The 57,671-nt window shown below is 34.9% G+C and carries 49 protein-coding genes (1 of these 49 running past the window's edge); 19 read left to right on the forward strand and 30 right to left on the reverse strand.

The genetic code is table 11. From position 1 onward, the window contains the following. Nucleotides 1-243: 243 nt before the first annotated feature. From WC622_RS03070 to WC622_RS03080, 3 genes are all read left to right on the forward strand, one after another. Nucleotides 244-1,011, forward strand: a complete 768-nt coding sequence (locus tag WC622_RS03070; protein ID WP_372817174.1) for a TatD family hydrolase — start codon at nucleotides 244-246, stop codon at nucleotides 1,009-1,011. An 89-nt stretch (nucleotides 1,012-1,100) separates the two neighbouring features. Next, nucleotides 1,101-2,117, forward strand: coding sequence for an asparaginase (locus tag WC622_RS03075; RefSeq protein ID WP_372817176.1), 1,017 nt, complete (start codon nucleotides 1,101-1,103; stop codon nucleotides 2,115-2,117). Between the two features lie 389 nt (nucleotides 2,118-2,506). Beyond that, nucleotides 2,507-3,922: a rhodanese-like domain-containing protein gene (locus WC622_RS03080; protein ID WP_372817178.1), complete on the forward strand. Its 1,416-nt coding sequence runs from the start codon at nucleotides 2,507-2,509 to the stop codon at nucleotides 3,920-3,922. Nucleotides 3,923-3,928: 6 nt separating this feature from the next. On the opposite strand, the gene WC622_RS03085 is transcribed toward WC622_RS03080, so the two are convergent. The 8 genes from WC622_RS03085 to WC622_RS03120 form a co-directional block, all read right to left on the reverse strand. Further along, complete coding sequence (locus tag WC622_RS03085) at nucleotides 3,929-5,017, reverse strand: redoxin domain-containing protein (RefSeq protein WP_372817179.1); 1,089 nt, start codon at nucleotides 5,015-5,017, stop codon at nucleotides 3,929-3,931. 54 nt (nucleotides 5,018-5,071) lie between these two features. After that, nucleotides 5,072-6,589, reverse strand: a complete 1,518-nt coding sequence (locus WC622_RS03090; protein WP_372817181.1) for a glycosyltransferase family 39 protein — start codon at nucleotides 6,587-6,589, stop codon at nucleotides 5,072-5,074. Between the two features lie 701 nt (nucleotides 6,590-7,290). Then, nucleotides 7,291-7,683, reverse strand: a complete 393-nt coding sequence (locus WC622_RS03095; protein WP_372817183.1) for a hypothetical protein — start codon at nucleotides 7,681-7,683, stop codon at nucleotides 7,291-7,293. Between the two features lie 72 nt (nucleotides 7,684-7,755). Continuing rightward, a complete protein-coding gene (locus WC622_RS03100; protein WP_372817185.1) occupies nucleotides 7,756-9,714 on the reverse strand; it encodes a beta-N-acetylhexosaminidase in 1,959 nt (652 codons plus the stop codon). A 121-nt stretch (nucleotides 9,715-9,835) separates the two neighbouring features. Next, on the reverse strand, nucleotides 9,836-10,345 hold the full coding sequence (locus tag WC622_RS03105; RefSeq protein ID WP_372817186.1) for a GNAT family N-acetyltransferase: 510 nt from the start codon (nucleotides 10,343-10,345) through the stop codon (nucleotides 9,836-9,838). 3 nt (nucleotides 10,346-10,348) lie between these two features. Continuing rightward, nucleotides 10,349-11,401: a proline iminopeptidase-family hydrolase gene (locus tag WC622_RS03110; RefSeq protein ID WP_372817188.1), complete on the reverse strand. Its 1,053-nt coding sequence runs from the start codon at nucleotides 11,399-11,401 to the stop codon at nucleotides 10,349-10,351. A 63-nt stretch (nucleotides 11,402-11,464) separates the two neighbouring features. Next, nucleotides 11,465-12,874 (reverse strand): D-alanyl-D-alanine carboxypeptidase/D-alanyl-D-alanine-endopeptidase, encoded by a 1,410-nt coding sequence (dacB, locus tag WC622_RS03115; protein ID WP_372817189.1) that lies wholly within the window; start codon nucleotides 12,872-12,874, stop codon nucleotides 11,465-11,467. Between the two features lie 123 nt (nucleotides 12,875-12,997). Continuing rightward, nucleotides 12,998-13,990, reverse strand: coding sequence for an aspartate-semialdehyde dehydrogenase (locus WC622_RS03120; RefSeq protein WP_372817192.1), 993 nt, complete (start codon nucleotides 13,988-13,990; stop codon nucleotides 12,998-13,000). Between the two features lie 49 nt (nucleotides 13,991-14,039). On the opposite strand from WC622_RS03120, the gene WC622_RS03125 reads away from it, so the two are divergent. Both WC622_RS03125 and WC622_RS03130 read left to right on the forward strand, forming a co-directional pair. Continuing rightward, the gene (locus WC622_RS03125; RefSeq protein ID WP_372817194.1) at nucleotides 14,040-15,842 is read left to right on the forward strand and encodes a lamin tail domain-containing protein; all 1,803 of its coding nucleotides are present in this window, start codon (nucleotides 14,040-14,042) and stop codon (nucleotides 15,840-15,842) included. Between the two features lie 69 nt (nucleotides 15,843-15,911). Next, a complete protein-coding gene (locus WC622_RS03130) occupies nucleotides 15,912-16,283 on the forward strand; it encodes a YtxH domain-containing protein (RefSeq protein ID WP_372817196.1) in 372 nt (123 codons plus the stop codon). A gap of 59 nt (nucleotides 16,284-16,342) precedes the next feature. On the opposite strand, the gene WC622_RS03135 is transcribed toward WC622_RS03130, so the two are convergent. The 9 genes from WC622_RS03135 to WC622_RS03175 all read right to left on the reverse strand — a co-directional run bounded on the left by WC622_RS03135 (nucleotide 16,343) and on the right by WC622_RS03175 (nucleotide 25,751). Then, nucleotides 16,343-17,218 (reverse strand): sugar phosphate isomerase/epimerase family protein, encoded by an 876-nt coding sequence (locus WC622_RS03135; RefSeq protein ID WP_372817198.1) that lies wholly within the window; start codon nucleotides 17,216-17,218, stop codon nucleotides 16,343-16,345. 23 nt (nucleotides 17,219-17,241) lie between these two features. Continuing rightward, entirely contained in the window at nucleotides 17,242-18,471 is a 1,230-nt protein-coding gene (locus WC622_RS03140; RefSeq protein WP_372817199.1) for a nucleoside permease, read from the reverse strand. Nucleotides 18,472-18,558: 87 nt separating this feature from the next. Continuing rightward, nucleotides 18,559-19,254: a DUF1080 domain-containing protein gene (locus WC622_RS03145; RefSeq protein WP_372817201.1), complete on the reverse strand. Its 696-nt coding sequence runs from the start codon at nucleotides 19,252-19,254 to the stop codon at nucleotides 18,559-18,561. A gap of 24 nt (nucleotides 19,255-19,278) precedes the next feature. Further along, a complete protein-coding gene (locus WC622_RS03150) occupies nucleotides 19,279-20,736 on the reverse strand; it encodes a Gfo/Idh/MocA family protein (protein WP_372817203.1) in 1,458 nt (485 codons plus the stop codon). Between the two features lie 24 nt (nucleotides 20,737-20,760). Beyond that, nucleotides 20,761-21,141: a c-type cytochrome gene (locus tag WC622_RS03155; RefSeq protein ID WP_372817205.1), complete on the reverse strand. Its 381-nt coding sequence runs from the start codon at nucleotides 21,139-21,141 to the stop codon at nucleotides 20,761-20,763. Between the two features lie 8 nt (nucleotides 21,142-21,149). Next, nucleotides 21,150-22,202, reverse strand: a complete 1,053-nt coding sequence (locus WC622_RS03160) for a sugar phosphate isomerase/epimerase family protein (protein WP_372817207.1) — start codon at nucleotides 22,200-22,202, stop codon at nucleotides 21,150-21,152. Nucleotides 22,203-22,205: 3 nt separating this feature from the next. Continuing rightward, nucleotides 22,206-23,363, reverse strand: a complete 1,158-nt coding sequence (locus tag WC622_RS03165; RefSeq protein WP_372817209.1) for a Gfo/Idh/MocA family protein — start codon at nucleotides 23,361-23,363, stop codon at nucleotides 22,206-22,208. Then, on the reverse strand, nucleotides 23,363-25,063 hold the full coding sequence (locus tag WC622_RS03170) for a GMC oxidoreductase (RefSeq protein ID WP_372817211.1): 1,701 nt from the start codon (nucleotides 25,061-25,063) through the stop codon (nucleotides 23,363-23,365). Before WC622_RS03170 ends, WC622_RS03165 begins: the two co-directional genes overlap by 1 nt. 19 nt (nucleotides 25,064-25,082) lie before the next feature. Further along, nucleotides 25,083-25,751 carry a gluconate 2-dehydrogenase subunit 3 family protein gene (locus tag WC622_RS03175; protein ID WP_372817213.1) on the reverse strand — a complete coding sequence of 223 codons (669 nt, stop codon included), beginning with the start codon at nucleotides 25,749-25,751 and terminating at the stop codon, nucleotides 25,083-25,085. A 223-nt stretch (nucleotides 25,752-25,974) separates the two neighbouring features. Here WC622_RS03175 and WC622_RS03180 point away from each other — a divergent pair, with 223 nt between their 5' ends. Both WC622_RS03180 and WC622_RS03185 read left to right on the forward strand, forming a co-directional pair. After that, nucleotides 25,975-26,922 carry an NAD-dependent epimerase/dehydratase family protein gene (locus WC622_RS03180; protein ID WP_372817215.1) on the forward strand — a complete coding sequence of 316 codons (948 nt, stop codon included), beginning with the start codon at nucleotides 25,975-25,977 and terminating at the stop codon, nucleotides 26,920-26,922. Between the two features lie 43 nt (nucleotides 26,923-26,965). Beyond that, nucleotides 26,966-27,694 (forward strand): YebC/PmpR family DNA-binding transcriptional regulator, encoded by a 729-nt coding sequence (locus WC622_RS03185; RefSeq protein WP_372817217.1) that lies wholly within the window; start codon nucleotides 26,966-26,968, stop codon nucleotides 27,692-27,694. A gap of 63 nt (nucleotides 27,695-27,757) precedes the next feature. Here the strand turns inward: WC622_RS03185 and WC622_RS03190 are convergent, their stop codons facing one another. The 12 genes from WC622_RS03190 to WC622_RS03245 all read right to left on the reverse strand — a co-directional run bounded on the left by WC622_RS03190 (nucleotide 27,758) and on the right by WC622_RS03245 (nucleotide 48,174). Further along, nucleotides 27,758-28,534 (reverse strand): prolyl oligopeptidase family serine peptidase, encoded by a 777-nt coding sequence (locus WC622_RS03190; RefSeq protein WP_372817219.1) that lies wholly within the window; start codon nucleotides 28,532-28,534, stop codon nucleotides 27,758-27,760. Between the two features lie 39 nt (nucleotides 28,535-28,573). Further along, nucleotides 28,574-30,886: a beta-glucosidase BglX gene (bglX, locus tag WC622_RS03195; RefSeq protein ID WP_372817220.1), complete on the reverse strand. Its 2,313-nt coding sequence runs from the start codon at nucleotides 30,884-30,886 to the stop codon at nucleotides 28,574-28,576. Between the two features lie 9 nt (nucleotides 30,887-30,895). After that, nucleotides 30,896-32,629, reverse strand: a complete 1,734-nt coding sequence (locus tag WC622_RS03200) for a family 43 glycosylhydrolase (RefSeq protein WP_372817222.1) — start codon at nucleotides 32,627-32,629, stop codon at nucleotides 30,896-30,898. Beyond that, nucleotides 32,629-33,972, reverse strand: coding sequence for a glucoamylase family protein (locus tag WC622_RS03205; protein WP_372817224.1), 1,344 nt, complete (start codon nucleotides 33,970-33,972; stop codon nucleotides 32,629-32,631). Before WC622_RS03205 ends, WC622_RS03200 begins: the two co-directional genes overlap by 1 nt. 34 nt (nucleotides 33,973-34,006) lie before the next feature. Continuing rightward, entirely contained in the window at nucleotides 34,007-35,674 is a 1,668-nt protein-coding gene (locus WC622_RS03210; RefSeq protein WP_372817226.1) for a glucoamylase family protein, read from the reverse strand. Nucleotides 35,675-35,747: 73 nt separating this feature from the next. Continuing rightward, entirely contained in the window at nucleotides 35,748-36,572 is an 825-nt protein-coding gene (locus WC622_RS03215; protein ID WP_372817228.1) for a LamG domain-containing protein, read from the reverse strand. Nucleotides 36,573-36,592: 20 nt separating this feature from the next. Beyond that, nucleotides 36,593-38,077, reverse strand: a complete 1,485-nt coding sequence (locus tag WC622_RS03220; protein WP_372817230.1) for a RagB/SusD family nutrient uptake outer membrane protein — start codon at nucleotides 38,075-38,077, stop codon at nucleotides 36,593-36,595. 11 nt (nucleotides 38,078-38,088) lie between these two features. Then, nucleotides 38,089-41,100 (reverse strand): SusC/RagA family TonB-linked outer membrane protein, encoded by a 3,012-nt coding sequence (locus tag WC622_RS03225; RefSeq protein ID WP_372817232.1) that lies wholly within the window; start codon nucleotides 41,098-41,100, stop codon nucleotides 38,089-38,091. Nucleotides 41,101-41,354: 254 nt separating this feature from the next. Beyond that, the gene (locus tag WC622_RS03230) at nucleotides 41,355-44,258 is read right to left on the reverse strand and encodes a triple tyrosine motif-containing protein (RefSeq protein ID WP_372817234.1); all 2,904 of its coding nucleotides are present in this window, start codon (nucleotides 44,256-44,258) and stop codon (nucleotides 41,355-41,357) included. Between the two features lie 68 nt (nucleotides 44,259-44,326). Continuing rightward, nucleotides 44,327-44,698: a DMT family protein gene (locus WC622_RS03235; RefSeq protein ID WP_372817235.1), complete on the reverse strand. Its 372-nt coding sequence runs from the start codon at nucleotides 44,696-44,698 to the stop codon at nucleotides 44,327-44,329. Further along, on the reverse strand, nucleotides 44,695-45,624 hold the full coding sequence (locus WC622_RS03240; protein WP_372817237.1) for a rhodanese-related sulfurtransferase: 930 nt from the start codon (nucleotides 45,622-45,624) through the stop codon (nucleotides 44,695-44,697). Before WC622_RS03240 ends, WC622_RS03235 begins: the two co-directional genes overlap by 4 nt. Before the next feature lie 96 nt (nucleotides 45,625-45,720). Continuing rightward, nucleotides 45,721-48,174 (reverse strand): DUF5686 and carboxypeptidase regulatory-like domain-containing protein, encoded by a 2,454-nt coding sequence (locus WC622_RS03245; RefSeq protein WP_372817239.1) that lies wholly within the window; start codon nucleotides 48,172-48,174, stop codon nucleotides 45,721-45,723. Between the two features lie 142 nt (nucleotides 48,175-48,316). Between WC622_RS03245 and kbl the strand changes: the two genes are divergently transcribed. From kbl to WC622_RS03270, 5 genes are all read left to right on the forward strand, one after another. Further along, the gene (gene kbl / locus WC622_RS03250) at nucleotides 48,317-49,504 is read left to right on the forward strand and encodes a glycine C-acetyltransferase (protein WP_372817241.1); all 1,188 of its coding nucleotides are present in this window, start codon (nucleotides 48,317-48,319) and stop codon (nucleotides 49,502-49,504) included. A 25-nt stretch (nucleotides 49,505-49,529) separates the two neighbouring features. Continuing rightward, nucleotides 49,530-50,462 (forward strand): alpha/beta hydrolase fold domain-containing protein, encoded by a 933-nt coding sequence (locus WC622_RS03255; protein WP_372817243.1) that lies wholly within the window; start codon nucleotides 49,530-49,532, stop codon nucleotides 50,460-50,462. A 117-nt stretch (nucleotides 50,463-50,579) separates the two neighbouring features. Continuing rightward, a complete protein-coding gene (gene pheS / locus WC622_RS03260) occupies nucleotides 50,580-51,620 on the forward strand; it encodes a phenylalanine--tRNA ligase subunit alpha (RefSeq protein WP_372817245.1) in 1,041 nt (346 codons plus the stop codon). Then, nucleotides 51,620-52,033 carry a hypothetical protein gene (locus WC622_RS03265; protein ID WP_372817247.1) on the forward strand — a complete coding sequence of 138 codons (414 nt, stop codon included), beginning with the start codon at nucleotides 51,620-51,622 and terminating at the stop codon, nucleotides 52,031-52,033. The genes pheS and WC622_RS03265 overlap by 1 nt, the downstream gene beginning before the upstream one ends. After that, entirely contained in the window at nucleotides 52,033-52,608 is a 576-nt protein-coding gene (locus WC622_RS03270) for a TetR/AcrR family transcriptional regulator (protein ID WP_136844101.1), read from the forward strand. Before WC622_RS03265 ends, WC622_RS03270 begins: the two co-directional genes overlap by 1 nt. Here the strand turns inward: WC622_RS03270 and WC622_RS03275 are convergent. Next, nucleotides 52,592-53,809, reverse strand: coding sequence for a YbfB/YjiJ family MFS transporter (locus WC622_RS03275; RefSeq protein ID WP_372817249.1), 1,218 nt, complete (start codon nucleotides 53,807-53,809; stop codon nucleotides 52,592-52,594). The two genes, WC622_RS03270 and WC622_RS03275, sit on opposite strands and share 17 nt — an antisense overlap. A 78-nt stretch (nucleotides 53,810-53,887) precedes the next feature. Between WC622_RS03275 and WC622_RS03280 the strand changes: the two genes are divergently transcribed. The 7 genes from WC622_RS03280 to WC622_RS03310 all read left to right on the forward strand — a co-directional run. Further along, a complete protein-coding gene (locus tag WC622_RS03280; protein ID WP_372817251.1) occupies nucleotides 53,888-54,766 on the forward strand; it encodes a LysR family transcriptional regulator in 879 nt (292 codons plus the stop codon). 84 nt (nucleotides 54,767-54,850) lie between these two features. Beyond that, nucleotides 54,851-55,429, forward strand: coding sequence for a Crp/Fnr family transcriptional regulator (locus WC622_RS03285; RefSeq protein ID WP_372817252.1), 579 nt, complete (start codon nucleotides 54,851-54,853; stop codon nucleotides 55,427-55,429). Between the two features lie 101 nt (nucleotides 55,430-55,530). Then, nucleotides 55,531-56,067, forward strand: a complete 537-nt coding sequence (locus WC622_RS03290) for a YceI family protein (RefSeq protein ID WP_372817254.1) — start codon at nucleotides 55,531-55,533, stop codon at nucleotides 56,065-56,067. A gap of 11 nt (nucleotides 56,068-56,078) precedes the next feature. Continuing rightward, nucleotides 56,079-56,297 (forward strand): 4-oxalocrotonate tautomerase family protein, encoded by a 219-nt coding sequence (locus WC622_RS03295; protein WP_372817256.1) that lies wholly within the window; start codon nucleotides 56,079-56,081, stop codon nucleotides 56,295-56,297. A 4-nt stretch (nucleotides 56,298-56,301) separates the two neighbouring features. Continuing rightward, nucleotides 56,302-57,036, forward strand: a complete 735-nt coding sequence (locus tag WC622_RS03300) for an SDR family NAD(P)-dependent oxidoreductase (protein WP_372817258.1) — start codon at nucleotides 56,302-56,304, stop codon at nucleotides 57,034-57,036. A 1-nt stretch (nucleotide 57,037) separates the two neighbouring features. Beyond that, nucleotides 57,038-57,490, forward strand: coding sequence for a nuclear transport factor 2 family protein (locus tag WC622_RS03305; protein ID WP_372817260.1), 453 nt, complete (start codon nucleotides 57,038-57,040; stop codon nucleotides 57,488-57,490). Nucleotides 57,491-57,501: 11 nt separating this feature from the next. Next, a protein-coding gene (locus WC622_RS03310) for an NAD(P)H-dependent flavin oxidoreductase (RefSeq protein WP_372817262.1) crosses the window boundary here: on the forward strand, nucleotides 57,502-57,671 show its 5' portion. 901 nt of this gene lie beyond the right edge of the window; the window shows 170 of its 1,071 coding nt (coding positions 1-170); the start codon lies at nucleotides 57,502-57,504; its stop codon lies beyond the right edge, outside the window.

Genomic DNA, 57,671 nt, shown 5'->3' on the forward strand with positions numbered 1-57,671 from the left:
ACTTAGGTTGGGGCGAACAAGGGGCTCCACAAGCAGGTATTAGTCCATATTCTCCAGTTGTATTTGATGTTGAAATTGTAAACATTATTAAAGGTAAGCCAGCTCCAACTGCGCCACCTGCACCGGTTCCAGCAACAAAATAATAATAATAAATAAATTATAAATATTAGCCCCGTTCATTTAATTGGACGGGGTTTTTTATGAATATATTTCAGCAATGCTGAAATAAAAATATCTTTGTATATGTTGTTAACCGATACTCATACTCATTTTTATTACGAAACAGATGTAGATAAACAATCACTATTAATGGAGCGTTGCTTAGCTAATGATGTAAAACGTCTTTTTTTGCCAAATGTAGATGTTGCTTCCATTAAAATGATAGATGATTTGGTTAAACGATATCCCGAAAATTGTTTTGCTATGGCGGGTTTGCATCCATGCGATGTGAAGGAAGATTATCAAACTCAATTATCTAGTATTCATCAAAGCATAGCAGGTAGGAATATTTATGCGATAGGCGAAATAGGTATTGATTTGTATTGGGATAAGACAACTTTAGCCATTCAACAAGATGCTTTTAAGCAACAAATTAAGTGGGCAAAAGAATTAAGTTTGCCAATAGTTATTCATTGCCGTGAAGCCTTTGATGAGGTTTTCGAGGTTTTAGAAGAACTAAATGACGATAAGTTAAGAGGTATTTTCCATTGCTTTACCGGTGACTTAGCTCAAGCAAAAAGAGCAATAGCATTAGGATTTTATTTAGGTATAGGTGGGGTAGTAACTTACAAAAAAGCAGGTCTAGATTTAACACTTGTAGAAATTTCACTAAATGATATCGTGCTGGAAACGGATTCTCCTTATTTAGCACCAGTACCTTATCGTGGTAAGCCTAACGAAAGCAGTTACTTAATTCACATTGCGCAAAAGGTGGCAGATATTTACAACATAAGTTTAAACGAAGTAGCCGAAGTAACTACCGAAAACTCAAAGAAAATATTCGGCATATAGTTTAAACATGTTTTGTCATTAAGAAGTGTAGTATAGCGATGTCTTAATTATCTTAATGCCTTAATGTTAAATTTTTATATTTGTTGCCAATGACAAAAATCCTTATCATATATACTGGTGGAACAATTGGAATGGTAAACGATGCTAAAACAGGCACCTTAATTCCTTTTGATTTCGAGCAGATTCAAGAAAATGTACCAGAATTAGCCAGACTAGATTATCAACTTTCTGTTCATTCCTTTAATCCAATTCTCGATTCTTCTAATATGGATCCAGAAATTTGGGCAGAATTAGCAAAGCTGATTCAAGAGAAATACGAAGAATTTGATGGCTTTGTAATCTTGCATGGCTCTGATACAATGTCATTTACCGCTTCGGCACTAAGTTTTATGTTGCAAAACTTAGCAAAGCCAGTTGTTTTAACAGGTTCTCAATTGCCGATAGGTGAGATTAGAACAGATGCCAAAGAGAATTTAATAACTGCATTAGAAATTGCAGCAACGAAAAAAGATGGCAAAGCAATGGTGCCAGAAGTTTGTATTTATTTCGATTATCAGTTATTTCGTGGTAACCGATCTATTAAATATAACTCAGAGAAATTCGAAGCTTTTGCCTCACCAAACTACCCGATCCTAGCAGAAGCGGGTGTGAGCTTATCTTTTTATCCTAATTATATTTTACCAATCCCACAAAAACCATTTCAAATCCATACTATTTTCAATGCAAATATTGGTGTATTAAAAATGTATCCAGGTATAACTGAAAATGCCGTAAAAGCAATTACTGAATCTGGTGTTGAAGCTATCGTTTTAGAAGCATTTGGATCTGGAAATACAACTACCGCACCTTGGTTTATCGCTTGCTTGCAAAAAGCCATCGCTAACAACAAAATGATTATAGATATATCACAATGTAAAGGTGGATCTGTTCAATTAGGTGTCTACGAGACCAGTAGGAAACTACAACAAATGGGTATTGTTAGTGGCTATGATTTAACATTTGAGGCTGCTGTAACCAAATTAATGTACTTAATGGGGCAGGGCTTCCCAATAGAGGAGGTAAAAAGATTAATGGAGATTTCAATAGCAGGTGAATTAACGAATTAGTTTTACTGCTACTTAATTAAATTTTAATTTAAAGCCTTGATAACACAAAGAAAACTACGCCCCATATACCTATAAATAAAAATCCTGTATATACTTCCCATCTGCGTTTCTTTATATCTTTTGTAATAAACAATCTGTAAAGAAGATATATAATAAACACAATAAAAAATACTGGGAGCATAAAAATTTGCATATGCGATAAGTTATAATCAAATATAAGAGTTTGATGGCTATAATTTAGAATATTATCATGCTTAAAACGCATAAATTAAGACCTTAACTACTTCTATCAACCGATAACCTTAGCCGTATTAAGTAAAACTTATGCAATTATGATGAAGATCATATCACTTATATAAGATTAACAGTTATTTTTGCTAAAATTGATTATGAAGATTAAGCAAATATATACTGGATGCCTAGCCGAAGCGGCTTATTATATCGAAAGTAATGGCGAAGCTGCTATTATTGATCCGCTACGCGAAGTATCGCCTTATTTAAAAAAGGCAGCCGACAATGGTGCAAAGATTAAGTATATATTCGAAACTCATTTTCATGCTGATTTTGTTTCTGGACATATAGATTTAGCAGAAAAATCTGGAGCTACTATAGTTTATGGCCCTACGGCTAAAACAGATTTTAAAGCACACATTGCAACCGATGGTGAGCAGTTTAAAATTGGTGATATCACCATCACGACACTACATACTCCAGGTCATACACCAGAATCCACAACATATTTGTTAACAGATGAAAATGGTAAAGATTACTGCATTTTTACTGGTGATACATTGTTTATTGGAGATGTTGGTCGACCAGATTTAGCACAACAAGGTGAGCTTACAATGGAAGATATGGCGGGAACACTTTACGATTCTCTACATAACAAAATATTAACGCTAGCAGATGATCTTATCGTTTATCCAGCTCATGGTGCAGGTTCTGCTTGTGGCAAAAACATGAGTAAAGAAACATTTGATACATTAGGACATCAGAAGGAAGTTAATTATGCGCTAAAGGCAAAATCCAAAGAAGATTTCATTAGAGAAGTAACACATGGTCTTTTGCCACCTCCACAATATTTTGCAAAAAATGCAGCCATGAATAAAGGTGGTTACGATAGGATAGATGATGTATATCAAAAGGGCTTAATTGCTTTGTCACCTGAAGAATTTGAATTAAAAGCGAACCAAACGGATGCTTTAATATTAGATACGAGAGATCCTCAAGTATTTGCAAAAGGGTTTATCCCAAAATCTATAAATATTGGTTTAAATGGTCAATTTGCTCCTTGGGTTGGGGCTTTGATTACCGATTTAAAACAAGAATTATTATTAGTTACTGACGAAGGCAAAGCCGAAGAAACCATTACACGTTTAGCAAGAGTTGGTTACGATTATACAATTGGTTATTTAGCTGGAGGAATAACGGCTTGGCAAAATGCAGGGAAGGAGATAGATCAAATTGAATCGATTTCTGCACAAGAATTTGAAACACTATTAAATACTAACGATGTTATAAATGCTTTAGATGTGCGCAAACCAGGCGAATACAAAGCAGAACATTTAGAAGCCACGCTTACTCGTCCGTTAGATTATATTAACGACTGGACAACTGAGATTAATCCAGATGAAACCTATTATATTCATTGTGCTGGTGGTTATCGTTCTATGATTGCGGCTTCAATTTTAAAAGCTCGTGGCATTAACAATGTAATTGATATAGCTGGTGGTTATGGAGCTATTAAAAATACCAATTTAAAACGCACCGATTTTGCTTGTCCAAGTAAGGCAATGAAGGGGTAACTAGTCTTAAGGCAAAAGTTCAGCAAGTTTCTTTTTTAACTCATCTCCTCGCAAATTTTTTGCGATGATAATTCCTTTCTCATCAATTAGATAATTTGTAGGAAATGAATTTATACCATAAATAACTACCGCTAAATTTCTATCACCTTTTAAATCACTTACGTTTTCCCAAGGAAGTTTATCGTCCTTAATCGCTTTTAGCCAATCTGCCTTATTATCATCAGCAGAAACACCTAATATCTCAAAACCTTTGTTTTTGTAAGTATTGTATGTGTTCACTAGGTTTGGATTTTCTCCTCTACATGGTCCACACCATGAAGCCCAAAATTCTAGCAGTATATATTTGCCTTTAATAGTCGAAAGCTTGATTTTTTTGCCGTTGACATTTTCTTGTTCGAAATCTTCAAATTTGTTTCCGATTTTTATTTCTTTGTTTAGCGTAAGATATTCACTAACAGCCTTACCAAATTTCGATGATTTTTGCTCAGCACTAATGTTTTGGTATAATTCTCTTGTTTTTTCTTTTCCCCAAGAAGAAGCATATACTTGTAATATGTTAGCTGCAATAAGGGAATTTGGATTGTCTTTCACATAATTCTGATAAACTTTTTGCTCTTCATTACGAGTAGCTTTTATTTTATCCCATATAGCTGCTGACTCTGCACCGTTTTTACCTTTTAAAGATTTTGTTAAGCTATCTTGTAGTCTATCTATCACACTTAAGTTGCTCCTTAAAACATCAGCCTCTGTTTGGGTTTTAGAACCCACCGTGATTGCCTTTTTAAACTCTCCAGCTTTAAGTGTTACCCTTATTTCTTTTGGTTCAACCCACAACATGGTGTAATCTTTATAGCTTGCTGTGTATATGATCATCTCAACAGCCTTTTCATCAATATTTCCTTTTAGGGTGAATTTCCCATTTACAATTAAACTTGAATCAAGCTTTACTTCTGGAGTAGCTTTTCTTAAAAAGATCCAAGTACTATCTTTTAAACCAGTTACCGTTCCAAGTATGGTGAACTTTTGGGCAGATGCTGTAAAAGAGGAAGTGATAAATAGAAAAAGTATAATTATTTTACTATGCAGACTTTTCATCGAAATAAAGTTTATGATTAAATATAAGGTATTTCATTTTAATTTTAGGTACTACTATTCTAATCTTCCAGCGGCTCTTTCTTGTCTCAAAAGTTTAGCTAGATCTATTTTTGGATCACTTAATAAAATAATTCTTGTCCCTCTTTCTCTAGCGAATTGACTTTCAATTTTAGCAACTTCTTTAATGCCACCAAATAAAGAGAGGTCTCGAGTATTACTTAAATTATCCACTGTTTTAATTCTAACTACTGTTTTAATTTCTTTAGTTAAGTCTAACCAATTCACATAATCTGCAGTAAAAGCATCAGCTTTTAAACCTTTAATTTTCGTGTAATAATTAATAGCACCAGCTTGCCCATAATTATCACAAAGGATCATAACATGTTTTTTATCAGTTATGGTATTATAAACTGAGTCTGTTTTTGATGCAAGTTCTTTCCAGCCCAACATATCTGCAAAATCTTGTGAAATTGGGTGAATTTTTCCGTCTTCCCATTTATGCTCGCTAAAAGGTCTATGTAGTTTAGCGGCTTCGGCATATTTTTCTGGAGTTCTAAGTGGTAACGAGACTTTTAACATTGGCAAAAACAGTAATAAGATTATCGCGATAGCTACATAACGCAAATACTTTTTCCAACCTTGTTGTAATAATTCGCTTAAATAAATAGCACCAAAGGCGAAGAAAATAGGATATAAACCAATTGTGTAATATGCTTTGGCTTTTAAAAAAATGAATATAACAATGGTAAACACGTATGCCCAAAAGAGTAATTGATATTGCTTAAAAGGCTTATAAATGAAGAACGAAACGAAAGCTGCTAATAAGATAAATATGGAACCGAGGAAAAAGAAGATTTGTTCTTTCACAAAATCCATCCGTTCTACGTGAACTAATTGGGTGTCATTTAATTCTTTTAGGTGTTTAAAAACTGGAAAATCGTTTTGAAACTGCCAAATGAGATTGGGGCTTATTAATAGTGCTGCGAATAAAATTGCTCCATAAAACTGTGGTTTTAAAAATAGGTTGCGTTGTTTGCTGAGCAACAAAGCAGGCAGTATTCCTAAAAGGAAAAATGTGATATTATACTTGTTTAAAAAACCTATAGCAAAGCTGATGGTCATAAAATAGAGCCACTTGTAGTTTTGGGTATGGATGAATTTGATGAGTGTAAAGAAAAGTAATGTCCAGCAGAGGATATCTAAAGAGTTTGGCTGGTATAAAATATTTATTCTTACTAGTGCAGAAAAAGTTAAGGCTGTTGCGGCGAGAATACAAGCGTATAAACTTCCTTTTAAAGTTTCTATCGTTTTCCAGACGATTAAAATGGTAAGTGCACCAAATAGAGCTGGGAAAAATTTAACCCAGAAATAGGAGTTGCCTAATTGTAAGATTAGCCAAGATATCCATGAGGTAACTGGCGGAACGGAATGATAACCCCAAGCTAAATGTTTGGCTTGATCGAGATGCAAAAACTCATCACGATGTAGTTCGTAAATTGGATTTACAACTAAATACTGCAGTATTATTTTAATAAGGATGAAAATGAATAGAATAATGGTTCCTTTTTTCATACTAATATTTTTGTTTGTGGTTGTTTGGTTAGAGGACAAGTTAAAGTTTATTGTTACAATTCTACTAATCTGAGTTTCTTTTTAGCTCATGCTCGTCCTTCCCAACTCGATTGGGAATCCTAATGCAATTTAGTTTTTTTACGCATTACGATTCCCGTTTTCACGGGAATGACGAACAAAACCCTACCCTTGCTATGAATTGGGTGTAAGCAATGAATTAAAATGGAAGGATTTGGATGGAAATGATAAGTATTTAAAGGAAAGCGATAGTAATTGACAGTATATGTTTTTTCTAAAGTGCCCAATTTAGCCTTTAAAGACATATTTACTATATTATTTTCCCAATTGTATAGCATACAATGACGTATGTACCGCATACAATGGTCTATGTACCGTAAACAAAGGTCATTGTTCCGCTTACAATGACGCATGTATCGCATACAATGACGTAAATCTTCCGTATTATTTAAATTGTTTGCTTTACACGAAGCTTTGTACCGCATACAATTAGCTTTGTATTGCAAACAACGTCCATTGTTTGATTAGCAATTACATATCTATGTTTTTAAATTGATGAATTTAGGATGCCTTTCAAACAAAAAGTTCAGCATACAATGATATACTGAAATTTAACTAATCATAAGCAAGACAGTTGCGCTAAATTAGGATTAAAGAAATTAAACATATTAAGTAATTGTCGGTTAATAATTCTTAAAAGTATCCCTATAATCAAGGACCAACTTAGAATCATTTTTTCTATATACTTCTAGATATAATGTATTTTTCTTTTTTGAAAGGGAATCACCAGCTTTTATCATATTTTCCCACTTGGCGGGCAAAGAGCATTTGTATCCGTTATCTAATAATATGAATTGTACATTATGGTCTTGCTTAGCTCTATACACACTGTCGACATTTCCATTAAAGTTTAGTGTTAGCCTGTCTTCTTTAATAACCTCAGCTATATCTCTACTATTAAAAAAGGTGTAGACTACAAATCCTAAAAAAAACAGTATAGGAATGCCAATCACAAAGGTTATAATATTTTTATCTTGTTTTGAAATATGTTCGATGTTCATTAATGGTGTACCCATGTTTGAATTACTATCTATAGCTGAACTTTTTTTAACTAATCATTAACTGATGCTTTCGTTAGATTACGTCTATTATTTTTTACCTGCTCTTTTGTTTAGTTCCTCAATTGGCATATTCATCATTCTACCTACTGGAGTTTTACCACGATAAGTAATTACCTTTAAAACAGTAGCATCTATAGGTGGTACTAATGGGGCGGTGTATTTAGGATAAAAACGATCTGGAAACGAGTTGTCGAAACTATAATAAATATCCAAACCTTCTACTTCGGTGCTTAAGCTAATTGATAATTGTCTGTCAGCACTTCGTTTTACAGAAAAAATAGGATCATATACACTTGGTGCATATTTGGTCTCGGCAATATCTAAACGTTTAAAATGTTGTTCTGTACGAGCAAAAAAGTTAGTCCAATTCTTTTTTTCTTTAGGCGACCACACAGATTCGGCTATGGCAAAACCACGTGGCCAAGTCATATATTCTGCTTGACGAATGTTATATACTTGTTCTGTCCAAAGGTTTGCTTGTCCACCTTTAATATAAACTGGATTTACACCTTCTGGTACCGGATCAAATTCGTATGCTTTGCTTAATCTAAGTGATGCATAAACTTTAGGTTCAGTAATTGCATCTGCTTGCATATAATCAATATACGCATATTGGGTTGGAGACATTACTACTTCATGACCTGCTTTAGCAGCATCTGTGCCATGTTGCATGTTTCGCCAGCTCATTACTGCTGCGGTTTTTGAAACACCTCCTTCCAAAACTTCATCCCATGCCATAAACTTTTTACCTTTAGAAACGATAATCTGCTCTACTCTTTTCTCAAAATAGCCTTGTACTTCTGGAATGGTTTTTAAACCCTCACGCTTCATCAATTCTTTTATTTGATCATTCTTTTCCCAAAAATTACGAGCAACTTCATCTCCACCTACGTGGATATATGGGAAAGGGAACAATTTTGCGATTTGTGTAAATACGGTATCTAAAAAAACATATACTTTTTCATTTGCTGGACACAATGTATTATCTACCAAGCCCAATGGAGGTGCACCACGGCTCCAGTCCATAATTTTTTCGCCACTGCGCACTTTATAGTTTACTGCTTCTGGTGTACAAGATAATTCTGGATATGATGCAATTGCAGCTAAGCTATGTCCGGGAACATCTATTTCTGGCATAATATCCACAAAACGTTCTTTAGCATAGGCTACCAATTCTTTAATATCTTCTTGTGTATAAAAACCGCCATAATTACGAGGTTCATCTGCCGTTGGCGGGATAAAATCTCCGAAAGAACCTACACGTTTTACATTCCAAGCACCTACTTCTGTTAGCTTTGGTAAGCCTTTAATTTCGATTCTCCATCCTTCATCATCCGCTAAGTGTAAATGCAAAATGTTGTATTTATAGCGCACCATTGCATCTATATATTGCTTTACTTCTTGTTTAGTGAAGAAATGTCTAGCAACATCAAACATTAATCCTCGCCAGCCTAAACGTGGATAATCAGTTATTTCTACACAAGGCATTGTCCATTTTATGCCTTTAATTTCTTCTTTGCTTTCTATCTCTTTTGGCAATAACTGCACTACTGTTTGCACGCCATAAAATAAACCAGCTGGCTTGTTTGCTCTAATAGTCACTTGCTTTAAACCAACGGTTAAGTGATAACCTTCAGTACCTAAAGTTGCGTCTTGCTTATCATTTAAAATTAATTTAAAAGTTGCAGTCGCCGATGGAGTGCTAATAATGCTGGTATAATATCCAGTAGGGGTTGATAGACGCTCCTGTAAAAAAGCAACGGTTTGTTTTAACTCTGGAGATTTATTGGCTTGGATGACAATATTTGCTGGTAACACAAAATGCCCTGTTTGCTTAATGACCGAAACGGGCTCTGGAATAATAGCAATTTCGCTATTTGCCATAGGTTCATTATTGGCAAAAGTTTCTGTATTACTTTCTATGGATTGAGCGAAAATGTTAATGTTAACGAATAAAAGAAATAAAAACGGAACGGTAAGTTTCATGTAGGCTATAATTGGGATTAAACTTAAAACTGCAATTTATTAAATTCTTTTGTCATTCCGAGTTTGGAGGAATCTCTTTTATGAGATTCTTCATTGCACTCAGAATGACAAATGTTGTTGATTATACATTGATAGGTTTCCTAACAGCGTAGATCAATTCATCGTAAACTGTTCCGTTTTTGTAAAAAGTTTCTTTAAGTTCGGCTTCTAAACTAAAGCCCACTTTTTCTAAAACTCGTTGCGACTTGAAATTGGTATCGAATGTTCGGGCATAGATTCGAGTGATATCAAATGTTTTAAAACCATAGTTGACCATTAATTTTACAGCTTCGGGAACAATGCCTTGTCCCCAAAATTCTTCGGCAATCCAATAACCCATTTCGGCATTTTTGCAATAGAAATCGGTTTGCGGATGAACACCAATAGAACCAGCAACTTCACCATTAACCACAATGGCAAATATCTGCAATGGATTAGTAGATAAAGCTAAATTTATAAAAGCCACACCGTGATCTTGTGTATAGGGGAAAGGAAATTTGTTGCTTAGGTTTTTAGCGATATTATAATTATTAGCATGTTTTACCAAGCTACCTAAATCACTCAATTGAAAAGGGCGAAGTTCGAATTGCATTGGCTAAAACGTCATTTTATTTTCACCAGCATTTACACCTTTCATAAATTTAATGATGCCTTTCATATAGGTTTGTTGATCATCATATAAACTCATGTGACTTCCGTTTTTACAATAAAGGTAACTTCCATTTTTAAAAGCTGTAGCCATCCATTCCATATGTTTTGGGTCCATGGTATCGTATTGTGCACCTATGCTTAGTGCTGGGATAGTAATGTTTTTGAGTTGATCTTTAATATCCCATTTCAATAATTTACCAGAAACACCAAATTCACTCGGACCTTGCATGGTTACATATAAGGATTGGTTCATTTTACTAAATGATCTATTAATAGGTTCAGGCCATTGATCTAAGGGAATGCGGCAAATGTGTTTTACGTAGAAATTTGGCATTAAGAGGCCCATGTATTCTGGATTTGCGAAATCATTTTTTGCTTCCATATCCCTGATTTTTTTGAGCACTTGCTTATCCATTTGTTTAGCTAATACTTCATCAGCATATTTTCCATAATCTGGTATGCTCGACATCATATTGCTTACAATCAGACCTTTCATATGCTGTTGATACTTTAGCGCATATTGCATGGCCAAAATTCCGCCCCAAGAATGACCTAATAAGTAGAAATTGTCTTTATCTAAATTTAAGGCTACTCTAACTTGTTCTACTTCCTCAACATAACGATCCAAATCCCACATCGCGGTATCTTTAGGATTGTCTGAATTGCCACAACCTAACTGATCATAATAGATAAATTCAATCCCTTCTTTTGGAAGAAAACTTTCCATGCATTCGAAATATTCGTGAGTAGCTCCTGGCCCACCATTTAAGAGTAATACCTTTATTTTAGGATTGTTACCAACACGTTTAGTCCAAACATTAAATTTTCCTTTTGGGGTTTGAATAGGAATAATTTTAATTCCTCCATCTAATACACCAGTATCTGCTGTATTAAAATAGGCTATCGAGCTATTTTCTGAAGTGTTTTTATGGGTGCATGCGCATAAGGTAAAACACAATAGAAAAATTCCAAAGTAAAGTAAGTTTTTGGTATTCATGCTGTTGGGTGTTTGATTAAAAGATGAATATATAAATTCTAATCTTTATATACATCATTAACCTTATTTCAACGCATCTAAAACTTTAAATAGTTTTTTGCTAATGCCACCTCCGTTATAGTTATTGATATTGATAACAGCAATGTATTTATTTCCATTTTTATCGGTATAATATCCAGCATAGGCTGAAACATCATTGATACTTCCGCTTTTTAATATCATTCCGTTGTTTTCTGGAAAGGACTTATAATAAGCAGTAAACCAATCTTCTTTTTGCGCTTGAAATAGGACTGAAGCCATTGCTGAAGTAGTTACTCTTGTTCCTGGAGAAAGTCCGCTGCCATCTAAAATATTCAACGCATTTTTATCAATTCCTTTGTTAGCCCAAAAATTAATAACTGCTGATGCGCCATTCTTGGTGCTCGGTGTTTTTCCTTGTTTCCAAGCAATGGTTTTGAGTAATTGTTCGCCATACAGATTTATACTTTTTTTGTTAAACCAATAAACGATTTCACTTAAATCTGGAGAACTAATGGTTGCTAATTTTTGAGTTACGGTTGGTACAGTTTTGCCCTCTAAGTCTAATCTTCTTGCAGTTGTGGCTTCTTTGGTGCTTGCAATGGCTAATCGTAATAATGTGTCTTGTAAACGATATGCCGCATCATATGCAGGATCTGGTAGCGCTAATGAAATTCCAGCTTTGCTAATTCCCATTCCCCAAGTACCACGTAAATATGCTAAATTGCTGTAGGGCGGTAAGAAAGCATAGGCGTTATCTCCAGAACCTGACGAACCGGTTTTAAGTTCATCTACTACTTTTAAATACGGCATTGCTGGAACAATTTTCTGAATGCTAACTTCTGATCCTGTACTTCCACCAGGTTTTAAATGAATATCAAATTGATTTTCTCGCCAAGTAAGTGCCGAACTTCCAGCGCCATAATAGTTACCCATATCTTGCCAAATCCAACCTTCTGGCATTGTTTGAGTGCCGAATAAACTGTCATCTCCAATAACCGAGCCTTCAATTTTTTTTATACCAACAGCTTTAATGGCGCTTACCCAAGTATTTAAAACTGCATTTTCTTTAGTTTGCTCGTAACGCCATGAACCTAAAGTTGGATCGCCGCTACCAATAATGATTAAGTCGCCTTGTAAAGTTCCATCGGAGGTAATTTTTCCACTATAAGCTAAGGTAGTTTGGTATTTGAAATCTTTACCCAAAACGCTAAAAGCAGTGGCTGATGTGATTGTTTTTAAGGTAGATGCTGTTGCTAAACCTATATTTTCGTTTTTAGCAAAAATTACTTTTCCTGTTTGTGCATCTAATACGCAAAGCGATGTAATGGCATATTTTGCTTGTGGGTCATCTACTAAATTCTGATAGGCTTGTTCTAATTTTGCTACTGGAAATTGGGCAAAGCTTGTTAGTGAACAAAATATAAAGAGGAGTTGGAACTTAAAAATTTTCATTCTAAAGGATTGATCTGTTATAAAACGATTTAAACTAAAAAAGTGATGCATCAAATACATCACTTTTAATTATTTAGCTAAAGATATGGACTTAAAACGTAAAACTTATTACGTTTAATTCAATTATACCAATTCTTTTCTCACCAAGTATTCGGCAATTTGAACAGCATTTGTAGCCGCACCTTTACGCAAGTTATCCGCAACAATCCACATGTTTAAAGTATTTGGCATCGATTCATCTCTACGAATACGACCTACAAAAACCTCGTCTTTTTCATGTGCATCTTTTGGCATTGGATATTTTAAGTTGGCAACATCGTCTACCACAATAATGCCTTCTGTTTTTTCTAATAAGGAAGTAACTTCAGCTAAATCAAATTCATTTTCAAACTCGATGTTTACAGATTCTGAGTGACCACCCATTACCGGAATACGAACTGTTGTGGCGGTTAAACGGATATTCTCATCACCCATAATTTTACGAGTTTCATTAATCATTTTCATTTCCTCTTTTGTGTAACCGTTTTCAGTAAATACATCAATTTGAGGAATAACATTTAAATCTATTTGATATGGATAAGCCATTTCGCCATCATAAATGCCTTTACGTTCGTTCATCATTTGGTCAACCGCTTTAACACCAGTACCCGTAACAGATTGATACGTAGAAACAACCACACGTTTGATTTTATATTTATCGTGTAATGGTTTTAATGCAACAACCATCTGAATGGTTGAACAATTTGGATTAGCAATGATTTTATCGTCAAGTGATAAAATGTTAGCATTAACTTCTGGCACAACCAATGGGATGTTTGGATCCATGCGCCATGCTGATGAATTATCAATAACTGTGGTGCCTGCTTCTTTAAAACGAGGAGCATGTTCTAAAGAAGTGCTTCCGCCAGCAGAAAACAATGCAATATCCGGACGCATTCCAATCGCAGTATCCATGCTAACGATTGGAAACTGTTTACCCTTAAACGTAATTAACTTACCAACGCTCTTTTCAGACGCAACTGGGATTAATTCTGTCAATGGGAAATTTCTTTCTTCCAATACTTTTAACATTACGGTACCAACCAATCCGGTAGCACCTACTACTGCAACTTTCATTTTTTCTGTTTTTTTATTATATTTAGTAAATTCTTAATATCTACCAAATATGAGAAAAAGTTTACTTTTTTTAATGTTGCTGAGTGTTAAACTTACATTCGGCCAAGTTTCTGATGACTTTAGTGATGGAAATTTCACTACAAACCCAAGCTGGGGTGGAAGTACATCATTGTTTAATATCAACGCTGCAAAGCAATTAAAGTCTTCTTTAAGTTCTATTGCTCAAACAGTTACCTTGTCAACAGCGAACACTTATGCCACAAATGCCAAATGGGAATTCTCTGTGCAGATGAGTTTTGATCCCTCCGCAACTAATTTGGTAAGAATTTATTTAATTTCTGATCAACAAGATATAAGTGGCTCATTAAATGGATATTTTGTTCAAATTGGAGAAAGTGGGAACACCGATAGCTATGATTTGTACAAACAAACAGGCACAACTGTAAGCAAAATTATCGATGGTCCTGCAAAAGCTAGAGTAGAAGCAAACAAACTTTTAGCACAAATTCGGGTGACTAGAAACGATGTTGGAAAGTGGGAGTTATATACAGATATAGCTGGTGGAACTAATTATAATTTGGAAGGAAGTGCAACTGATTTAACCTATACCAATTCAGATTGGTTTGGAGTCTTATGCAAATATACAGCTACTCGATCGGATGGTTTTACCTTTGATAATTTCAGTATTACGGAATTAACGCCAGATGTGACACCACCAACTTTGGTAAGCGCAAAAGTGCTAGATGAATTCAGTATTGAAGCTGTTTTTTCTGAGCGATTGGAATCTTCTTCAGCCTCGATGGCAAATAATTATACGATTGCTAATTTGGGTAATCCGACTTCCATAAACGTTACAAGTTTGCCAACTGTTTACAAATTAACGTATGCTTCGGCCTTGCCTTCTGGCGATTATAAATTAACCGTTAACGGTGTAAAAGATTTGAAAGGAAATGTAATTGACGTTAATAACACAGCTTCTTTCTTTTATTTGAAACCATATACCCTTAAAAAAGGAGATATATTTATTAGCGAAATTTTGGTAAATCCTAGAACAGGAGGAGTTGATTTTATAGAAATTTACAACAACACAAACCAGGTTTTAGATTTAGCAACATTACAACTGGCTAATGCTGATGTGAGCGGAAACCCAGCTAATAGTAAAAACGTTAGTACAACAGCTATGTATATGCCAGCTAAAACGTATTGGGTTTTAACAACTAAACCAGATATAGTTAAGGAGCATTATGAAGCGAAATTTCCCAATCAGTTTGTACAAATGAGCAGTTTGCCATCTTATAACAATGATAAGGGTTCTGTAATCTTAATGACCTCACAAGAAGTATTGGATCGATTAGATTACACTGAAAAAATGCATATTCCTCTTTTACAAAATGCTGATGGAGTTGCTTTAGAAAGAGTTTCATTTACTAAACCGACGAATGAATTGGGTAATTTTAAATCTGCGGCAGCTACAGTTAGTTTTGCTACACCAACTTATCGGAACTCACAAGAAGAAGACCCTTCACTTATTAAAAGTAACATTAGTTTGGTTAATAAAACTTTTTCTCCAGATGGAGATGGTTTTGAAGATGCATTGAAAATTGACTATCAGTTTGTAAATAACGGAAATTTAGCCAGCGTTAACATATATACCGATAAAGGAATACTTGTTCGCAAACTAGAACGAAATACAACTATTGCAACTACTGGAAGTTTTAGCTGGGATGGAATGAACGATAATGGTCAGCAAAGTAAGGTTGGTATTTACGTAGTTAAGTTTGATACTTTTGCCTTAAATGGTAAGGTAGAGCATTTTAAACAAACTTGTGTTTTAGCAGCTAAGTTGAATTAGCAGCTTAATAATCAGAATTTTTTTAAACAATATGAAAACGTGTTTGTTGTTTTAAAAAAAGGAATGATTATGAAATATGGAAAATTAATAGGGAAAATTCTTTCTCGAAAATCAAGTAATAATGGTCAAGTTGCTGTCGCAATAGTTGCAGGTTTAGCTGCTGGTGCAGTACTTAGTATTTTATTCGCTCCAGAAAGTGGAAAAGATGCACGTAAACTAATTAGAGATAAAGCAAAAGATTTAGGAGGCTCTGCTAGAGACACTTACAAGACATTAAAAAATAGAATATCAGGTAATAATTTTGAAGAACACAAAGATGATGTTGCTCCAGAAGTTCCACATTTTGTTCGTACGCCAGTTAAAAAACGTAAATCAGATATTAGAGATATTATTCACGAAAGTCATATTGATGACCAACATACTAAACAAGAAATTAGCTAGATAATACTAAATTCAATTTTCATTGTTTAACAATGAAAATTGAATTTTTGAAAGTCTTATTACAACAATTGATTATTAACGTAATTGAAACTGGTTTTTATTGAGCCTAATTCATCAGGCTTATAGTTAAATTCGTGTTCAACAAAATAATGTTTTACACCAGCCATTTTTGCGCCAGTAAATATCGATTTAAAATCTACGGCTCCTTGGCCAATTTCTGTATTTACATCATTTTTAGTTTTATCCATGTCTTTTATGTGCCACATGGTAAAACGATGTTGATGCGTTTTGAAAAGCGATAAAGGATCTACCCCAGAACGTGCTACCCAATATAAATCCATCTCAAAATCCACTAGATTTTTATCTGTCTCACTTAATAAAATTTCATATCCAGTTGTATTACCAAACTTTGTAAATTCAAAATTGTGGTTGTGGTATGCTAGTTTCAAGCCAGATGCTTTACATAAAATCGCAGCCTCGTTAAGTTTGCCTGCAATTTTTTTATAGTCATCTGCTGTTTTTCTAAGCGAATCTCCCAAATAAGGAACCGTTACATATTCACCCCCAGTAATATTTGCTGCCTCGATATAAGATTTTAATTCATCGCTATTTTTGCCTGCAATAAAATTATCCATTCCATAATGTCCACTTGGTGCTTTTATACCGTTTGCTTTTAATAAGTTATCAAAAGCTTTTGCATCTAATCCCCAAAATTTATCCTTTACAGAATAGCCATAGGTTTCCACTTCTTTATATCCAATTGCTGCAACTTTTTCAATTATTCCTTTGATATCGTTTTTAATGATATCTCTTAAGCTATATAATTGTAAACCAACAGGATGTTTGGCAGCTGGTGTACAGGCAAATGAAGGTGTTACTGCAATCGCAGCCGCAATTAGACCTGTTTGTTTAATAAATGATCTTCTTGAATTCATGAGGATTTACGTTTAATTATAAATTAGGTAGTAGCTTCTGGCTTAGTTTTATCATTAAATAAAACAGCGAAGAGTATAAATACAACAAATGCAATTCCAGCTGGAATAATCCAAATCATTTTCCAGTTTTCTTCTCCACCAACTTTATACATTTCTGTAATTTGTCCTGCAACCATAAACCCAATAAGCATGCCAATGCCATAAGTAGCTAGCGTAATTAAGCCTTGTGCTGAGCTCTTGAACTTTTCTCCTGCTTTAGAGTTGGTGTAAATCTGACCTGAAACAAAGAAAAAGTCATAACAAATTCCATGTAATGCTATTCCAAGTAATAACATAAAGCTCAATTCGTCTGCATTGCCATAGGCGAATAAAACATATCTTACAGCCCAAGCAAGCATACCCACAAGGATAGTTTTTTTGAAACCGAATTTTTTAAAGAAAATAGGAATAAACAGTAGGAAGATTACTTCTGAAGCTTGTCCAATTGTCATTTTCCCAGTAGGATTATCAACACCTATTTTAGATAAAAACAAATTCGCATTCTGATAGTAAAAAGCTAAAGGAATACAGATCAAAATAGAGGAAACAAAGAAAATTAAGAAGTTTCTATCTTTTAATAGTTTCAATGCATCTAATCCTAAAATATCAGATACGGTTACTTTTTCTCCTTTTGCAACTTTGGGTGGGGTTTTTGGTAGGATAAAACTAAATAATCCTAGCACTAAAGATGCAATTCCAGCCATAAGGAAAGTGTTTTTTAGTAACCCTGCAGTGGTACTTTCTTGGGAATCCCAATGGAAAAAATAACTGATTAATAAACCAGCAGCAATCCAGCCTAAAGTTCCCCAAATTCTAATGGTGGAAAACTCCTTTTCTGGATCTTCCATCTGATTAAATGAAACAGAATTTACTAACGCCAATGTTGGCATGTATAAAATCATATAACCCAATGCATAAGGATAAAATACACTGATATCAGTTGCATTATACATTTGATACATTAAAATGGCACCAACAATATGCAAAACACCTAAGATTTTTTCGGCATTAAAATATCGATCTGCAATTAATCCAATAATAAACGGAGCAATAATAGCTCCCCAAGATTGAGTTGAAAAAACAGAACCAGTTTCTGGACCAGATGCTTTTAAATTTGTTGCCAAAAATGTGCCTAGTGTTACAAACCATGCGCCCCAGATAAAAAATTCTAGGAACATCATGAAAGATAATTTAATGCGAGTTGTTGAGTTCATTTGTTTAGGTTTAAGGTGAAAGGTTTAGAGGTTTAAGGTTATTGGCGTTATTACCTTACGCCTTAGCCCTTATACCTTCAACCTCTATTATAATTCTTTAATCGATATGTTTCTATACCACACTTCATCTCCGTGATCTTGCAACGATATTTTACCAGTTTTATAAGTTCCAAAACCTTCCCACTTAGCAAATTTACTTCCTGCAATTAAGGCTTTCCAATTCGCATCCCACATAGTGGTATTTACCACTTTTACACCATTCAAAATGAAAGTTAAATTTCCTTTATCACTAATAATTTCTGATTTATTCCATTCACCTACTGGTTTTACAGGCTCTATATCGCTTTTAACCATATCATATAAGTTTCCGGCTCTGTGTTTAGTTATTTTTCCATCGGGATGCCCATCATTATCTAATACTTGCATTTCTGGTCCTGTACTATATGTTTGATTGTATTTTGGATCTTCATGAATGTAAAAGATAACTCCACTATTAGATTTTGGAGCAACTTTCCATTCTAATTTTAAATGGAAATTGGTGTATTCCTTATCAGTTACTAAATCGCCGCCGCCATCTTTCCCTTTTGTTTTCGGATCTAAATGTATAGCACCATCTTGAACTTGCCAAGCACTTCCAACTGTTGTTTTTCCATAGGTGTGCCAGCCTGATGTTGTTTTTCCATCAAAAAGTTTAGTGAAACCTTTATTTGATTTTGTAGTTTGAGCGGTAGAACTGCAACCCATAACAACTAATACTAATCCCGGTACTATATACTGTTTCATTTTATTAAATTTAATGTTCCGTAATTAAACTCCTAATGTCCAACCTTTGCGGTATTCTCTTTTCACAAATTGATTAACTTCATCAAAATTTGTCACTTTCATATTGTCATTATCCCACAATAATTTTTTGTACCTGCCAGGATAAATAGTTTTACCTTCTGCATTTTTACCCTGAATATCAGCTGCACGAATAGCCAAATTCGCCATTAATAAACATTCAGTTAATGGGCCTGCAATTTCGAAAGGAGAACTCAATTCTTTTTTGCCGTGACCTGCGATACACGCCTCAACCCACTGTGCATAATGACCATTTTCTCCGCCAGTTACACGTGCAAATTTTGCGGGCACTTTAATATCTTTTGTTTTGCTTAATGGTAAAAGTTGTGGATTTCTTCCATAGGTTTCTGATGTCATTTTTCCTTTGGTTCCAATAAATAAAGTTCCATTTCCACCATCTCCGAATTTTTCATTTGCCATTAATTCTTCAGGTCGTGTTGGTTGAATTCCACCATCCATCCAGTGAACGGTTACATCGCCTTTAGTTTTATTGGTTTTAGGGAATTTTAAGGTTACATGACTTGATGGAGGGCAACTTTCAGGGAAATATCCACGTTTAAATTCATCTACATAAACAGAACCTACACTTGCTTCAACTTCCTTCGCATATTTTAAGTTCAATACACTAAAGGGAGTTTCTAATAAGTGACATCCCATATCGCCTAATGCACCAGTCCCATAATCCCACCATCCACGCCAGTTAAATGGCACTAATTTATTTACATAATCTTTATAGGGCGCTGTTCCTAACCATAAATCCCAATCTAATTCTGCAGGGACTTCTGCTTTATTCGCCGACCATGGAATACCTTGAGGCCAAACTGGTCTATCTGTCCATGCATAAATCGTATGTACATCGCCAATTAAACCAGCATCATACCATTCTTTCATTTGTCGTGGGCCATCATTTGAAGCACCTTGATTTCCCATTTGGGTAACCACTTTATATTTTTTAGCAGCGGCGGTTAATGCACGAGCTTCAAAAATATCATGAGTAAGCGGTTTTTGCACATAAACATGTTTGCCTAATTGCATGGCAGCCATCGCTTGTACCGCATGGTTATGATCTGGAGTCGAAACAGTAACGCCATCAAAGTTTTTATGTTCTTTGTCGAACATTTCTCTCCAGTCTTTATAGAATTTTGCTTTAGGGAAACGTTTCACACTTGCTGTAGCTCTACGTGTATCTACATCACATAAATAAGCAATATCTGCTTTGCCACTTTCGGATATAAAACGAAGATCTGAATCTCCTTTACCACCCACGCCTATACCAGCAACAATTAGTCGGTCACTTGGAGCTAAAAATCCTTTACCGCCCAAAACATGACGAGGAACAATCATAAATGCAGCAGATGCAATGGCTGTAGTTTTTAAAAAATTACGTCGACCGCTTGCTTCCACTTCTTTTTTTGCCTTATCCATTCTAAATTTTTTTAAAGGTTAATGTTATTTTTTCAGCGTTAAAATATATTTTACCATTAATTTGGCTTCGTCGTTCGTTATTTTAGTATGTGGTGTCATTGGGATGTTTCCCCAAACGCCTTTGCCACCTTTCACAATTTTATCTGCTAATAAATTTACATTTTCATCTGTAGAAGGATATTTCGCAGCAATTTCTTGATAAGCAGGACCGATTAATTTATCTTCTTTGTGATGGCAACCGATACAATCTGATTTCACAATCAACAATTCTCCGGGTTCCATCGCTGGTTTAGATTCACTTGTAGCTGGAGCAGTAGTCGCAGCAGTTTCAGAATTAGAAGTTGAGCCACCACATGCAGCTAATAAAAAGGTAATTGTGCTTAAAAATAAAAGTGTTTTTTTCATGTTAATTGTTATATGCCTAAAATTTTCTTGTTAAAATTTGCATCGCCACCTGCGGATGCAAAATCATCAAATGCTTTGGTTGTAACTGGAATAATGTGATTTTTGATAAATTCAGCGCCTTCTCTAGCGCCAGTTTCAGAATCTTTAATACAACATTCCCATTCCATTACTGCCCAGCCTTTATAATCGTATTGTGCTAATTTGCTAAATATGCGTTTAAAATCTACTTGCCCATCGCCAGGAGAGCGGTAACGACCTGCTCGATTTGCCCAACTTTGATAACCGCCAAATGTTCCTTGTTTTCCTGTCGGATTAAATTCTGCATCCTTTACGTGAAATGCTTTGATTCTCTCATGATAAAAATCGATGTACTGAATATAATCTAATTGTTGTAATACAAAATGTGATGGATCGTATAATAAACAAGCTCTGGCATGATTATTCACTTTGTCCAAGAACATTTCATACGTTTCGCCATCAAATAAATCTTCTCCTGGATGGATTTCATAGCAAACATCCACGCCACAATTATCAAATTCATTTAAAATTGGCAACCAACGTTTCGCTAATTCTGTAAAACCATCATCAACTAAGCCCTCTGGTCGTTGTGGCCATGGATGAAAAGTATGCCATAATAAGGAACCGCTAAAAGTTGCATGTGCTTTTAATCCTAAATTTTGGGAAGCTTTAGCTGCATATTTCAGTTGTTGAATCGCCCATTCTGTTCTAGCTTTCGGATTGTTCTTCACTTCATCAGCTGCAAAAGCATCAAATAATTGGTCGTATGCAGGATTAACAGCCACCAGTTGACCTTGTAAATGAGTAGAAAGCTCGGTAATTACTAGTCCATAAGAAGCTATTTTCGCCGTAAGTTCATCAGCGTAAGTTTTACTTTCAGCAGCCAGTTTTAAGTCGATAAAACGTTTATCTAAGGTTGGCATTTGGATGCCTTTAAAACCTAAATTAGCCGCCCACTTACAAATTCCCTCTAATGAATTAAATGGGGCTTCCTCTCCAATAAATTGGGCTAAAAATACAGCTGGTCCTTGTATTGTCGTCATTTTTTAAATTTTAAAATCGTACCATTTCTGATCTGATTTACTTGAAGCTACTACATTTTCAATAAAAGCCATTCCACGAATGCCATCTTCTGCATTCGGAAAATCGAGCATTTCTGAAGTAGGTTGTTCATTATTTTGTTTAGCTAATAAAGTCAATGCAAAGTTTTTATAAATATTAGCAAAGGCTTCTAAATATCCCTCTGGGTGACCTGAAGGTGTTCTCGTATTAAATTTAGCAACGGCTGATAAATAATTATTACCTGTTTTATAAACTTGAGTAGGTTGATCTAGCCATTTTATAAGTAATGTATTTGGTTCTGCTTGATGCCATTCTAGTCCACCTTTTTCACCATAAATTTTAATTTTCAAGGCATTTTCTTCTCCAGCAGCAATTTGTGATGCCATTAAAGTTCCGTTGGCACCATTGTTAAATCTCAATAGCACATTTCCATCATCATCTAATGCTCTACCGTCAACCACACAATTTAAATCGGCACAAATTTTATCAATTTGTAAGCCCGAAATATATTCTGCTAAATGCGCTGCATGCGTACCAACATCAGCCATGCAACCACTAATTCCACTTTTTTTAGGATCAGCTCGCCAAGCTGCTTGCTTATTGTCAGCAGGCGCTGGCTGACTTAGCCAACCTTGAGGATATTCAACACAAACTTTTCTGATTTTGCCAAATGCACCATCTTTCACCATCTGCTTTGCATGCTTCACTAATGGATAACCGGAATAGGTGTGAGTTAAACAGACCATTAATCCAGTTTCTGCAGCTTTTTGCTGTAACGCTTTCGCTTCTACTAAAGTTAAGGTGATAGGTTTATCAATTACGACATGAAATCCATTTTCTAAAGCTAACATAGCCGGTTCGAAATGGACATTATTTGGTGTAACTATACTTACAAAATGCATTCTTTGTGATTCAGGAAGTTTGCTTTCTGAAGTAATCATTTCTTTATAGTTGGTGTATATTCTATCTTCTGGTAAGAATAATTCTTTTCCAGAGGCGATTGCATTTTCAGGATTAGAACTTAACGCTCCGCAAGAAAGTTCAATTAGACCATCCAAACTTGCAGCCATGCGATGAACAGCGCCGATAAAAGCACCTTTTCCACCGCCAATCATCCCCATTCTTATCTTTCCTGTTGCCATTAAATATTGCCTTTTTTCAATTCGGTAACTGCAAAATCACATGCTCTTGCAGTTAAAGCCATGTACGTTAATGAAGGGTTTTGACAAGCAGTTGAAGGCATACAAGAACCATCAGTTACAAATACATTTTTAACTTCATGCATTTGGTTCCATTTATTTAGAACTGAAGTTTTAGGATCTTTACCCATTCTTGCTGTTCCCATTTCGTGAATGGCCATACCTGGCATAGAACCGTTATCATATGTTTTAACGTCTTTAATACCTGCATCTTCTAACATTTCAGCTGCATCATTCATCATATCGACACGCATTTTTGCTTCATTGTCTTTGAACTCACAATCGATAGCCAATACAGGTTGTCCCCATTTGTCTTTTTTAGTTTTGTCAATGTACACACGGTTTTCATGGTATGGAAGCGATTCGCCGAAGCCACCTAAACCCATACTCCAAATACCTGGTGTACTGATTAAATCTTTAAAATCTCCACCGAAAGCTAATTCTGCAATATCATTATGCCAGCCTGAACGACTTGCACCTCCTTGATAACCGAAACCACGAACATAGTCGCGTTTATCGTTACCTACATTTCTATAACGCGGAATGTAAACACCATTCGCTCTTTTACCGTAGGTATATTTATCGTCAAAACCTTCTGCTTGACCAGATGCGCCACAACGGAAATGATGGTCCATTAAATTATGTCCTAATTCGCCACTAGCGTTACCTAATCCGTTAGGATGTTCTGGAGATGTTGAGTTTAACAATAAAAATGTACTGCCTAAAGTAGAACCGTTTACAAAAACTATTTTCGCAAAATATTCAATATGCTCATTGGTTTCCGAATCGATAATTCTAACTCCTTTGGCTTTTTGAGTTTCTTTATCGTATATAATCTCGTTAACCAAAGAAAAAGGTCTCAATGTTAAATTACCTGTTGCAACTGCTGCTGGCAAAGTAGACGATTGTGTACTGAAATAAGCGCCAAAAGGACATCCACGACTACATAGATTCCTATATTGACAACTTCCTCTACCGCCATGTTCTACTGTTAAATTCGCGGTGCGACCCATGGTCATAATGCGGCTTCTATTGTATTTTTTTTCAATGCGTTCTTTTACCGATTTCTCCACGCAATTCATTTCCATTGGCGGAAGAAAATGTCCATCTGGAAAGTGTGGATAATTTTCAACCGAACCACTAATTCCCGCAAATTTCTCTACATAATCATACCAAGGTGCAATATCTTTATAACGGATTGGCCAATCTACTCCATGTCCATCTTTTGCATTATCTTCAAAATTAAGATCGCTTAAACGGTAACTCTGGCGACCCCACATTAATGATTTTCCACCTACGTGAAAACCGCGATACCAATCGAACCTTTTAATTTCAGTGTAAGGGCAATCTAAATCATTTACCCAGAAACTTTCATTAAATTCCTGATAAGGATAATCTCTTTTTTGTACAGGGTGAGATGCTTTTTGAGCTTCTGTTAATCTTCCACGATGTTCAAATTCCCAAGGCTTTTTCATAGCCGTGGTATAGTCTTTAATGTGTTCTATATTTCTGCCACGCTCTAGCATCAGGACTTTTAAGCCTTTTTCTGTTAACTCTTTTGCTGCCCATCCACCACTAATTCCAGATCCTACAACAATGGCATCGTATGTATTTTGTGCGGTTGCTTTTGTATTTAAATTCATTATAAAATGATAATAAGGTTTATGCCCAAACTTTTTGACCAGGTTTAAGGTCTACACATCCATCGTAACGACCAGGGATTTGTACGTATTCATAAGCTTGTGTGGCACCAACTTCTGATGTAAAGTAGCCAAGCATTGTTAAATCTCTTGCAATTGCAAAAAACTGAGGTGTAGTTTTTGGTGGGTCTTTAACTGCCATTGGATTTCCAGCTCTCTCTTTCTCTGGTTTATTTCTTTCGATATCCATTTCTAGTTTAGCAGCTTTTTCATTCGCATCATTTTCTGTCTTTTGAGCAGCTACAGTTTCATCTCTAACTTTAGTAATGAGTTGTTCGCGTTCTTTAACTGAAATTTCTAGGAATGATTTGCCAAAGTCTTTTTTAGATCTGGTTTCAATATTTTCTAATCCTTTTACAAAAGCTTTCTGGGCATCCTCAGGATAGCATTCTTTTATCATCATACTGATAAATGGTCCAACGTTAGCAGCTTTTGCTCCGGGAGATTTTGCGGTTGTAGGAATAATGATATCAGCTATTTCTGAAATTAGCTTTTCTTGGTCTGAGGTAAATAGATTTGCACTATTTTTTCCAGGTTCATTGCAGCTATCAAATAAAGTGGCAATTGTTGTGGCTGATAAGGCTCCACCAATTAAAAAAGCTACACTTTTTACGGCTTCTCTTCTGTCCATATGATTTGGTTAGGTTTTGTGCAATTAAATTAGGTAAAATATATTAACATAAAGAACCACATTTAAAAATATATAACGATTTTAGGTTTTAATATTGTACAAAATACACTTAGGTGTATCGTAGGGCGAATAAGGCTTTGTAAAAATTAGTTTACATAATAAAACGTTTTACGTATTAACACATTTGCAGATTTTTTTACCTTTGCTGCATTACCCACATTGTATGATCGAAAAAATACTAGTACTTGGTTCTAACGGACAAATTGGTACTGAATTAGTTACAGCTTTGCGCAAGGGTTATGGAAACGACAATGTTGTTGCTTGCGATATCCGTAGACCTGATTATGAGACTAAAAATGCTGGTCCATTTGAATTTGTAAACGTATTGGATAAGGAAATTCTAAAAGAGATTTTCCAAAAATATAAGCCAACACAAGTTTATTTACTAGCTGCACTTTTATCTGCCACAGGCGAACAAAACCCAAAGTTAGCTTGGGATTTGAATATGAATGGTTTGTTAAATGTTTTGGATTTAGCATTGATTTATAAAACTGCTAAAGTGTATTGGCCAAGTTCAATTGCAGTTTTCGGACCAAATTCTCCAAAAGATCATACGCCTCAATATTGCACCATGGACCCAAATACGGTGTATGGTATTAGTAAATTGGCTGGCGAACGTTGGTGCGAATATTACAATCAGAAATATAATTTAGATGTGAGAAGTATCCGTTATCCTGGATTAATTAGCTGGAAAGCAGCACCGGGTGGAGGAACTACAGATTATGCTATTCATATTTTCCATGAAGCGTTAAAGAAAGGAAGTTATTCTTCGTTTTTATCGGCTACAACGGAATTACCAATGATGTATATGGATGATGCAATTCGCGGAACAATAGAATTGATGGATGCTCCGGCTGAACAAATTTCTATTCGTTCAAGTTATAATTTTGGCGGAGTTCACTTTACTCCAGAAGTATTAGCTGCAGAAATTCGTAAACATATTCCAGATTTTAAATTATCATATACGGCGAACGATCCACGTCAAGAAATTGCCAATAGCTGGCCAAAATCTATTGACGATAGTTTTGCTAAGAGAGATTGGGCCTGGAAACCAGAGTTTGATTTGGCAAAAATGACAGAAGACATGTTAACGAATTTAAAAAAGAGCTAAGAACTAAAACTGAAAGCAGAATAAAGTATTCAATACTATAAAAATGGGAAGAGCATTCGAATTTAGAAAAGAAAGAAAATTTAAACGTTGGGCAAAAATGGCCGTTCAATTTACCCGTATTGGTAAAGATATTGTAATGGCAGTTAAAGATGCTGGACCTCATCCAGAGACTAACTCTCGTTTGCGTACTGCTATGCAAAATGCAAAAGCTGTAAATATGCCAAAAGATAGGGTAGAAGCTGCAATTAAGCGTGCTTCAGATAAATCGATGGCCAACTACGAAGAAATTGTGTACGAAGGTTATGCTCCACATGGCGTTGCTGTTTTAATTGAAACTGCAACAGATAACACCAATCGTACCGTAGCAAATGTGCGTAGCTACTTTAATAAAACTAATGGAACTTTAGGTAAAACAGGTTCATTAGATTTTGTATTTAACCGTAAATCTATTTTCAGGTTCGCACCTGCGGAAGATTTAGATTTAGAAGAACTAGAATTCGAATTGATTGATGCGGGCTTGGAAGAGTTATATGTAGAATCTGATGAAGAAGGAAATGATATTGCAGTAGCTCAAGGCGCTTTTGAGAATTTCGGTTCTTTGCAAAAAGCTTTAGAGGAAAAAGGCATTGAGTTAAAAAGCTCAAAATTAGAACGTATTGCTTTGTCTCATCATCCAGTTTCTGAAGAACAAGCACTTGATGTATTAAAACTTATCGATAAATTGGAAGAAGATGATGATGTTCAAGCTGTTTATCATAATATGGCAGAATAACTCCTAATGATAGAAAAAGAAAAGGCTTCTAAATTATTCGAAGCCTTTTCTTTTAATTTATATTTACTTGTGATTACTGAATAACCAAGGAGTTAATTGAGGTTCTGCAAAAGCAGAATCCCAACTATTATGATTAGCTTTTAAGTAAATAGTGTATTTTGGCTCATGTCCTAATTTCTTTAATTCTCTATATACATTGTAAGATAATTGTGGATTTACAACATCGTCCAATCCTCCATGGAAAATCCATAAAGGAACATTTTTGTATTTTTGAGCATTTACTGGATTATCACCTCCGCAAATTGCAAATGCAGCCGCAAAAGTATGTGGTTTTCGTCTCAAAATTTCAAATGTTCCCATCCCGCCCATAGATAAACCACCAACATAAATCCTGGTTTTATCTACTATTGGGTTTTTAAAAAACTCATCTGTAAATTTAAGTAGCAACGACATTGATTTTTTGGGTTCGCCTCCTTTTTGAAAAGTGAAAAAACGCTTACCACTTACTTCTTCAATTTCTACATTAGACCAATAACTTTCCTCTGCACATTGCGGAAAAATAACAATAGCTGGATTAGTTTTTCTAAATTCATCAGTTAAAAAAAGCTTAGCGCCATGCGTTAATTGCTTTTCATTGTCATTTCCACTTTCACCTCTGCCATGTAAGAAAAGTACAACTGGGTATTTCTTCGTGGCATCAAAGTTTTCAGGGTATAAAATTCTGTATTTTAATGTATCAGTACCTTGAATGAAGTTTTCATTTTTGTACTTAGATAAATCTTGGGCAAAAGTCGAAGAAATGGTTAGACAAAATAATATAAATAGAATAGTCTTTTTCATGTTGCGCTTTTATGAATTCATGTTTGAAAGATTACTTCCTTAGTTTACTAATTTGAAATCAGCTTCTTTAACATCTTTAACATTTGGCCCTACAAATACTTTAAAATCGCCAGGTTCGGCTACAAATTTAAGATCACTAGTATAGAATTTCAAATCTTCTTCAGTCAGGTTAAATGTAACCATCTTACTTTCTCCAGGTTGTAATTTAATTTTTTGAAATCCTTTTAGTTCTTTAACTGGTCTGGTACTTGTCCCAACTAAATCACGAGTATAGAGTTGAACAATTTCTTCGCCAGCAAATTTACCTGTGTTAGTTACAGTAGTAGTAACTGTTATTTTTTGGTTAGGTTTTAATGTGTTTGAACTTAATTTTAAACCTTCATATGTAAATGTTGTATAGCTTAACCCAAACCCAAAAGGATATAAAGGTTCATTACTTACATCTAAATAATTGGATTTAAATTTTGTAAACCATTTTCCATCTGGCAAAGGCCTACCTGTATTTTTATGGCTGTAATAGATTGGAACTTGACCAATATTTTGAGGAAAAGTTACCGGTAATTTACCAGAAGGGTTAACATCTCCAAATAAGACATCTGCAATTGCATTTGTAGTTTGAATACCACCAAACCAAACATTTAATATGGCTGGCACATTTTCACTTTCCCATTTTATCGCTAATGGTCTGCCTGTAAATAAAACCAAAACAACCGGTTTTCCAGTTTTTAATAAGGCAGCTAACAATCTTTTTTGGCTTTCAGGGATTCCAATATCCGTACGGCTTGAACTCTCTCCACTCATTTCAGAGCTTTCTCCTAATGCCGCTATTACAACATCAGCTTTGCTAGCATTTTGAACTGCTTCCTTAATTAATTCACCTTCGTTACGGTTATCTCTAGGGATTTCCCTACCAAACATGGTCGAATTTATTTGCAGTGTTTCATCTGTGGTAAGATTTGAACCTAAACTGTAAACAATTTTCACATTATTACCACCTACATTTTTTAAGCCCTCTAATAATGAGGGTACTAAATTCATATCGGAGTTTACACTCCATGTTCCTGGCATATTGCTTTTAGTATTGCCTAAAGGACCAACTAACGCAATTGTGCCTGATTTTTTAAGTGGTAAGGTTTGATTTTGATTTTTTAGCAATACAAAGGTTTTGGTTGCTGCTTCTCTAGCAAATTGAATGTTGGCAGGAGTTAAAATTTCTTTTTTAGCACGCTCTTCATTACAGTATCTAAAAGGGTCTTCGAATAAACCCAATTTATATTTCGCTTGTAAAATTAAACGGCAAGCATTATCAATTTGAGCAGTAGTTACTTTTCCTTCTTTTAAAGATTGTTTTAGTGTTGATAAAAAACCTTCGCTTACCATATCCATGTCGGTACCTGCTTTTAAGGATAAAGCAGAAACAGTTTTTAAATCGCCCAAACCATGATCTATAAGTTCACTTACACCAGTATAATCAGAAACTACAAAACCCTTAAAACCCCATTGTTTACGTAAAACATCAGTTAATAACCATTTGTTAGCAGTTGCAGGCACTCCATTAATATCGTTAAAAGAAACCATAATACTACCAGCGCCAGCATCAAGTGCAGCTTTATATGGAGGTAAATAATCGTTATACATTCTGTCCAAACTCATATCGGTAGTATTATAATCTCTACCAGCTTCTGCGGCGCCATATAAGGCGAAATGTTTTACACAAGCCATAATGGTGTTGTATTTAGATAAATTGTCTCCCTGATAGCCTTTAACCATTACCTTGGCAATTTGAGAGCCTAAGTAGGTGTCTTCTCCGCTTCCTTCTGCAATTCTTCCCCACCGTGCATCGCGAGCAATATCAACCATAGGAGAAAATGTCCAGCTTAAACCATCTGCGCTAGCCTCAGTAGCTGCAACACGAGCCGTTTTTTCTATTAAAGATAAATCCCAACTTGCAGCTAAAGCTAATGGAATTGGAAATGTAGTTTTATACCCATGAATTACATCTTGCCCAAAAATTAAAGGGATTTTTAATCGACTTTTCATCGCAATTTCTTGCGTTTTACGAATTTTATCAGGGGTTGTCATGCTGAAAATCCCGCCTACATTACCTTTTGCAATTTTAGATTCTACATCTGTACTTACAGCTGCACCAGTTGTGGCTTCTCCACCAGTTAATAAGTTTAATTGCCCAATTTTTTCATCAATAGTCATTTTAGAAAGTAATGAATTGATAAAAATATCCATTTTGGATTGAGAGGCAGGAATTGTCTTTTTAGTTTGCGCTGATGAATTTATGGCAACAAGCGCTAATAAAATAAATAAGGAATTTGCTCTTTTCATTTGTGTGTTTATCATTGTTAACTATTAATCGGCTTTTAATATTTTGGTTTTTTGCGATACACCATTTTCGTTTATTGCTTCTATGGAGAAATAATAAGGCTTTTGATTATCCATTGCTTTAAACCAATACTCATTAAAGTCGTGTATCATTATGCAGTTGTACAATTTGTCTGGAGAAGTGCCATAGTATAAATTATAGGCAAAAGCATTATCTACAGGCTGCCATTTAATGTATGCACTTCGTTTATCTTTTTCGGTCCTTAATACAATTAGATTTTTAACTGTATTGGGCTTTTCTCTGTTTCCGTTTCCGAAAACCCGTAGTCCACTAATAGCAAATTTTCCAGTAGGCATGTGAATATTTACCAGCTTTATAAATTTTGCTTGTACTGGCTTTTCCAATTCAACATAATCATGGGGGACATCAGTTTTATTTTGGCTTTTATCAACTAGTAATGTCCATTTTTTCCCATCTAAGGATGAAAATATTTTATATTGATGAAATGTGCCAGTCTGTTTGCCAATAAACTCTACATCTTGATCAGCATAGTTTATTTGTATGGCATTTACAGTTGAAATATTGCCAAGATCAGTTTGGATCCATTCTCCATTTGCTGAAGATTTGGCACTCCAATAGGTTTTGATATTCTCATCTACTGCGTTATTAGCAAAAAAGCTACCTAATGTAGATGATACGATGACAGGTTTTTTATAGTTTAATAACATCCATCCTGGTCCAGAATTTTCTCCTCTCTTTTCTGAAGGGAGATACAGTGGGTAATCGCCAAATGCAGTATTGCAATACATTATGTCATCTTTGTCGAACCCTGCTGGCCATATCCCCATTCTTCTTTCCCATGTGTTTTTTACACAAATGATACTTGTAGAAATGTGCCAATAGTTTTTGTAATTGTCCTGAAATGTAGAGCCGTGTCCAGCTCCGCGAGAGAATCCCCCAGGTTTATAACTCAAAGGATCTGATTGAGGTGTAAATGGACCGAGTGGACTATTGCCTACAACTACACCATCTGCGTAACCACTAAACTCGGTTCCTGGTGCACCATATTGTAAATAATATTTTCCGTTATGTTTGGTCATCCAAGCACCTTCGATAAAAGGATCTAAGAAAGTATTGTCCATGTTTTCACCAAATCTTTGCCAACCATATCTGTCTCCCTGCAACAAATACATTTCTTTTCTTGTGCCTATTGGTTGCATGGTTTTACGATTTAACTCAATGCCATATAATGGATATTGATTGCTACTACCGTTATACATATAGAACCTTCCGTCATCATCTGTAAAAAATGCAGGATCCCAACCACCTATTTCTAAAGAATCTACTAATGGTTTCCATTCATTTGCTTTTGGATTGGTGCTCATCCATAAAGTGAAGTTCTTAGTATAAGTACTACCAAAAACCAGCATTGTATCTCCAATAATACCAACTGCAGGGGCACATAATTCATCTAAGGATTTATTCCAAGGTCTTAGAAATTTCTTTTCATGGAATTTCCAATTTAACATATCGCTACTCTGCCAATATCCCCATTGATTGGTGCTAAACAAATAAAAATCATTCTTAAAATTTACAATAACTGGGTCAGCTGTTGCACGATGTTTACCCCATTCTGCGAAAGTTGGGAAAGGGGTGTATCCATAATCTACATTTATTGGATTGCAAAACGTCTTTTGTTTCTGTGCAAATGTTGCAGATAAACAGACAAAAGTGAACAATATGAAGATTATCCTTTTCATTATTTTTTTGCTGCATTGGTTTCGAAACCTAATTTATCTAATGCTTTTTGAACTTCTGGCGCACTCATAAATAATTTCCACAGTAAACCAGTTCTTCCATTTTCGATCATTACTACAATAGGGCCTTGATCAATGCCTAAATATCTTTTTGGATACCAATTTGCGGTTTCGCTATACGCATCGTAAAATCCATATTCACCCCAAACTTTATCTCCCAAATCTTCATATAAATGTCTAATCATTTTCATTGATTCTTTTGGCGTATAAGGATAAGAAGCTAAAGCAGCTGTTGGAGAAATTACGCCAACATCATTTGATGGACTGTGTGCCAAATAGCCTTTTATAGAATAACTTGCAGTTAAACCCCAAGAAACATCACCATAACCTTTATATTTTTTTGGGTTCGCTAAGGCATAATCGTAATTAATTAATGCGTGGTTTGTGTTTTCTCTCCAATAATCTGCATAACGATCTTTTAAGCCTTTCGGATTTAATCCTAAATATGAATATTGAGACCAAAACAAAGGACCCACGCTATTTTTTTCACCATTATGTGCTAATTTAATCTCATGTCCGTATAGGCTGAAATCAGTGTTAATTGCACCACTTTTAGCCCAACCTTCGTGGTAAACTTCTGCCGGAATAGTATGTGTAGGTGAGGCAGCAGCCATTATGTACATAATTAAACATTCGTTATAACCAGTTACTGGGAAATTCATTTTCCAGCCAATATTAGGTGACCAATGCCAGTACAATACATTTTTTCCTCCGTTGCGATACCAATCAAAGTCTACCTCTTTCCACAATTTGTCTATTTGTGCAGCTAGTGCTTTTTCTTGTACATTGCCGTCTTTAAAATATTGGCGAACGCAAAGTAAACCTTGTAGTAAGTAAGAGGTTTCAACTAAATCTCCGCCATCGTCGTTCTTGCCAAATGGTTTTACCTTCCCAGAAGGATAAATCCAATGTGACCAAGCGCCATGAAAGCGATCTGCTTTTTCTAGAAAGTTTACGTTTTTTTGCAAACGCTCAAAACCTTCTTTACGAGTAATGAATTTACGTTCAATTGCCACTAGAATTGACATGACACCAAATCCAGATGCTCCTGAAGCAATTACATCTTTGTCTTTATCCGGGTAAACATTATCACTATGATATCTTTCTCTAGCTAAACCAGAGATAGGTTCAGCGCCATCCCAAAAATAATTAAAGGTCTGTTTTTCTACAAGAGTAAGTAATTGATCATCACTCAAGTTTTTTTTAATAACAAGTGTATTTTTTTGCTGAGCCTGGCTACAGCTGCTTAATATTAATAGTAAGATTGATATATAAATAAGTCTCATTTATGTTGGTGTGGAGTTTCCTAATGGGGTAATTTTATAAATTGGGACTTGTAAACCCTAAGTTTTTCATGCCTGTTTTTACTTCTGGTGCACTCATAAATAAATTCCAAATTAATTTGGTCCTATAGTTTTCTATCATTACTACAATTGGTCCCTGATCAATTGCTAGTGTTGAATTCGCAAACCATTGATTTTGTAAAGAGAACGAATCATAAAAGCCATATTCACCCCAAGTTTTATTTCCTAATTTATAATAGAAGTATTTAAGTGCTTGCATTGATTCTGTTGGTGTATATGGAAATGAAGAAAGTGCTGCTGTTGGTGCAATTACGCTTACGTCATTATTAGGCGAGCTAGCAGTATATCCATTTTGAATATCACTTGCGGTTAAACCCCAACAATTTTCACTGTAACCATAGTAGTTTAAGGGGTTAGCTTTGCAGTAGTTATAATTTATTAAGGTATGCGCTTTAGTTTGTGTTTCGTAATTGGCATATGTATCAACTAAACCTATTGGATTAATACCTAAAAAAGAATAGTGAGCAAAGAATAGTGGACCTCCATTTGCTGAGCCTAAGGGAAGCTGAACTCCATAATAACTATTACCATTTTTCATAGCTCCATTTTGTGCCCATCCATTATCATAAACAGTTTTAGGGATTGAAGAAGATGTTGAAGCCGCCGCCATTACATAAGTTATTAAACATTCATTCCAACCTTTTATAGGTAAATTCATATCCCAATTATACGTTGGGCTCCAATGCCAATACAATGTGTTACTATTATCTTTTCTATACCAAGCCCATTCAACTCCATTGTAAATTGCATTGATATCATTTCTTAATGCAGTTTCTATAACATCACCTCCGTTAAAATATTGCCTTGCCGTAATTAATCCTGCCATTAAATAAGATGTTTCTACTAAATCGCCACCGTTATCTTTAGTGCTAAATGGAATAACTTTTCCTGTATTTCCATCTAGCCAATGTGGGTATGCACCATGGAAACGATCTGCAGTTTTAAGAAAACCTACAATTTTCTGCATCCGAGTAAGACCTTCAGCTCTGCTAATAAAATTACGACTTACACCAGTTACTAATGCCATAATTCCGAAACCAGACCCGCCAGAGGTAACGGTGTTACCAGCCGTATTTCTTTCTCGTGCTAAACCACTTGTTGGATGGCCAAAATCCCAAAAATACTTAAAGGTTTGTTTTTGAACTAAAGTGAGAAGATCATCATCGCTTATTCGAGCAAACTTGTCAGTATCATCTACCGCAGTGATTAATGTTAATGTAATACTCGATTGTAATTTATTGCCAGTTTTGGATAAAAGGCCAGTATTTACTGTTAAAATATATTTTGTAATAGGTTGTAAGGCATTAGGAGTTATGACAACCGTATTATCGTTATTCTCTAAGGTTGGAGTGAATGCTATTGCATTACCTGAAATATCATTAATTGAAACATTTCCGCTAACGGAAGATAAATTAATAGGTGATGAGAAAGTGATTTTTATGATGGGAATACTATTTAAGCCATAATAGGTGAAACCATTATACGTTCCATTTACTTTTAGATCAGCAAATGAATAAGTTGTTGGAGGAGGTATTACAGGATCTATTGGGGTAGGAGCACTACTTTTTTTACAGGCAAAAAAAACAACAGAGATAATTAGGATGTAGATATATATTTTGTTCATTACGCTTAGTTAAAAAAGGGTTGCCATTATAGCAACCCTTCTAATTTGTTATTGCCTCTGAGTTTAAAGGATTTTATTTTCCTCTACCTTCAAGTTTTGCTAAAGAGCTAATCTCATCATCGCTTAACGCTTTATTGTAGATTCTCACTTCGTCTAACATACCTACTAAATAACTTGCCCAATCTTGTTTGCCAGTACCAGTTGTTAAGCTTGGTGTAGTTTGAAAGTGGACGGTTCCGAAAACCATTTTACTTGCATTTTGGAATGTTAACGGACCATTGCCAGCAATTATTTGAGTAGCGATTTTTGATCCGTTAACATAAACTTTATAAGTAGAACTAACTTGATCATAGCTAATTACAATGTGATTCCATTTATCCCAAGGACTAGTCATTGCATAATTACCCAACCAGTTATCAACACCATTATTGTTTACATGGATTTTTAGGTTGCCAGAAGCAGCAGTTCCGCCGTTTTCGAAAAATACAGTCATGTTTCCCCAAAATGCAGTTGTATTTGATATATCAACCAAGCCAACAATACCTTTGTCATTTAAAGGCATGTTTTCCCAACAGCTTATGGTAAAGCTTTTCAAGCCTTGAACAGCAGTTGGCGTATTTGAAGTAACATAAGCATTTAACGCACCTTTTAACGCTTGCCCTTTAACACCGACTGCAAATGTAGTTCCGGCGTTAGTACCTACAGTATTTGATTTGCTTTCATTAAAATTCCCATCGAAAGACCAATAAGCAACTAAGTTAGTTGGAGCAACTTGATCAGAACTAGTATAACCACCTATATTTAAGGCAGGTGCATAGCTAGCTGGATCAAAATCTTTTTGACAAGAAGAAAACCCTAAAGCTCCTAATGCCAACAATATAAAATATTTTGTTTTCATATCTTTTTTAAATTAAGCGATTAATAATTTGGGTTTTGAGTTAATTTACCTGCACTTTTATCAATCTCTGTTGAAGGAATTGGCCAAACTTCATTTTTACCAGCTTTCCAACCTTTAGGTCCAAAAACTGCCGTACCACGACCTTGACGAATGACATCAAAATAACGATCAGATTCCATGGCTAACTCCACTTGTCTTTCTTTCCAAATAGCCTGACGAATAGTTTCTTTATCTGTAGAAGTTACATCAGGCAAGACACCTACAACACCACCTCTTGCACGAGCTCTTACTTTATTTAAAGAGGCTTTTGCGGTTGTTGGATCGTTTAATTCATTTGCAGCTTCTGCATTCATTAATAATACATCTGCAAAACGAATTACTCTAACATTTTGTTGACTACCCTCATTGTATCCACTTACAATTGTATTGAATGGAACATATGATTTCTGATTATACATTGGGTTGTCGCCAGTTGCTGGAATTGCATCACCCTCTGGTGTAGTTTCACCTCTAAAAATAATTGTAGCGTCTCTTCTAGTATCTCCAGCTTCGAAAGCCGCAGCTAAAGTTGCAGTTGGAACATTAAAGCCCCAACCCCCTACAGTACCTCTTACACCTTGTACTTGACTGTATTGTGAGTTAGATGCAGCAGCATTATTTAACAACAATTCACACTGAATTTCAAAAACAGACTCAACACTATTTTCGTGATTTGTACGGAAACCCTGTTCAAAATTTGGATATAAATCATAACCCAAGGTTTTTACCGTATTTGTTAACGAAAGAACCAAATCCCATTTGGCTAAATACATAGCAACTTTAGCATGTAAAGCCAATGCAGCACCTTTTGTAGCTCTACCTAAATCTGCCGAACCGTAAGTTGCAGGTAAAACTGCCGCTGCATCATCAAGATCTTTCTCAATGGCAGCATACACTTGCGCTTTTGGTGTTCTTGCCAAATTAAACTCAGCAGCATCTTTAGGTACATTTAAACGTAAAGGAACATCGCCAAATGCTCTAACTAATCTAAAGTAAGAATACGCACGAATAAATTTTGCTTCAGCTAGATAGCGTGATTTAAGGTTAGCATCCATACTAATTGCAGGGATATTATCTAATACTTGGTTACAAAGGTTAATGTTTTGATATTGACCTTCCCAAAATCCTTGTAATTGACCTTCGGTAGATGATACTGTAAAGTTATCAAAGCTATTTAAATAACTCGCGTCATTTGCAGAGCTTCCTTTTTCAGCATCATCGCCACCTATACTTTCAACAGCCAATGCTGGGAAAGCTGTATTTGCCCAATTTCTAATATTTGCATAAATAGAATTTACAGCTTTTGTAGCGTCACTTTCAGTTTTCCAAAAAGTAACGGCTGGCTGTTGAGCTTGAGGATCTACATCTAAAAAGCTTTTTTTACATGCAGATACTATAAAAAGAGTTGAAAACAATGTTAGTAATCCAATCTTCTGTATAACTGTATTTTTATAATTTATTTTCATGGTTTTTGATATTAAAAAGTAACGTTAACACCTAATCTATATGTAGCCGATAACGGATATACCGTTGCATCAATACCAGCATTGGTAGGTGAGCCGCCAACTTCTGGAGTAAAGCCTTTATATCCAAACAAGGTTACAGGATTTTGTGCATCAACAAACACTTTAAGGCGTTGCATTTTCCATTTCTGAGTTAACATAGATGGTAAAGTGTATCCTAACTGAACATTTCTTAAACGAATATAAGCGCCACTTTCTACATAGAATGAGTTAGGAGCAGAGTTTGCAGTAGATCCTACATTTGCAGACGGATAGGTAGTCGAAGTACCAGCACCATGCCATCTGTTATCATAAAAATCTTTGCTGTAATTTTCATTACCAAAGCGATAAGCAATATTTGCATTGTAAATATCTACACCACCTACACCTTGAATATCTATTGTTAGATCAAAGTTCTTGTAACCAAAATTGGTATTGATACCGTAACTATATTTTGGATTTGGATTACCTAACGTTACACGGTCCTTTCCATCAATTGAGTTATCTCCATTTTGATCAACATATTTAAAATCACCTGGTTTTGCACCTGTTTGCGCTGATGCTGCAACTTCAGCTGCAGTTTGGAATATTCCAGCTACTTTATAACCATAAAATTCACCAATTGCACCGCCTTGTACTGTACGTGTTGCTAAAGCACCGTTTGCAATACCAGCACCACCAGAATAAATCGGATTTTGACCTGTAACTACTGATAAAATTTTATTGTTGTTTACACCAATATTTGCACTAACTGAATAACTGAAACCACTTTCATTTTGATCTCTCCAATTCGCTAATACTTCAAAACCACGATTTTGAAAATCTGCTTGATTACCAATAATTGTTCCTGATCCTGTACCAATAGAGCTTAAAATTGGAATAGCGAAAATTGCTTGCTCTGTTTTCTTGTTATAATAACCAGCTTCAATACTTAGTTTATTGTCTAAAAATGATGCTTCTAAACCGATGTCTGTACCAACTGTACGTTCCCAATTTAAAAACGAAGGTACCAATGAGTTTACGTTTGCACCTGTGTAAGCAACACCATTAAATATGGCTACAAAACCAGGACCTTGATTAATTAACAAAGTGGTTGGATTTACCGGTACACCAGCATTACCTACTTTACCCCAAGATGCTTTTAGTTTTAAGCTATTAAACACCTTTTGGTCTTTCATGAAATTTTCGTTAGAAATAACCCATCCAGCACCAACTGAAGGGAAGTAGCCCCAAAGATCTCCACCACCAAAAAACTGAGATGCCGCATCACCACGAAGTGTTGCGTTTAACAAATATTTATTTTGGAATGAATAATTTACTCTTCCAAAATAAGAAGAATACGTTTGCAAACTTCCACCATCGCCAACAGTTCTATCGGCGGCAGTTCCTAACGCTAAATATAAATCTCCCTCACTTGAATAGGGCACATTTAAAGCTGTAGAGTTAATAAAGTACGATTTTCTTCTCTGTGCTGTTTGACCAGCTAGAACAGTAAGGTTATGATCACCAAAAGTATTTTTATACGTTAATGTATTTTCAATAATCCAATTTCTATTCTCGCCTCTGTTAACCGATAATTTACTTACGTTATTTTGTTGACCTTGAGTTGCTTTATAAACTGGATTGTAATTTCTAGTTTCTGCTTGACCAAAATCTCCACCTGCACTTGTTTTAAAAGTGAAATTTTTTGCAAATGTTAATTCTGCAAAAACGTTACCAGTTAAACGGTAGTTTTTAGATTTTTGATTGAAGAAATCAATTGTTACTTGCGGATTGAAATTATTACCACCACCTAAACTGAAATCGTTCGCATCACCATAAGTGCCATCAGCATAATAAACAGGGACAACAGGGCCCGCAGCATATAATTGACGGAATATACCGCCATTAATATCATTTGATGAACTAGCTGTACCGGCTACAGAATAACCAATTTTTAAAGGTTTGAATACTTGAAAATCATTTGAAAGTTTAGCGGTATAGCGTTGATAATCTTGAGTTTTCACAATACCATCTTCTTTAGTATAACCTAATGAAAAATTATATGATGTTTTTTCTGTACCACCATTTACTGATAATTGATGGTTAGTTTGTATCGCATTTCTAAATACTTGATTATACCAATTTGTTCCAACACCATAACTTGATGGATTTGAAAACAAGGCTGGTGCGCCATTTGAAGCAGATAGTTCATTGATAATGGTTGCATATTCTGTAGCATTTGCCATCTCAATTTGATTGGTTACAGCTTTGTAACCTACCGAACCATTATAGTTAATTGATGGTTGACCAGATTTCCCCTTTTTAGTGGAAATTAAAACAACACCATTAGCAGCTCTAATTCCATAAATTGATTGAGACGAAGCATCTTTTAAAATGCTTAAAGACTCAATATCATTCGGATTTAAAAAACTAACCTCATCATACCAAACACCATCAACAACATAAAGTACACCGGTATTACCATAAATAGTACCAGTACCACGTATTGTTATTTGAGGAGAAGATCCTGGGCCGCCATTATTTACAATGTTCACACCAGCAACTTTTCCTTGAAGTGCACTTATTGGATTAATAGAAGATTGTTTAGAAATTTCTTCTCCTTTAATAGTAGCAACAGAACCAGTAACATCTATCTTTCTCTGTGTGCCATAACCTACAACAACTACTTGCTGTAAATCATTTGCAGAAGATTTAAAATTAACATCAATAGTGGTTCTATTGTTAATGGCAATCTCTTGAGTAACAAACCCTATATAGGTAAATACCAAGGTGCCGTTTGCAGGGGCACTAATAGAATAATTTCCATTAGCATCTGTTTGTACTCCGTTAGTTGTTCCTTTTACTATAACATTTGCCGATGGTACAGTTACACCTGTCTCATCTTTTACCACACCCTTAACTGTAACATTTTGGGCCCAAGCAACGTTTAATAGTAATAAACAAAAGAAGGTTAGAACAGAAAATTTTGTAAAGATTTTTTTCATACTGTTATGCATATTTGTTTAATTGATTAATCTAATTTTCTGTTTTAGTTTGATGTTTACAAGTAATCACACCTATACATTAATACATCACAGTACTAATGAGTAGTTTCTCATGGCCATAGATAAAACTGATTTTTAGACAAAAAACAACGTTTTTTTAATGTTAACAAGAAAATTACAGCTACTACAACGTAAAATCTGAGCGGGTAAGCTGATGTGAAGAAAATTGAAGTATGAGAGGTAATGATGTAGTGCTAAAGTTCCATTAAAAACTCAACTAGGTTTTTATCATGAGGAACTTCTAATTTTTTACGCAAACGATAGCGTCGTATTTCTACACCCCTAAGTGATATGTTTAAGAGAGAAGCCATTTCTTTACTGCTCATATTCATATGCAAATAAGCACAAAGTTTTAAGTCGTTTGGAACAAGATCAGGGTGATTAGCTTTTAGTTTTTTAAAGAAACTTTCATGTGCTTCATTGAAACTGCTTTCAAATAAATTCCAATCTCGTTCATCATTCATTCCATCATCAATTACTTTTTGAATTTTACGAAGTTGATCTTCAGAAAGCTTTTTGCCGTTTTCATCTTTCAGCTTATTCATCTCCTCACTCAACTTCTGTAGCAATTCATTTTTATATACTAAACTCATCGCAGAGTTTGCCAACTCTCTATTCTTGCCAGCAAGCTCAGCTTGTAGCTTTTCTGTCTGTAGTTTGATAATGTGTTTTTCTGTTGCTTCTGCTTCCTTTTTTAAGAATTCTTCCTTTTCAGTTTGCAGCTTTTGAGTAATAGCTTGCTGATCTTTACTTAATTTGGCTTCATATATTCTTTTACCTGCTATAAGTGCAATAACGCCAATTAATGCATAGCATGCTAAAGCCCAATTACTGCCGTACCAAGGAGGTAAAACGCTGAATTCAAAAACAGTAACATCGCTTATGATTTCTTCATTTATTTTAGCTCGTACTTTAAATGTATAACTTCCTCTGGTCAGGTTGGTAAAATCTTTTTGCGTTGCCGAACTCCAATCAGACCATTGTCTAGAATATCCTTCTAGGTAATATTGAAATTTAATTTTTGACTGACGATAATACGGTAAGGAAAAAGAAATGCGAATGTTGTTTCTACTAAATGGAATTTCTATGGCCTCTCCATTGTTTCCATTTTCAGTAAGGATAGAATACTTATCGGTAATATCTTCAATTTTCCTAATTAGAACGGAAGGTAGTTTTAATTTTTCTTGTTTGTTTTCGGTATTGGTAGTGTTGTAAATTACAAAGCCATCATCAACACTAATAAGATAAATTTTACTACTAATCTGACTTATGTTTTCATAATACTGAACCATTCTTCCATCTAGAATGCTAAATCTAGTTGAATCGATGAGTATTTTGCCAGGTTCGCTTAGATTAACCAAGCTCATTTTACCATGATTAATAAACCAATACTTTTTTAAACCAGCATTTATAATTTTGTTTGATGAATAAAAACTACCTAAATTTTTATTAAGCACATCGTATTTACTAAAGTGATTGCTAATTTCATCATATACGAAAAAGCCAGAGTCCGAAGAAAAAAGAATTTTATTCTCTACATTAAAAATATTGATGTTAAAACTCCCTGGTAAGCCATTTTTTTCATCGTAATACTTAATGTTGGTTGCTCTTTTTAAATCTGCGCTTAACGTTAATTTATACAAACCTTTATAGGCATGACTTATCCAAATATCCCCTTTTGTATCTTGTTCTACATATCTTGATGGTTCACCAAATCCAGTTACTTTATGACTGAATTTCCAATTTCCATTAGCATCTTTTGCAAAAATGACCAGACCATTATACGTTCCTTGAATTAAGAAATTAGGATTTGAATTCAGTTTTTTAATCGTCCATCCACCACTAATAGATGATATTCTTTCCATTCTATCACCAACAATATTGAAAGTTCCATCATTGTGACCACATATTAGCTGACCATCTATTTGACTAAGCTCCCAAACTTGTCCTTGCGAATTAGGAATCAATTTAAAATCAAATGAATTAAATAAATTCCCGTTTTCTGGTAACCATGGACTAGCAAATAAACCTTGATTTGTACCTAGATATATTTTGTTTTTTACGATTAAACTAGAATAAACTGTACCAAACTGACCAGCTTTATCGAAATAAAAATAGAGAGGAGAATTTAATTCTATCCTATCGATTCCATTGTCTAAGCCTGCCCAAAGATTTTGTTCATTATCTGCATATAAACTTAATATGGTATTGTTTTGCAAACCACTGGATTTATTTATGCGTTGAACAACATTCCCATCTTCATCGATAATGATTAAGCCATTTAAAATGGTTCCATAGGCATAATATTTATTTAAAATTTTTACGCCATTATTAAGTTGATAAGTTTTAAGAAAGGAATTTGCTGCGCTTAAAAGTGGGCTAATCTTTTGACCATCATAAACGAAAAGTCCGTTTTTACTAGTGCCGATAATAAAGCTATTGTTTTTGTAGGGAAGAATAGAAAGCACGCCTGTTTTTAAAAGAACTTCACTTCCAGCTATTGGAACTAAATTTTTCCCTTGTAACTCAAAAAGTCCTTTGCCCAAAACTTCTGCAAAAAGACGATTCCCTGCTTGATGTAAAAACAAGAATGCGCCAGGTGCTTTAATAACGTTTATCTTTTTATTTTCGTAGGTGTAAATAGTAGAGAACGATTGAAAAATAATCTTTTTTCCAACCACATAAATCTTCCAAATTTCATCTGTTATTTTGTTTGGCTTTGGAATTAATTTAACTAATGAGGTATAACTAAGATGTTTATTTTGATAAGACCAATAACCAAATTCGCCAAAACTTCCAGTATAAATCATCCCATTTGCATCGGTAGCTACCGCACGTACTATTTGGCGATTGGGCATTTTATATTGCTGCCAATATTTGCCATCGTAAGTAAGTAAACCTTCGGCATTGCCAAAATACATTATCCCATTTTTGTCTTTGGCTATCGACCAGTTTTGATTGCCGGATAGATAAGATGATTTAGGATAATTTTGGACATAAGGAACTCCAATACTTTGTATATCGCTAGCCAGAAGGGTAGTTGCATGGAGTAGAAATGCTAAAAAGGCAAGAAGATAGTTAAAAGATTTAATTTTCATTTATAGCTAGTGCAATGCTAAGTTGTTGCAAAATAAATATTTAAACTGTATAAATGATGATGGTGTTGTTATTTCTTAATGAATGCAAAGAAAACGGCAAGAATTATTAGCGCAAATGCTACCATGTGATTCCAAGCAATTTTCTCTGTTTTAAAAAATAGAATGGAGAAAATAAGAAAGACACTAATTGAAATAGCTTCCTGAGTAATCTTTAATTGCATTAAACTAAAAGGGCCACCATTTTCCTTAAATCCTAACTTGTTTGCGGGTACTTGAAAAATATATTCAAATAATGCAATTCCCCAGCTTATGGCAATAATGCTAATTAAACCTAAGCTCTTACTCCATTCCATGTCCTTAAACCTTAAATGCCCATACCAAGCCAAAGTCATAAAGGTGTTAGAGATGGTTAAGAATGCTATAGTTATAAGTGCTCTCATGCTTTTGCAACTTGTTGAGGGACTTTTACATAATAACCAGTTCCATCATAAGTACGTTTGCGAGGGTGAGTAGTACATTCTACAGAGCAGCAGCCTTGCAATTCTTCACCACATTCATCACATTGCGTAAAATGCTCATTGCATTCTGGATTTGCACAATTAATCATTTTTGGTGTGGTTTTGCCGCAATTATAACATTTAGAAACGATGGTTGGGTTAACAGAATTTACATCAACCGCTATGCGATTATCAAAAACATAACATTTGCCTTCAAAATCTTTTCCACCAGCTTCTTTTCCATATTTAATAATACCGCCATGTAGTTGATATACGTCTGTAAAACCATGGTGCAATAGCAAAGCTGACGCTTTTTCGCATTTAATACCGCCAGTGCAATACGTCATTATCTTTTTGTCTTTGTACTTAGCTAATGCATCTATTTGATCTGGAAAATCACGGAAATTCTCAATATCTAGCGTTACAGCATTTTTAAATTTGCCTAAATTATGTTCATAATTAGAACGAACATCCAAAACAACCACATCATCACGATCTAGCATTTCACTAAACTCAGCAGGTTCTAAATATTTTCCTGTTTTTTCGTTAGGGTTGATAATACTGGTATCACGTAAACCAGAATGTACAATTTCTGGTTTATACCTACAGTGCATTTTGATGAAAGAGGGTTCTGTAACCACATCAATTTTAAAATCTGTTTTAGCAAAGCGCTGATCAGCCTTTAAATGTGCCATGTAAGTTGAACAAGCTTCTTCAGTTCCAGAAACAGTTCCATTTAAACCTTCTTCGGCAACAATAATACGGCCTACAAGGTTCAAAGATTTACAAAAAGCTAAATGATCTGCAGCAAATTGTTCTGCATTCGCTATTGGAGAATAGCAATAATAAAGTAAGGTGTTGTATATCATAATTCATTGATACCGCTGCAAACGGCGTTTAATGCTCGCAAAGATAAGAAATTAGTCAGGAAGACTGAAAGCCTAGAAGATTAAATTTTCGGCTACTTAAAATCCATATGTTATCCTAAATCCTTGGTCAACCTTTTTATTCCCATCGTATGCATAGCCATAACTTGCGCCAAAACCTAAACGTTCGATGCCAAAATAAAACTCTTTGTAATTTCTTTTACCTGGTTGAGTTAAATAGTTTACACCTACAGTTTCCTCTAATTTTAACTTGCGTAACAAAGGGATTTTATTAAGCATAAAGCCAGCAAAGTTATGCTCAAAATGAATTTCTACATACTCACGACTTGTACTGTATTGATAAAAATCTAAAAATCTAAATTTCCTCAAATTAGGAGGGAATATGGTTGAGTTGTTTCCTCTAAAATGTTTCATGTCTGGATAAAAGACGGTGGTGTTATTTAAAAATTTACCAGCACCTACTACAAAAGACGAATAGCCCAATAAACCTGTACTAATACGATCTTGATAAACTTCTACACTTAATAAATCATAATCTACATCACTATTTAAAACACCCTTAAGTCCTTTTCTATACCCTAATTGAAAACGAGGATATTTTGATTCTTGATAAAATTTTCCATCTGGTCTGGTTATATATTTTTGTCCAATAGTATATGTTAAACCAGCTGATATACTTACTGAAGTATAAGTTGGAAATAGTGGTGTTTCGGTGGTCGGTGTAAATGGATTATTGGATGTATATTCCTCGTCTTTAAGGTCTCGAAGTTTATAAGTACTGGTGTTTTGTAAAGTATAGTTTTTACTATAATCTATACTTGCAGAAGCTTGTAAACCATCCGCCAATTCTCTGGTGCTGTTAATATTGGCGAACTCCTTTTTATAAAATTTAGAAAGATTTCGTTCAAAAAGTAAGGTGTTAATAGAGTTTGAAAGCAAACTCATTGAGCCATATCGATTAAGATCTGAAATATCACTACCAAAACTTGCACCTATACTCGCTCGTTTTAAAGGATCATAATAATAATTCCCACTTATGTTAGCTGTAAAAACATGATTGGAAAATCCATAACGAGCTTCTGGCCTAATGCTATAACTTTTCCTATCCTCTAAATTTTTTCGAAATGTTATGCCATATTTTAATCCAAATCCTTCAACTGTATTGTAAAAAACAGATCTAAGTAAAGGGTCAAAAGAGATGTATTTTTTCTCGTATCTTTTGTTAATGGTATATCCAGTTAATATCATTTTACCAATGCCAAACTCATTATTTTCTTTCTCTAAAGAGTCTAGGTAATGCTTAGATGTTTTACGCATGGCGATACTATCTTTCTTCTTATAATCGTACTTTTCTTCGTCCGTTAATGGAATTGGTCGAGCGTTCATCCAATACAATGAATCTTTTTTATTAACCGCTTTGGTTACTTTTAAAATTTCAGCTGTAAAATAATTTTTAGGGAAATTTGGGTGAATATTATAATCGCTGTAAATGCCTACATAATAGCCTTCAAATTTAAAACCAAGTACATTTCCATTAAATTGAAATTTAATATCTGAAGGCATGTATACGTTTTCAATCTTTATAAATTTTTGACTTATGTTTAACGTATCTACAAAATTAATACCTGCATCTTCTGTTAAAGTAAGATTTGTACCCATTAAGCGCCAACTATCATCAGCTATATAAACAATGCCTCTAAAAACGGGGTCATTTGTACGACGAGGTGTTACTTCTATTTTGTTAATTGTAACGCCGTTTTCTTCTGTTGTGCCTAACAATTTGTATCTATAATAGAATAATGCATTATCTGCAATTGGCGAAACAAAACTTCTAGAGCTTAAACCAGTTCCTCCTAACAATAAGTTTTCGTAAAAATTGATAATTAAATCGGATGCTTTATTAAAACTGAAAGAGTTATTTCTGCCAGAGACTTTTGAAGAAACCATTTCTTCATGAATTTGGTTTGGGCGTTTAAAACCGAAAACAGATTGAGATTCTGATAAATATAAAATCCCTTTCCTATTGGTATCCAAATCGAGCGTTTTCTGAATATCTCTACCAAAAAACTTTTTTGGAGCACCTACTAATTTTTGCAATCCTTTAATATAGACATTGCTGCTATATTCATCGACTTCGTTTAAATGTATTTTTCTGTTTTTAATAGCTTGCCTAATTATTTCATAAGCTGGGTCTTCGGCATTAGGCCTAATAATCACATTTTTAAGTGTATAGCTTTCTGATGCAAGTTTTTGATTTACTATTAAATCTGAATTAAGAGTTACCGTGTGTTCTACCGTTTTAAATCCAATAGCCTTATATACAAGTGTATAACTGCCTTTGTCCAGTGTAAGTTTATAAACTCCATCTGCATTTGCAGAAACACCTTTAGCAGTATTCTTTACATAAATAGAAGCAAATGGAATAATTTCACCGTCGGTTTCTGTTACTTTCCCGCTAATCTGATATTGTTGAGCAAAAGAAATAGTATAAGAAGCTAACACTAAAATTAGCAAGAGGTTAAATTTATTCATAAAAGATGATAAGCTATAAATATCGACTAAGTTCTAGAACTTAACACAAATAATATGTTAAAGTTTGTTAACGAGCAAAATATTATATTTTTGCAAAGGCGAATCGTTATTCCTACGATTGGTAGCACCAAAATTTAAAATCATGTATAAAACCCTACAACCTGTATTACAAAAAGAACTTGAAGAAATAGAAAATGCTGGCTTATATAAACGCGAACGCATAATTACCACACCACAAGGTGCGGATATTAAAGTGAGCACTGGCGCAGAAGTAGTTAATTTTTGTGCAAATAATTATTTAGGTCTTTCTTCTCATCCAACAGTAATTGAAGCTGCTAAAAAAGCGATTGATGAATATGGATATGGCATGTCGTCGGTTCGTTTTATATGCGGTACCCAAACTATTCACAAGGAATTAGAAGCTAAGATATCCGAATTTTTAGGTACAGAAGACACGATTTTATACGCAGCAGCTTTTGATGCTAACGGAGGTGTTTTCGAACCTTTGTTTAATGCAGAAGATGCCATTATTTCTGATGAATTAAATCACGCTTCTATTATTGATGGTGTTAGACTTTGTAAAGCGCAACGTTTCCGTTATAAAAATGCAGATATGGCAGATTTAGAAGCACAGCTAATTGCTGCAAAAGATTGTAGACACAGAATTATTGTAACTGATGGCGCTTTTTCTATGGATGGCTCGGTTGCTCCACTAGATAAAATTTGCGATTTAGCAGATAAATATGAAGCATTGGTAATGATAGATGAATCACATTGCACTGGGTTTATTGGTAAAACAGGCCGCGGTACACACGAACATTTTGGTGTAATGGATCGTATTGATATCATTACAGGTACATTAGGTAAAGCATTAGGTGGCGCATCTGGCGGATTTACCTCAGGCAAAAAAGAAATTATTGATATGCTACGTCAGCGTTCACGTCCTTATTTATTTTCAAACACATTAGCTCCGGCAATTGCAGGTGCATCTGTGGCTGTTTTAAATATGTTGAGCGATACTACTGCACTACGTGATAAATTAGAAAATAACACTAAATATTTCCGCGAAAAAATGACAGCTGCAGGTTTTGATATTAAACCAGGTTTCCACCCAATTGTTCCGGTAATGTTGTATGATGCTAAAATTGCACAAACTTTTGCGGCAAAAATGCTCGAAGAAGGAATTTATGTGGTAGGATTTTTCTATCCAGTTGTTGGACAAGGAAAAGCTAGAATCAGAGTTCAACTTTCAGCCGCACATGAGCAGCATCATTTAGATAAGGCAATAGCAGCTTTTACAAAAGTAGGCAAGGAATTAGGTGTTATTTAATATCCCATTTTAGTTTAAATCATTTATGAAAAGCATCTCAAAAATTGGTGGTGTAGGAGTTTTATTGTTGATGCTTTTCATAGCTTGTGAAAAGGTTGAGCAGCCTTCGTATCAAACAAAGGCAGAGGCTCAACTAATTTCAAATTTAGCTTATGGTAATGATCTAAAACAAACCATGGATGTGTATTTGCCGCCAAATCGAACCTCAAATACAAGTGTAATCATTTTTGTACATGGCGGAAGTTTTATTGGCGGTGATAAAAATGATTTTAATAAACACGCCATATATTTAGCAGGTTGCGGTTATGCAGTATTAAATGTCAATTATCGTTTAGTAGACGGCAGTGGATTAACCGATAGATTAGAGCCATTGCATATAGAAAGTGCAATAAAAATAAAAGATCAAGTTAATGACGTTGCAAGTGTTGTAGATTTTGCGATTGCACATGCCAAAGAATGGGTAGTTAGTAATAAACGAATTGCAATTGCGGGTCATAGTGCAGGAGGAACGTTAGCTTTATTGTATAGTTACGATGCAAGGAATACAGGTAAAGTTCAAGCGGTATCAAATATGGCTGGAGCTTTAGATCTAGTTTTTACTGGAGTTACTAATTGGGAGCGATATCCAAGGTATGTTTTTGAAGGTGGCTTCCGTTATACAGGATTTGATATTTCAGTTGCAAATGAGCAATATTACAAAGAGATCAGTCCGTTATTTACTGCAAATGCAAATAAGAAAATCTCAACATTAAATATTTTTCCGCAGAATAATGAAGTAATCGGATTGCCAAACCAAGATTTTGCAACTTACGATAGATTTACTGCAAGATTAGAAGAACTCAGAGTGCCTAATGATTTTTTGTACGTTAGTGGTGCCGATCACAACTTTTCACAAACTGGCAAATGGCAACTAGTACTAGACTCAACGGTTGCCTATTTCAATAAAAATATAAAATAACTTTAGCAGATTAATTTTCTAGTTCTTAGTTCATTTTCTTGTAATAAATACGTTTCAAGTTCATTTATAGACTCGTAAGCTGTAAAATATTTCTATAAATTGCTGTATATTTGGCAGATGTTACAAGACCAGATTACACAGTATACGGCAGAAATCAATTCATTTGATACTACTAGTGCCGAAGAACTGGAACAATTCCGCATTCGTTTTTTAGGAACCAAAGGTATTATTAAAGATATTTTTGATGAATTTAAAGCGGTTTCTCCTGAAGAAAAAAGAACATTAGGTAAAGTATTAAATGAGTTTAAGCAATTAGCTGAAGCAAAGTATCAAGCTTTAAGCGAAGTTACTGCAAACTCAAAACAGAAAACCGAAAGTTCTAAACTAGATATGACTTTACCTGGCGAGGGTTTCGAAGTTGGTGCTCGTCACCCTTTGGCTTTAGTGAGAAGAGAGATTATAGAAATATTTAATAAACTAGGATTTAGCGTTGCTGAAGGTCCGGAAATCGAAGATGATTGGCATAACTTTTCTGCCTTAAATTTCCCAGAAGAACATCCAGCGAGAGATATGCAAGATACTTTCTTCATCCAAAAAGGAGGAGAAAAAGGTGATATCGCTTTGCGTACACACACTTCATCTGTACAAGTACGTATGATGGAAGCAGGTCAGCCGCCATTTAGAGCTTTAATGCCAGGTCGCGTATACCGTAACGAAGCAATTTCTGCAAGAGCGCACTGTTTTTTTCATCAAGTAGAGGGTTTATATGTAGATGAGAACGTTTCGTTTGCAGATTTGAAACAAACCTTATTTTACTTTGTTCAAGAATTATACGGAGAAGGTACAAAAGTGCGTTTCCGCCCGTCGTATTTCCCATTTACAGAACCAAGCGCAGAGATGGACATTTCGTGTACAATTTGTAAAGGAGATGGATGCCAAATGTGTAAATATAGTGGATGGGTAGAAATTTTAGGTTGCGGTATGGTAGATCCTAATGTATTGGAGAACTGTGGAATTGATAGTAAGAAATATAGTGGTTTTGCATTCGGGATGGGAATTGAACGTATAGCCAACCTAAAATATGTAATTAAGGATTTGCGCTTATTTTCTGAGAATGATGTACGTTTCTTAAAACAGTATAAAACAGCAATTATATAATGAATAGGTTAATCGGTTTATTTTTGATGATTTTACTTAGCACGTCTTGTGCTAAAGAGGAAAATCTAATACCCGATTTACCGGTAAATTTTAGTGCACCATTAACAGATCCGAGATTAAGCAGATTAAGCACAGCAGGTGGTGCGGTAAGTTTAACAGGATATGGTGTTGCAGGTATTATTATTTATCGCAGGGCGGACAACGCCTATGTAGCGTACGATCGTTGCAGCACAGTAAACCCTGAAAAGAAAACAGCTGTTATATTAGATGATCCGACATTAACGGCAACAGATCAAGTATCTGGAGCTAAATATTCTTTGTACGATGGCAGTCCGGTAAAAGCACCAGCAAAAACATCACTAAAACAATACAACGTTACCATTGCAGGTAATACTATACAGGTAATTAATTAATGGAACCAGAAAAAATAAAAGAAAGCATCATTAGAGCTGCTAAGGAGTTGTTCAGGAAATATGGTTACCATAAAACCAGTGTAAATGAAATTGCCAAAAAAGCACGTATTGCAAAGGCAACTATTTACAAGTATTTCGATAGCAAAGAACAAGTTTTAGATGCTATTTTAATGGATTACCTAGATGTAAATCTTCACGAAATTTTAAGCAATAAAGTAACGTTTGCAAGTGAAGAAGAACATTTAAAAGCTTTAGTGATGAAGACTTGCCGTTTATCCTATACGGTTTGTAATGAGTTTATTGGCTGGGATTTCGTTCGTGAAAATGCCAATTCTCAAGAGTTCTTAAAACACCTTTCAGATCAGTTAGAAGCTCTTTTACTTTCTGCTTATTTAGAGCTTGATCATTTTAAAAAGAACCCAGCCCGCCGTGGTGGATTGGCTTTCCTCCTAAAAGCCAGCAAAAGCATAGTTTTCTCTTTCGCTTTCACTTCAGTCAGCGATGCCGATGTACGCAAGAACTTTGTGACTTTCCAAAAAGAGCTTTTACCTTATTTAGTTAAGGCTGCGTTGTAAGGTTATCTTGTGAGGTAGTTTTTGATGCTATAAAATCAAGCACACACCCTATGATCAATGTCAAGGCACCTATCTTAAATAAAAGATAATAGGAATCGGTAACCGAAAATATGTAGGTGAGTACATATGCAGTTAAAGCATGTGTGATTGAAAAGCCAATGGTCATCCAACTCCAAAGTTTCTTTTGTAAATCAGGCGCAACAATTTCTGTAACTCGACCAGCGGCCAAAGAACTAATCCCCAACGCAAGGCTGCCCACAAAAATACTTGATATAGCCAAGCTCCAGGTTGATGTAGAAAAAATGGGCATAACTACTCCTATTCCTTTAATAAATAAACTAATTCGAATACTTTTTGAAAACCCAAATTTATCTGCCATTAATCCAGTAATAACAGGTCCTATTGCTGCTGAGAGCCCGAGTAATATCCAGAAATTTGTTCCGGTCTCAAGGCCCTTATCAAGCCCTCTGCTAATAAAGTCAACCCAAAATACAGTATGAGGGACAAATCCTACCGCATTACAGACGTATGAGATTAATAATAAAACTATTGTTTTTGACCATATTGAATGTTTAATGCCCGATTTAAATGAAGGTTGGAACTCTTGTTTCTCATTACTTCCGTCAGGCCAGCTTGTCCAAAAGAAGATTACTAATAAAAAAGAAATTCCTGCAAAAACAAACCAAGTAGTTTTTAGGCCCTGATGAATTAGGAATGGAATTAGCGTGCCTGCAAGGGCGATACCTATACCTACACCCGAGAATATGATGCCACCTAGTAATCCTTTTTTAGTGGTAGTACTATGTTTAAAAATTGTGGGGGCAGTTAATACCATTATAATCCCTCCAGCTATACCGGTTATTAGTCTTAATATAAAATAGATAAAGAAGTTAAATTGGAAAGCACACAGTATAAACATAAGTACAACTGTTAATAAGGAAATGCGAATTAAGGGGATAAATGAGATGTGTTTATTTATCCAGGTAGCAAAAGCAGATCCAATAATATAGCCCGTTAAGTTTGAGGCACCTAAATAATCTGCCTGACTTATAGTAAACCATCCTTCCTTAACCAGTGCAGGAATTAATGGAGGGTATCCAAAACGACCAATGCCAATTCCGATAAGCAGTGTTGAAAAACCAGTTAAAGCAGGTATTATAATCTTTGAAAATTCAGATTTTGATTGCCATGTTGTTTTCATAAGGCAAAAATATCGCTACATTTGCATAGTTAAAAACGATTAATTGTTATAAATATTAATCATTTAAAGTGATGAACTATGCAGATAAATGACTTTGTAATTTTTCAGGCAGTAGCAGAATATAATAGCTTTACCAAAGCTGCAACTATCACAAACACCGTACAATCTAATGTTACTGCCCGCATTAAATACTTAGAAGAGCAGTTTAACGCACGTCTTTTTAACCGTACATCAAGGCAAATTGAACTAACTGAAGCTGGGCTTCAATTACTGAAAGCAACTAAAGAAATTCAGGTAATTCTTGATCATGCCAGAAAATCAATTGGAGGTAAGCTTACGGCAGTTAAAGGTTTAATAAAGATTGGTTGTATTCACACTACAGCAGCACTTCGTGCTCCTGGAATATTGAAGAAATTTACAGAGGAGTACCCACAAATAGAATTTCGCCTAAAAACAGGTACTTCTGCGAGTTTAATTAAAGATGTGATATCATATAAGCTAGATGGTGCCTTTGTAGCAGGAAATGTAAATCATCATGATTTAATTGTACAGGAGATATTAAGCGAAGAATTGTGTATTGTTACTTCTACTGGCATTACTTCAATAAATCAATTAAAGAAATCTGTAAAACCACTTAGAATGATTGCTTTTAGTGACGGTTGTTCTTACCGAAAGCTTTTTGAAGATTTATTGAACGAATGGCCTACTAAAAAATTTACCATCTTAGAACAAGATACCTTGGAAGGTATAATCAATACAGTAGAAGCTGGTATTGGAATTACGCTACTTCCAATAGCCCTAATTGAAAAATATTATAGCTACCGAAATTTGAATACAATTTCACTTCCAAAAAAGTTCGCTCAAATGAAGACAGTTTATGTTAAGCGTAAAGATGCTCCTATGAGTGAGAGCTATTTATTGTTTTATAAAATGATTGAGGAAGGATATAAACTATAATCTAACCATACTTTTGGTGCTGCATAATGATGTGTGTGAACAGAATCCTAACTTTGAATATTGTCTACATAGTTAATGCCATTTATGGAAGCTAAAGAAATCCTAAAAAATCACGTAAGCAAAATAACACAGCTAACTGATGAACAGTTCGATTATTTTTTCTCGCATTTTAAAAAGCAGAGTTTTAAAAAAGGACAAGCCATCATTAGCGATGGAGATAGGGTAGATTGTGAATACTTTGTGATTTCAGGTTGCTTAAAATCTTTCTTTATTAATGACGATTTGAAAATGTACATCCTTCAGTTTGCTATGCCTACCTGGTGGGCATCCGATTTCAATGCACTCTATAACCATACAAAAGCTACTATAAATTTAGATTGCATTACTGACGCAGAAGTGCTCTGTTTGTCTAATGACGATAGAGAAAAGTTATGTAATGAACTTCATCCGGTAGAACATTTTTTTAGGTGGAGAACGAATAGAGGATATGTGGCTACCCAAAAAAGGTTACTATCATTAATGAATAATAATGTAAAATATAGGTATGAGGAACTCTTAAAAATGTACCCAGAACTGTATAATATTGTCCCAAAAAATCTCATAGCGGCTTATTTAGGTGTTTCCAGAGAAACGCTTAGTCGATTATATGCTCCCGAAAAGTGATGTAGGTCACATAAACAATTAGCCACTTCAAATGTGATGTAGGTCACGTTAAAGCCTGAAAAATCCTGCCGTACTTTGTGTTGTAATTAAACATAAAGAAAATGAAAAATCAAAAATTTGAAGTGCTAAATGCACAAAGCAAAATTCACTGGGTAGGTAAAAAAGTAACAGGTGCACATGATGGTACCATCGACATTAAAGAAGGACAACTTATTTTAAACGATGGTCAATTAAGTGGTGGAAAGTTCATAATTGACACTACATCCATCATCATCCTCGACGTAACCGACCCCACAACTAATGCACAATTTGCAGGTCACCTTGCATCTGACGATTTCTTCTCTAGTCAAAAATTTCCAGAAGCCACGCTCGAAATCAACTCGGTTTCAGGTAAACATATTGAGGGTAACCTAACTATCAAAGGCATTACACACGCTGTTGGTTTTGATGCAGAAATTAACACGAAAGGAGATTTGTTAACAGCAACAGGTAAATTAATCATTGACCGTACTAAATATGAAATGAAATTTCGCTCAGGCAATTTCTTTATGGATTTAGGCGATACTTTAATCTACAATGATTTTGAACTAAATGTAAGTTTAACCGCTAAAGAGGTTAGTGAAACCATTTTAGCTTAAAAATTATAGTCATGCCATATATAAAAATACAAGTAACTCGCGAAGGAGTTACGAGAGAGCAAAAACAAGCTTTAATTAAAGGCGTAACAGATTTAATGACAACTGTTTTAAATAAAGACCCGCAATTAACGGCTGTAGTCATTCAAGAAATTGACCTAGATGACTGGGGACAAGGTGGAGAGCAAGTGTCTGTGTTGAGGGAAAAAGGTATTACAGCAGAAAAAAAATAAGACGATGAAAAAGCAAACTATAATTGTTACGGGTGCCTCATCAGGCATTGGTAAAGAAATAGCTCGTCACTTTTTGTCCAAAGGTGATCATGTAGTTATCAATTCAGCCACTGCTGAAAAATTAGAAGATGTTTATCAAGAATTAGGCGGAGGAGAAAATTTGGCAATGGTTGCTGGTGATGTTAGTGATAAAAAAACTGGGGAACAGCTTTTGAGTACTGCTATTGCAAAATTTGGCTCAGTAGATGTATTAGTGAATAATGCTGGTATTTTCGAAACCAAGGCATTTCTGGAAGTAGATGAGGCTTATCTAGACAAATTTTTAGACACGAACCTGAAAGGTACATTTTTTACTAGTCAAGCTATAATTCCACAAATGATTAAACAACAAGGTGGGGTAATCATAAATATTGGTACGCCTTTAGTAAACCATGCATTAGGAGGCGCAAACATTACGGCGCAAATGGCTTCAAAAGGAGCAGTTCATGCACTCACGATACAATTAGCAGCAGAATTTGGAAAAAATAATATAAGGGTTAATACAATTGCACCTGGTACAATCCGTACACCTATGCATGGTAATACTGTTGATGAAAGTGCAGGACTACACTTGTTGAACCGTGTAGGTGAAGTACAAGATATTGCAGAAATGGTTTATACGGTAGCCAAAAGTAATTTTATTAGTGGTGCTACCATCAATGTGGATGGAGGTATGGGAGCCGGACATCACTTAAACTAATGTGAAAACGCTTTTATTAACTGCAATTCTATTTTGGGCAACGCTGTTATCAAAAGCACAAAATTTAAAGAAAATGGAAAATAATCAGCAAGATTTATTAGCAATAACAGAGCTGCTAGAAAAATATTACCTCAAAGGAATTTATGAAGGTGATGTAAACAAATTAAAAGAGATTTTATATCCCGGCAGTTTATTATTTGGCGATGTAAAGGGAGAACCTTATGCTAAAACACTCGATCAGTATCTTTATGGAGTACAACAACGCCAAAGCCCAAAAGATTCGGGCAAATTGTTTAAAGGAACAATTATATCAATTGACATAGTTAACTCTATTGCCATAGCGAGGGTTAAAGTTAAAATGTATGATTTTAATTATACCGACTTGCTATCTTTTCATAAATTGGATAATCGTTGGTTCATTGTAAATAAGATGTTTACAGATATTGCCGACTAAATTTTAAAATTATGTGGTATCAAACAAAAGCATCAGAAATATTAGGTATTCAATATCCTATTTTGCAAGGCCCATTTGGTGGTAATCTTTCATCTGTTGAACTTGTGTCAATAGTATCTAATGCGGGTGGTCTAGGCGGCTACGGAGCATATACCTTAAGTCCAGAAGAGATTATTCAAGT

The sequence above is a fragment of the Pedobacter sp. genome (assembly GCF_041662865.1).
In the GTDB taxonomy this organism is placed as follows: Bacteria; Bacteroidota; Bacteroidia; order Sphingobacteriales; family Sphingobacteriaceae; genus Pedobacter.

Coding starts and splice junctions, on each gene's coding strand:
- WC622_RS03070 (WP_372817174.1), top strand. CDS start 244: ATGTTGTTAACCGATACTCATACTCATTTTTATTACGAAACAGATGTA.
- WC622_RS03075 (WP_372817176.1), top strand. CDS start 1,101: ATGACAAAAATCCTTATCATATATACTGGTGGAACAATTGGAATGGTA.
- WC622_RS03080 (WP_372817178.1), top strand. CDS start 2,507: ATGAAGATTAAGCAAATATATACTGGATGCCTAGCCGAAGCGGCTTAT.
- WC622_RS03085 (WP_372817179.1), bottom strand. CDS start 5,017: ATGAAAAGTCTGCATAGTAAAATAATTATACTTTTTCTATTTATCACT.
- WC622_RS03090 (WP_372817181.1), bottom strand. CDS start 6,589: ATGAAAAAAGGAACCATTATTCTATTCATTTTCATCCTTATTAAAATA.
- WC622_RS03095 (WP_372817183.1), bottom strand. CDS start 7,683: ATGGGTACACCATTAATGAACATCGAACATATTTCAAAACAAGATAAA.
- WC622_RS03100 (WP_372817185.1), bottom strand. CDS start 9,714: ATGAAACTTACCGTTCCGTTTTTATTTCTTTTATTCGTTAACATTAAC.
- WC622_RS03105 (WP_372817186.1), bottom strand. CDS start 10,345: ATGCAATTCGAACTTCGCCCTTTTCAATTGAGTGATTTAGGTAGCTTG.
- WC622_RS03110 (WP_372817188.1), bottom strand. CDS start 11,401: ATGAATACCAAAAACTTACTTTACTTTGGAATTTTTCTATTGTGTTTT.
- dacB (WP_372817189.1), bottom strand. CDS start 12,874: ATGAAAATTTTTAAGTTCCAACTCCTCTTTATATTTTGTTCACTAACA.
- WC622_RS03120 (WP_372817192.1), bottom strand. CDS start 13,990: ATGAAAGTTGCAGTAGTAGGTGCTACCGGATTGGTTGGTACCGTAATG.
- WC622_RS03125 (WP_372817194.1), top strand. CDS start 14,040: ATGAGAAAAAGTTTACTTTTTTTAATGTTGCTGAGTGTTAAACTTACA.
- WC622_RS03130 (WP_372817196.1), top strand. CDS start 15,912: ATGAAATATGGAAAATTAATAGGGAAAATTCTTTCTCGAAAATCAAGT.
- WC622_RS03135 (WP_372817198.1), bottom strand. CDS start 17,218: ATGAATTCAAGAAGATCATTTATTAAACAAACAGGTCTAATTGCGGCT.
- WC622_RS03140 (WP_372817199.1), bottom strand. CDS start 18,471: ATGAACTCAACAACTCGCATTAAATTATCTTTCATGATGTTCCTAGAA.
- WC622_RS03145 (WP_372817201.1), bottom strand. CDS start 19,254: ATGAAACAGTATATAGTACCGGGATTAGTATTAGTTGTTATGGGTTGC.
- WC622_RS03150 (WP_372817203.1), bottom strand. CDS start 20,736: ATGGATAAGGCAAAAAAAGAAGTGGAAGCAAGCGGTCGACGTAATTTT.
- WC622_RS03155 (WP_372817205.1), bottom strand. CDS start 21,141: ATGAAAAAAACACTTTTATTTTTAAGCACAATTACCTTTTTATTAGCT.
- WC622_RS03160 (WP_372817207.1), bottom strand. CDS start 22,202: ATGACGACAATACAAGGACCAGCTGTATTTTTAGCCCAATTTATTGGA.
- WC622_RS03165 (WP_372817209.1), bottom strand. CDS start 23,363: ATGGCAACAGGAAAGATAAGAATGGGGATGATTGGCGGTGGAAAAGGT.
- WC622_RS03170 (WP_372817211.1), bottom strand. CDS start 25,063: ATGAATTTAAATACAAAAGCAACCGCACAAAATACATACGATGCCATT.
- WC622_RS03175 (WP_372817213.1), bottom strand. CDS start 25,751: ATGGACAGAAGAGAAGCCGTAAAAAGTGTAGCTTTTTTAATTGGTGGA.
- WC622_RS03180 (WP_372817215.1), top strand. CDS start 25,975: ATGATCGAAAAAATACTAGTACTTGGTTCTAACGGACAAATTGGTACT.
- WC622_RS03185 (WP_372817217.1), top strand. CDS start 26,966: ATGGGAAGAGCATTCGAATTTAGAAAAGAAAGAAAATTTAAACGTTGG.
- WC622_RS03190 (WP_372817219.1), bottom strand. CDS start 28,534: ATGAAAAAGACTATTCTATTTATATTATTTTGTCTAACCATTTCTTCG.
- bglX (WP_372817220.1), bottom strand. CDS start 30,886: ATGATAAACACACAAATGAAAAGAGCAAATTCCTTATTTATTTTATTA.
- WC622_RS03200 (WP_372817222.1), bottom strand. CDS start 32,629: ATGAAAAGGATAATCTTCATATTGTTCACTTTTGTCTGTTTATCTGCA.
- WC622_RS03205 (WP_372817224.1), bottom strand. CDS start 33,972: ATGAGACTTATTTATATATCAATCTTACTATTAATATTAAGCAGCTGT.
- WC622_RS03210 (WP_372817226.1), bottom strand. CDS start 35,674: ATGAACAAAATATATATCTACATCCTAATTATCTCTGTTGTTTTTTTT.
- WC622_RS03215 (WP_372817228.1), bottom strand. CDS start 36,572: ATGAAAACAAAATATTTTATATTGTTGGCATTAGGAGCTTTAGGGTTT.
- WC622_RS03220 (WP_372817230.1), bottom strand. CDS start 38,077: ATGAAAATAAATTATAAAAATACAGTTATACAGAAGATTGGATTACTA.
- WC622_RS03225 (WP_372817232.1), bottom strand. CDS start 41,100: ATGAAAAAAATCTTTACAAAATTTTCTGTTCTAACCTTCTTTTGTTTA.
- WC622_RS03230 (WP_372817234.1), bottom strand. CDS start 44,258: ATGAAAATTAAATCTTTTAACTATCTTCTTGCCTTTTTAGCATTTCTA.
- WC622_RS03235 (WP_372817235.1), bottom strand. CDS start 44,698: ATGAGAGCACTTATAACTATAGCATTCTTAACCATCTCTAACACCTTT.
- WC622_RS03240 (WP_372817237.1), bottom strand. CDS start 45,624: ATGATATACAACACCTTACTTTATTATTGCTATTCTCCAATAGCGAAT.
- WC622_RS03245 (WP_372817239.1), bottom strand. CDS start 48,174: ATGAATAAATTTAACCTCTTGCTAATTTTAGTGTTAGCTTCTTATACT.
- kbl (WP_372817241.1), top strand. CDS start 48,317: ATGTATAAAACCCTACAACCTGTATTACAAAAAGAACTTGAAGAAATA.
- WC622_RS03255 (WP_372817243.1), top strand. CDS start 49,530: ATGAAAAGCATCTCAAAAATTGGTGGTGTAGGAGTTTTATTGTTGATG.
- pheS (WP_372817245.1), top strand. CDS start 50,580: ATGTTACAAGACCAGATTACACAGTATACGGCAGAAATCAATTCATTT.
- WC622_RS03265 (WP_372817247.1), top strand. CDS start 51,620: ATGAATAGGTTAATCGGTTTATTTTTGATGATTTTACTTAGCACGTCT.
- WC622_RS03270 (WP_136844101.1), top strand. CDS start 52,033: ATGGAACCAGAAAAAATAAAAGAAAGCATCATTAGAGCTGCTAAGGAG.
- WC622_RS03275 (WP_372817249.1), bottom strand. CDS start 53,809: ATGAAAACAACATGGCAATCAAAATCTGAATTTTCAAAGATTATAATA.
- WC622_RS03280 (WP_372817251.1), top strand. CDS start 53,888: ATGCAGATAAATGACTTTGTAATTTTTCAGGCAGTAGCAGAATATAAT.
- WC622_RS03285 (WP_372817252.1), top strand. CDS start 54,851: ATGGAAGCTAAAGAAATCCTAAAAAATCACGTAAGCAAAATAACACAG.
- WC622_RS03290 (WP_372817254.1), top strand. CDS start 55,531: ATGAAAAATCAAAAATTTGAAGTGCTAAATGCACAAAGCAAAATTCAC.
- WC622_RS03295 (WP_372817256.1), top strand. CDS start 56,079: ATGCCATATATAAAAATACAAGTAACTCGCGAAGGAGTTACGAGAGAG.
- WC622_RS03300 (WP_372817258.1), top strand. CDS start 56,302: ATGAAAAAGCAAACTATAATTGTTACGGGTGCCTCATCAGGCATTGGT.